Below are 43,467 nucleotides of genomic sequence, written 5' to 3'. Positions count from 1 at the left end.
ATGACCTGCCTCCCTCAATAGTGGCTCTGTGTTGTTGCCCTACCTCAACATAACCCACGACGTTGAGGTGGGGCAGGTCAATCCATGATGTCTACGACATGCTCGGCGAGGCGGCGCGCACCCGCAGCGACGCGGCCAAGTACTTCAACGACTATGCCCGCGCCATCGAGCGGGTGGGCAAGACCAGCAAGGCGCTCTCCGCGAAGACCCCGGCGCCCTCGGTCTCCATCAAGCTCTCGGCCCTGCACCCCCGCTACGAGTTCGGGCGCCGCGACCAGGTCCTCGAGGAGCTGGTGGCCAGCTTGCGCGAGTTGGTGACCCTGGCCCGGGAGCGCGAGGTGGCGGTGACCATCGACGCCGAGGAGGTCGACCGACTGGAGATCTCCCTGGAGGTGTTCCGTGCGGTCTACGAGAGCGATATCGGCAGGGGCTGGGGGCACTTCGGGCTGGTGGTGCAGGCCTACTCCAAGCGCGCCCTGCCGGTGCTGCACTATCTCAACCGGCTGGCCGACCAGCAGGGTGACGAGATCCCCCTGCGCCTGGTCAAGGGCGCCTACTGGGACAGCGAGATCAAGGAGTCCCAGCAGCTCGGGGTCGACGGCTACCCGGTCTACACCCGCAAGGCCAGCACCGACGTGGCCTACCTGGTGTGCGCGCGCTTCCTGCTCTCGGACGCCACCCGCGGGCGCATCTTCCCGCAGTTCGCCACCCATAACGCCCACACCATCAGCGCCATTCTCGAACAGGCAAACGAGGCCTCGCGCCCCTTCGAGTTCCAGCGCCTGCACGGCATGGGCGAGGCGCTCTACGACGCGGCCCTGACCCGCGCGCCCAAGGGCACCTACTGCCGCATCTATGCGCCCGTGGGTGCCCACAAGGACCTGCTCCCCTACCTGGTACGGCGGCTGCTCGAGAACGGCGCCAACTCGTCGTTCGTGCACCAGCTGGTGGACCCCGACGTGCCGGTGGCGTCGCTCTGCGTGCACCCGGCCGAGACCCTGCGCCAGTACCAGACCTACGCCAACCCGCGCATTCCCCTGCCGCGTGACATCTTCGGCCCCGGCCGCCCCAACTCCCGCGGCGTGAACCTCAACGTGCGCAGCCAGTACCAGCCGCTGATGGACGAGATGGCCGCCAGCATGGAGAAGGAGCACCGGGTCGGGCCGCTGCTGGCCTTCGAGGTGGCCGATGACCCGGCCAGCCAGCACGCGGTCGCAAGCCCCTACGACCGCCGCAAGCGGGTCGGGATTGTGCAGTGGACCAGCGCCGAGCAGGCCGCCCGCGCCGTGGATGCCGCCTGGGCTGCCTTCCCGCGCTGGGAGAGCACCCCGGTGGCCGAGCGCGCCGCCATCGTCCGCCGCCTCGGCGACCTGATGGAGGCCCATATGGCCGAGCTGATGACGCTCTGCTCCCGGGAGGGGGGCAAGCTGCTCACCGATGGCGTCGACGAGATCAAGGAGGCAGTGGACTTCTGCCGCTACTACGCCATGAAAGCGGAGGAGCTGTTCGGCCAGCCCATCGCCCTGCCCGGCCCCACCGGCGAATCCAACCAGCTGATGCTCGCCGGCAAGGGCGTCTTTGCGGCGATCAGCCCCTGGAACTTCCCGGTGGCGATCTTCTGCGGCCAGGTGGTGGCCGCCGCCGTGGCCGGCAACACCGTGCTGGCCAAGCCCGCCGAGCAGACCTCCATCGTCGCCCACCGGGTGATCGAGCTGCTTTACGAGGCCGGCATGCCCCGCGACGTGGTCCAGCTGCTGCCCGGCGATGGGCCCACCGTGGGCAGCGTGCTGACCAGCGATCCGCGCATCACCGGCGTGGTCTTCACCGGCGGCACCGATACGGCACAGATCATCAACCGCGCCCTGGCCGCCCGCGAGGGAGCCGCCCTGCCCACCCTGATCGCCGAGACCGGCGGCATGAACGCCATGATCGTCGACTCCACCGCCCTGCCGGAGCAGGTGGTCGCCGATGTCATCCAGTCCGCCTTCCAGAGCGCCGGCCAGCGCTGCTCGGCGCTGCGCGTGCTCTACCTCCAGGAGGACGTGGCCGACCGGGTCATCACGATCCTCGAGGGCGCCATGGCCGAGCTGCGCGTGGCCGACCCCCGCGACCTGGGCACCGACGTCGGCCCAGTGATCGACGAGGACGCTCGCCGCGGCCTCGGGGCCCATATCGAGAGGCTCAAGGCCGAGGGACGCCTGGTCGCCGAGACCCGCCTCGACCCGCGGCTCACCGGCGACGGCACCTTCGTCGCCCCGGTGGCCTTCGAGATCGACGGCATCGAGGCGCTGGAGCGGGAACAGTTCGGCCCGATACTGCACATTGTGCGCTACCGGGCCAGCGAGATCGACCGGGTGATCGAGTCGATCAACGGGCGGGGTTATGGACTGACCTTCGGCGTTCATAGCCGCAATGAGTCCTTCGCTGATGAAATAGCGCAGAAGATTCGCGTTGGCAATGTGTACGTCAACCGCAATATCATCGGCGCCGTCGTGGGCGTTCAGCCCTTCGGCGGCCAGGGCCTCTCCGGGACCGGACCCAAGGCCGGCGGGCCGCACTACCTGCTGCGCTTCGCCACGGAAAAGACGGTGACCGTCAACACCGCCGCGCTGGGCGGCAACGCGTCACTGCTTGCGCTGGGAGACGAATGATCGGCAGCAGCCTGCCGTCATCAACAACAAGACGGCGCCCGAGTGACGACTCACGCGAGGGCGCTCACCGGACGGAGTCCGCTCCGTCCCAACGAACTGGAGAACTTCTATGGCCATTGGTGTCTGGATCAGCCTGATTGGTTACTTCGTGCTCATGATCGCCATCGGCGTCTATGCCATGCAGAGAGCCACCTCTTCCTCGGAAGACTACATGCTGGGGGGGCGCGCCCTCAGTCCCAAGGTGGCGGCACTGTCGGCCGGCGCCTCGGACATGAGCGGCTGGCTGCTGCTGGGCTTGCCCGGCGCGCTCTTCATCTCTGGCCTGGGCTCTGCCTGGATCGGTATCGGCCTGCTGGTGGGCGCCTTCCTCAACTGGACGCTGGTCGCACCTCGCCTGCGGGAACAGACGGTCCACTATGGTAATGCCATTACCATTCCGGCCTTTCTGGCCAACCGCTTCCCGACCCGGGCACTCGCCCTGCGCACGGTCTCTGCCGTCGTCATCGTCGTCTTCTTCGCGGTCTATACGGCATCTGGCCTGGTGGCGGGCGGCAAGCTGTTCGAGAGCGCCTTCTCCGGCATTTACAACTTCGGCGGAATGAGCGATTACGCCATGGGCGTCGTGATCACCCTGGGCGTGGTGCTGGCCTATACGGTCGTCGGCGGCTTCCTGGCCGTGAGCCTGACCGACTTCGTTCAGGGCTGCATCATGATGCTGGCCCTGGTGCTCATGCCGGCGGTGGTGCTCTTCGGGGAAGGCGGCGGCGGCTTCGCCCAGGCCTCCGAGACCCTCAACGCCGTTGACCCGACGCTGCTCTCCTGGACGGCAGGGCTGACCTTCGTCGGCTGGCTCTCCGCGGTGGCCTGGGGCCTCGGCTACTTCGGCCAGCCCCATATCATCGTGCGCTTCATGGCGATCCGCTCCCTGAAGGATGTGCCCATTGCCCGCAACATCGGCATGAGCTGGATGGCAATCTCCCTGATCGGCGCCGTCTCCCTGGGCATCTTCGGCCGGGCCTACGCGATCCGCAACGGGATGGACGTTCAGGACCCTGAAACCATCTTCATCATCCTGGCCAACCTGCTGTTCCACCCGCTGATCACCGGCTTCCTCTATGCGGCCCTTCTCGCGGCCATCATGAGCACCATCTCCAGCCAGCTGCTGGTCTCCTCCTCGTCGCTGACCGAAGACTTCTACCGTCTCTTCCTGCGCAAGGAAGCCAGCGAGAAGGAGAGTGTCGCCATAGGTCGCCTCTGCGTGGTGATCGTCGGCGTGGTGGCCGCCATCATTGCCTCCGACGAGGACTCTCAGGTTCTGGGGCTGGTCAGCAACGCCTGGGCTGGCTTCGGGGCGGCGTTCGGACCGCTGATCATCATGTCGCTGATGTGGCCGCGCACCAACGGCGCTGGCGCCATCGCTGGCATGGTCGTGGGCGCCGTCACCGTGATGCTCTGGATCACGCTTGGCTGGAACGCCGAATTCATGGGTGGCCCCGGCGTGTACGAGATCATTCCCGGCTTCATTGCCTCCCTCGTCGCCATCATCGCGGTGAGCAGCATGACGGCCGACGCCGGTGAGTATCGGCATATCGATCGTGACAGCCGGGCATCGTGACCCGAGCAGGGTAGAGAAAGAGCTCCTTCGGGAGCTCTTTTTATTGGTGAGGGCACCCGGTAGCAGGCTCTCTTCGCATCAGCCTCCCAGCAGTGCGCGACCCAGCAGCAGGCCGGCAAACAGCCCCAGTGCCACCAGGCTCCAGGGCGGCGTCGCCAGCCGGCGCTGCCAGCGGCGCTCAGGGGAGAGGCCCAGCGGGCGCACAAAGGCCGCGCCCAGGGCCCAGATGCCCAGCAGCACCGCCGGCAGGCGCATCCCCAGGGGCAACCCCTGGATCAGCGCCGGCTCCAGCAGCAGCCACACCGCCAGAAATGCCGCGACCAGCAGCGAAATTTCGGGCTCCCACCTCGCGCGACTCAGGCGCTGGGCAATCCGCATGGGTCTTCCCCCTGGCTTCTCCTTGTCCTCCCTCAAGTCAAGACGATTTCCGCCCGGAGCGCGAACCGTCGATTCCGCAGCGCGAAAAATCTTGTACAGCAAGGCCCGCGCCTGTGCCCCGCCGCCACCGCCGAAATCTCCCGTGATGCCGACCATCAGGGTCTATCACGGCCATCCAAAATCTTTACAAGACTTCTACCAAATGTTTTTCTATAGTCAGAATGTACAAGAAAAACCCCTCGGGCCTGTGACGCCCATGATCGATGCGAGGATACCCTGATGAACAAGCACTTCCTTCTCACTGCCGCCCTGCTCTCCGCCGGGGGCCTCGTCGCCAGCCAGGCGGCCCTGGCCTACCAGGCGGGCGATATCTTTGTGCGCGGCGGCTACGCAAAGACAGACACGCGTTCAGACAACGGCCAGGCCGCCGAGTTAGACTTGGGGGTTAGCAGTGCCAGCGGCTTTACCTATGGTCTCGGCTATCTCTTCACCGACAAACTGGGGATAGAACTGAACAGCTCCGAAAAGTTCGAGCACGACCTGACTCTCGGCGGCGGTGAGTTCGGCAGCGTCGATCGGATGCCGATCAATCTTCTGGTCAACTACTACCCGCTGGGCGGCATGGACTCCCGCGTGCAGCCCTACGTGGGCGCCGGCCTCAACTACACCCGCTTCTCCGGCGAGCCGGAGGGCGTGGATGCCCGTCGCAGCTATGGCGCCGTAGGGCAGGTAGGGGTGGATCTCGCCATCACCGAGAACCTGATGCTCAACGGCTTCGCCAACTACGCCGACGTGGACTCGCGTATCTCCGTAGACGGCGAGCGCCTCGGCACCGCCAAGGTGGATCCCATGACCATCGGCGGCGGCGTGACCCTGCGCTTCTGATGCCGCACATGGCATGATGATTGCGGTAACCAAGGACGCCGCCGGGCCCAGCCCGGCGGCGTCTTTTTGTGTCTCTCACCCTTGTGCATCGCAGCACCACTTGACCGGCGTCAAGAAAGCTCCGAGGCGGCTTGATTAAAATTGCCTTAACCCCGACAGGCCAGCAAGGGCCTGTGCGGCATTGCTGAAACCGGAACGTCAAGGAGTCGCCCCATGCGCAAGCACTTCCCCACCCTGCTCGCCGCCGGCCTGGCCGCCGCCGCCTTTACCACCAGCACCCAGGCCCTGGCCTACGGCGCGGGCGACTTCTTTACCCGCCTGGGCGTCGCCAAGGTAGCGCCCAAGAGTGATAACGGTAACCTCGATACGGCTCTTGGCAACCTGGCGGTAGATGTCCAGGATGACACCAACTTCGCCTTTACCCTGGGCTATCGCTTCCACGATAACGTCGGCGTCGAGCTGCTGGCCGCCCTGCCCTTCGAGCATGACATCAACCTGGACGGCCAGAACCTGGCTTCTACCAAGCACCTGCCCCCGACCCTGACCGTGCAGTACTACCCCCTGGGCGGCACCGCGGCCCTGGTGCAGCCCTATGTCGGCGTAGGCATCAACTACACCCGCTTCTCCAGCGAGAAGCTTGATATTGATGGCATCGACCTCGACCTCTCCAGCTCCTGGGGCGCCGCCGGCCAGGTGGGCGTGGACGTCCTGATTGACGACAACTGGGCGCTCAACGCCGCCGCCTGGTATATCGATATCGAAACCGACGCCAGCCTCAACGGCACTGAGGTAGGCACCGTAAAGATCGATCCCTGGGTCATCATGGGCGGTATCAGCTACCGCTTCTGATCCTCGCGCCACCCGCGCGAAACGCAGGAGGCCCGCCAATGGCGGGCCTCCTGCGCTGGTGGGGAAGCATGTCGGGCCCTGTTCAGCCCTCGGTGACCAGCCGGTCGATGCGCGCCACGGCCTCGGCGATCATCTGCCGCTCGCTGGCGCGCGCCCCGGACTCGGCCAGCCAGGCCTCCACCGCCGGGGCCACCTCGCACTTCGCCGGCATCGGCGCACGGGCCTCCACCAGCGCCTCCAGGCGCACGATAAAGACGAAGCGCAGCCACTGGGACAGTGACATGGTGTCGGCACAGAAGGGCTCGATGCTGGCAAAGGCCGCGGGCTCCGGGGGCTCCATGCGCCACTGCCCGGTGGCCCGCATGGTGGCCTCCAGCTCGCGCAGGGCGGCCGCCAGCTCCTGATGAACGCTCATGGGAAATACCTCGGTCATGTGTGCTCGCCATTATCCTTATGATCCCCCTCCCCTGGCTACCCCACAGGGTTGTCCACACCCGGCACCTCTTCCGGGACGGCCTGAGCACAGTTCACAGTTTTCCTGAACGGGGCTGTGGATAATCTCTGGAAAGGCGACGCGGAGCCACGGCTCATGGGGGCTGGCAGAGATCGATCAAGAATTGACCAGGGCCCTGTCTCCCGCTGCGCTCGGCTGCTGACAGCGGCAGGCCGCCAAGGTAGAGTGCACGGTTCGACGACGGGAGAGAGCATGCAGCCCATCAACACCTTACATGACTTCTTCGTGCGCAGCGGCGCCGCGGTACGGCTCTACCATCTGGGCAGACGCGTCGAGCCCTGCGAGATGGCGACCCTGGCGGCCTTCGAGGCGGGCGAGCAGGCCTGGCCGGCCCCCTGGCAGGGCCAGGCGCGTCTCGGCCTGGTGTTCCGCCTGGGTGACATGCCCGAGCCGGTCATCTGGTTCCTCGCCCTGCCCCTGGACGAACAGGGCCAGCTGGTGCCGGCGCCCCGCGACGCCTTCCTGCAGCGCCTGCTGGAGACCCTGGGGCGCAGCGTGCAAAGCGTCGGGCGCGAGGACGGCGAGGCGGTGGACAACCTGATGAAGGACAACCCGCTGGCCTTCACTCCCTCGCTGCCCTTCCAGGCCCTGCTGCATGCCCGCGCCAGCCTCGACCTGGACCTGCCGGCCAGCCAGCACCTGGAGCCGGTGGAGGCCTACCTGAGCGGCCAGCAGGCCATCGACTGGCAGGCCCTGGGCCTGCAGGGGCTGGCGGACTTCGTCGTGCGCATGGACGCCGATGAGCAGGCCCGGCTGGCCACCCGGCTGCCCGAGCTGCCCCACGAAGTGCTCACCTCGCTGTGCTACTGTCTGGAACATGTGGCCATCGGGGTTGGCCTTGTCCGGGCACTGCGCAACCGCGGTGAGGCGGCGGCCCGGGCCGGCGACATCGAAGTATTCTCCGCCTGCGTGCGCGCCGTGGCCGGCGCCGAGGGCGAGCTGGCCGGGGCCTGGTACGACGAGCTGCTGGCCGATGACGACGCCTGCGGCCCCGACCTGCTGGCGGCCATGGCCGGGCGCGGCTGGCGCCACCTGGAGGATGCTGAGCGGCTGCCCAACTTTCTCGGACGGCTGGCCGCCTGCGAGGCCGCCGACTTCATGAGCGTGGCCCGCGACCTCGCGCTGGTGCCGCGGCTGCGGCTGCCGGTGCTGATGACCCTGCGCGAGGCCGCCCCGGAGAGCCCGATCGGCCGCCGGCTGGCCGCCCTGACCCGCTGACAGGCCTGCAAGGATTCCCATGAGCATGAGAGAACTGCCCTACACCCCCAAGGCGGTGATCGGCCGTCGCGAGATGGTGGAACTGCCGGAGATGCACCTGACCCTGTGCGCCAAGGCCGACAGCGGCGCGCGCACCTCGGCGCTGCACGCCGAGGACATCGAATCCTTCGAGGAGGACGGCCACCTGTGGGTCAGCTTCACGACGCGCAGCGGCGGCCCGCACACGCCGCCCCACGTGTTCCGCATGCACCTGCATGACCGCCGCAAGGTGCGCAGCTCCAACGGCCAGGAGGAGTGGCGCTATGTGATCCGCACCACCATGCGCCTGGGCGACCTGGAGTTTCCGGTGGAGCTGACCCTGACCGACCGCCGCAACATGCGCCACCCCATGCTGCTGGGCCGCCGCGCCCTGCGCCGTCTGCTGGTGGCGCCCGGCGCCGCCTTCCTGCACGGCGAACCCTGAAGCGAACGCCACCCCGCCCCCCGGCCACTGGAGCCCCTCGATGCATATCGCGCTGCTGTCACGCAACCGCAATCTCTACTCCACCCGCCGCCTGGTGGAAGCCGCCGAACAGCGGGGCCACAGCATCCGGGTGGTGGATACCCTGCGCTGCTACATGAGCATCGCCGCCCACCACCCCTCGATCCACCTCAAGGGCGAGGAGCTCGAGCCCTTCGACGCGGTGATCCCGCGCATCGGCGCCTCGGTGACCTTCTACGGCTGCGCCGTGCTGCGCCAGTTCGAGATGATGGGCACCTACGTGATCAACGACTCGGTGGCCATCACCCGCTCCCGGGACAAGCTGCGCTCGCTGCAGCTGCTCTCCCGCAAGGGGCTGGGCCTGCCGATCACCGGCTTCGCCCACTCGCCCGACGACATCCCCGACCTGATCACCATGGTCAAGGGAGCCCCGCTGGTCATCAAGCTGCTGGAGGGCACCCAGGGCATCGGCGTGGTGCTGGCGGAGACCAACCAGGCCGCCGAGAGCGTGATCCAGGCCTTCATGGGCATGAAGGCCAACATCATGGTGCAGGAGTACATCAAGGAGGCCCGCGGCGCCGATATCCGCTGCTTCGTGATCGGCGACAAGGTGGTGGCGGCCATGAAGCGCCAGGCCGCCGAGGGCGAGTTCCGCTCCAACCTGCACCGCGGCGGCACCGCCAGCGTGATCCGCATCACGCCGGAGGAGCGCTCCACGGCGATCCGCGCCGCCAAGGCCATGGGCCTGCGAGTGGCAGGCGTAGACCTGCTGCGCTCCAACCACGGCCCGGTGATCATGGAGGTCAACTCCTCCCCCGGCCTGCAGGGCATCGAGACCGCCACCGGCAAGGACATCGCCGGCCTGATCATCGAGCATATCGAGAAGAATGCCGCCCCCAACCGCAAGGCACCGCCTAAACCCAAGGGGTAATTGCCAGAACGCCGCCGGCCAGGCCCAATAGGGGGATATTTATTCCTTCCCGGGGGTAGTAAAACAGTGTTTCCCCGGCCACAATCTGCGTCACCGGAGGAGGTGACCGCTCATGTTTCTCGACAATCGCCAGGTGGCGATGGACAGCGCCCTGGAGGCGCTGGCCGACAGCATCGACTATTTCCAGGACAATCTGGAGCGCCTGCGCCCAGCCCTGCGTGACACCCTGAAGCCTCACTACGAGGCCAGGAGCCGGTCGATGCGCGAGCTTCAGGAGCTGTCACGCAAGCATCTCAACATGCTGCCCCGCGATGCCGACGTGGAGCGCGACGACTACATGTGGCTGTGGAGCCGGCTGAAGAGCTTCGTCGGCAACGAGAGCCAGGTGGTGATCGGCGAGCTCCTCGAGCAGGAGCGGGTGCTGATGCAGGCCCTCTCGACCCTCTATACCCATCCCCTGCCCGATGCCATCGAGCCGGTGATCGAGGAGTGCTGGAAGGGCTGCCGGGCGCTGATCCGCGAACTCTACGCCCAGCAAAAGCCGCGCCGGCGCTGAGCCCGGCGCCTCAGCTTCACCGCACCTTCAGGGCCCCTCACCTTCGGGGCCCTTCACCTTTCGCGCCGTTCATTTTTCGCCCCTCCCCGTCAGCCGCCCTCGCCGGTGATGCCATCGTCTTCCGCGGGAGCCTCGCCGTCGGCAGTGAACAGCCAGGCTTCCCAGGAGCGCGGGGCAATCTCCAGCGGCTCCAGCGGCCCCAGGAAGTAGGGCTCGCGTCCCCACACATAGAGATCCCCCAGGGTGGCCACCCGCGCCACCCACTCCCGTGCCTGCAGCCGCCACTCTCCGCTGACCTTGCGCGAGGGCGATGGCACCGCGCAGCCGGTGACCTCCAGCCCCAGCGCATCGGCGATGAACAGCGCCCGGGGCAGGTGCCAGGCCTGGGTGATCAGCAGCGCCTGCTCGACGCCGAACACCTCCCGAGCCCGGGCCAGGGTGTCGAAGGTGCTGAAGCCGGCGTAGTCCAGGGTCAGGTCGGCATCGGCCACCTGGCGACCGCGCAGGTCGCGCCACATGGTCACGGGCTCGTTGTAGAAGCGGGTACGGTTGTCGCCGGAGAGCAGCAGGTGATCGACGCGGCCCAGGCGCAGCAGCCGGGCCGAGGCGCTCATGCGCGCATCGAAGTAGGGATTGCGAACGCCACTGCGGGTCCAGTGGGAGGTGCCGAAGACGATCCCCACCCGCTCGCCGCCGCACAGCGGCAGGGTGTGCTCGATGCGCGAGTGGGTCCGGCCCAGCACCCAGAGATTGGCTGCCACGAACAGCAGGGCCGCCAGCAGCGCGGCGGCCCCCAGGGTCATCAGCAGCCCCCGCAGGGCCTTCCAGGCGGTTCGCTTCATGGCCCTCCCCGGGCGTGTGGCCAGGCCGCCGTCAGAACATGCCGAGTTCGAGCCGGGCCTCTTCGCTCATCATCTCACGACTCCAGGGCGGATCGAAGACGATCTCGGTATGCACCTTGCTGATCTGCGGGGCACCGAGGATCTTGTTGCGCGCGTCGGCGGCGATCACATCCCCCATGCCGCAGCCGGGGGCGGTCAGGGTCATGCGGATGGTGACGATGCGCTCCCCCGAGATCAGCCGCTCGATGCGACAGCCGTAGACCAGCCCCAGATCGACGATGTTGACCGGGATCTCCGGGTCGAAGCAGGTGCGCAGCTGGTCCCAGACGAACTGCTCGATCTCCTCCTCGGAGGCGTCCTCGGCCAGGGTCGGCCGCGGCAGGGCCTCCAGGCCCAGGGCGTCGAGGTTGGCGCCCTCGATCAGGTAGAGGCGACCCTCGAAGCCGACACTGACCGTGCTGCCCTTGGCCTGCATCACGCTGACGATGCTGTCCTCGGCCAGGGTGACGGTCTTGCCGAAAGGAATGGAGATCGCCTCCACGTCACGCTGCAGCGGCAGGGTCTGCCCCTTCTCGAGGCTGGCTATCTGCTCGATTTCGCTCATGGGCGTCCTTAGCGCACCATGCCGATGACGCGGGTCAGCGCCTCGGCGAAGGTGTCGATCTCGTCCAGGGTGTTGTAGGCGGCAAACGACGCCCGGCAGGTGGCATCCACGCCGAACTGGGCCAGCAGCGGCTGGGCGCAGTGGTGGCCGGTGCGGATCGCCACGCCGAGCTGGTCGATCAGCAGGCCGATGTCCTGGGCGTGGGCGCCCTCGACCACAAACGACAGCACCCCTGCCTTGCCCGGGGCGGTGCCCAGGATGCGCAGGCCGTCGATACGCGACACCGCGGCGGTAGCGTGCTCGAGCAGGCGGTTTTCCCTGGCGCCGATGGCGCCCAGGCCGACGCCTGACACCCACTTGAGCGCCACGCCCAGGGCGATCACCTCGGCGATGGCCGGGGTGCCGGCCTCGAACTTGTGGGGGATCTCGGCGAAGGAGGTGCCGGCCTCGAAGGAGACCGTCCTGATCATCTCGCCGCCGCCCTGCCAGGGCGGCATCGCCTCGAGCAGCGACGCCTTGCCGTAGAGCACGCCCACCCCGGTCGGGCCATAGACCTTGTGGCCGGAGAAGGCATAGAAGTCGGCGTCGATGTCGCGCACGTCCACCGCCTGGTGGGGGGTGGCCTGGGCGCCATCCACCAGGATCAGCGCGCCCTGGGCGTGGGCGATGGCGGCCATCGCCTTGACCGGGTTGACGGTGCCGAAGGCATTGGAGACGTGGTTGACCGCCACCAGCCGGGTGCGCTCGGTGAAGAGCCCCCGGTAGGCGTCGAGATCCAGCACGCCGCGCTCGTCCACCGGGATCACCTTGATGGTGAAGCCGAGCTCGGCGGCCAGGAGCTGCCAGGGCACGATATTGGAGTGGTGCTCCAGGCGCGAGATCAGCACCTCGTCGCCGGCCTTCAGGTTGGCGCGGCCCCAGCTGTTGGCCACCAGGTTGATCGCCTCGGTGGTGCCGCGGGTGAAGATGATCTCGCGATGCTCGGCCGCGTTCAGGAAGCCGCGCACCGTCTCCCGGGTGCCCTCGAAGGCCGCGGTGGCCTCATCCGCCAGGGTGTGCAGGCCGCGGTGGATGTTGGCGTTGTAGCGACTGTAGTAGTCGTCGAACGCCGCGATCACCTGCCGCGGGGTCTGGCTGGTGGCCGCGTTGTCGAGATAGACCAGCGGCCGGCCGTGCACCTGGCGGGCGAGGATCGGAAAGTCCGCGCGGATCGCCGCCACGTCCAGGACGGGCGCGTCGGCATCGCGGGTAGCCAGTTCAGTCATGGCGAGTTCCTCGTCAGGGGCGGGCTCACTCGCCGCCCAGGGCCGCGGCGGCTTCCACCAGCCCGGCCAGGTTGAAGCGCTCCGGCAGCTTGCCGGCCACCGCGAGCTCCACGCGCTCGGAAATCGCATCCAGGCTCACCGCCTCGAGCACCTCGCCGGCGAAGGCCAGGGTCAGCAGGCCACGCGCGGTCTGGCGGTCGATGCCGCGAGCGCGCAGGGCGTAGATCGCCTCCTCGTCGAGCTGGCCGGTGGTGGTGCCGTGGGAGCACTTGACGTCGTCGGCGTAGATCTCGAGCTCCGGCTTGGCGTCGATCTCGGCCCGGTCGGAGAGCAGCAGGTTGGCGTTGCTCTGGAAGCCCTCGATCTTCTGGCTGTCGCGCTTGACCACCACCCGGCCGTTGAACACGCCATGGGCGCGGTCGTCGAGGATGCCCTTGTAGTTCTCGTTGGAGTAGGTGTGGGGCGCGTTGTGGTTGGCCACGGTGTGGCTGTCCACATGCTGGCGGCCCTGCCCGTAGAAGAGGCCGTAGAAGTTGGCGGTGGCGCCCTGACCGTTGAGCTCGCTGATCAGGTCGGTGCGCACCAGGCCGCCGCCCAGGTTCAGGTTGAACGAGGTGTAGGTGCTGTCGCGGCCCTGCTCCACGTGGATGCTGGCCACGTGCAGGTCGGCCAGGGGCGCCTCCTGCAGCTTGTAATGGGTCAGGATCGCGCCGCGGTCGAGCATGATCTCCGCCACCAGGTTGGTGAAGTTGGCCGCGGCCTCCTCCCCCACGTGGTGCTCGATCAGCGTCGCCTGGCTGCGCCCGCCGGCCTCCACCAGGATACGCGGATGGCTCATCACCGCCCGCTCGCCGGCCCGGGAGAGGAACTGCAGGATGATCGGCTTCTTCACCACGGTGCCCGGCGCCAGGCGCAGCACCGCGCCCTCCTCCATGAAGGCGGTATTGAGCGCCGAGAAGGGCGAGAAGTCGACGCCGGTCAGCCGGCCCAGGGGGCCGCCCACCGCCTCGTGGTTCTCCTCCAGGGCCCGGGAGAGCGGCAGCAGCGCCACGCCGGCCGGCAGGCCGTCGAGCTGGGAGAGCACCGCCGAGAAGTGACCGTCGACGAAGGTCAGCCGATGGGCGTCGAGGGGCAGCGTCAGCGCCGCGGCACTGGCCTGGGAGAACTCGGCGTCCTCGGCCAGGGCGAAGTCGCCCCGGGCGATGGCGCGCACGTCGGTGTACTTCCAGGCCTCGTCGCGGCGGGTCGGGAAGCCCAGCGCCTCGAAGCGCGCGGCCCCGGCCTGGCGCCGGGCGGCGATCCAGGTCGGCTCAGGCCCGCGCCGGGCGCCGAGCTCGGCCAGGCGGTCGAGAAAGGTCTGAACATCGCTCATGCAGCGGTCTCCTCCAGCACCCAGTCATAGCCTCGGGACTCGAGCTCGAGGGCCAGGTCGGCACCGCCGCTCTTGACGATGCGGCCATCCACCAGCACGTGCACCTTGTCCGGCACGATGTAGTCGAGCAGGCGCTGGTAGTGGGTCACCAGCAGGATGCCGCGATCCTCGGCGCGCAGGCTGTTGACGCCGTCGGCGACCACCTTCATGGCGTCGATATCGAGGCCGGAATCGATCTCGTCGAGCATGGCGAGCTTGGGCTGCAGCACCAGCATCTGCAGGATCTCGTTACGCTTCTTCTCGCCGCCGGAGAAGCCTTCGTTGACGGAGCGCTGCAGGAAGCTGGCGTCCATCTTCATCTCGGCGATCTTCTCCTTGACCAGCTTCAGGAACTCCGGCGCCGGGATATCCTCCTGACCATTGGCGGCCCGCTTGGCATTGAGCGCCGCCTTGAGCAGGTAGATGTTCTTCACCCCGGGGATCTCCACCGGATACTGGAAGCCCAGCAGCATGCCGGCCAGGGCCCGCTCCTCGACCTCCATCTCCAGCACGTCCTGGCCCTCGAAGGTGATCGAGCCTGAGGTAACCTCGTAACCCTCCTTGCCGGCGATCACCGCCGAGAGGGTGGACTTGCCGGCGCCGTTGGGGCCCATGATGGCGTGCACCTCGCCGGCATTGATGGTCAGGGTAAGGCCCTTGAGGATTTCCTTGCCCTCGACCGTGACGTGCAGATCCTTGACTTCGAGCATCTTCATTACCTTTGAATTCTGAAAATGGGGGATTAGCCGACCGCGCCTTCGAGGGTGACACTCAACAGCGCCTCGGCCTCCACGGCAAACTCCATCGGCAGCTCCTGGAAGACGTCCTTGCAGAAGCCGTTGACGATCATGCTCACCGCGTCCTCCTCGGAGATGCCGCGGCTCTGGCAATAGAAGAGCTGATCCTCGCCGATCTTGGAGGTGGTCGCCTCGTGCTCCACGGTGGCGGTGCTGTTGCCGATCTCCTGATAGGGGAAGGTATGGGCACCGCACTGGTCGCCGATCAGCAGGGAGTCGCACTGGGTGAAGTTGCGCGCCCCCTTGGCACGGGGCCCGATCTTCACCAGGCCGCGGTAGGACTGATTGCTGCGGCCGGCGGAGATCCCCTTGGAGATGATGCTGGAGCGGCTGCCCTCGCCGATATGAATCATCTTGGTGCCGGTGTCGGCCTGCTGGCGGCCATTGGTCACCGCCACGGAATAGAACTCGCCGATGCTGTCCTTCCCGCGCAGCACGCAGGAGGGGTACTTCCAGGTGATGGCGGAGCCGGTCTCGACCTGGGTCCAGCTGATGCGCGAGCGGTCGCCGCGGCAGTCGCCGCGCTTGGTGACGAAGTTGTAGATGCCGCCCTTGCCATCCTCGTCGCCCGGGTACCAGTTCTGCACCGTGGAGTACTTGATGTAGGCGTCGTCCAGGGCCACCAGCTCCACCACCGCCGCGTGCAGCTGGTTCTCGTCACGCATCGGCGCGGTGCAGCCCTCGAGGTAGGAGACCTGGGCGCCCTCCTCGCAGATGATCAGGGTGCGCTCGAACTGGCCGGTGTTGGCGGCGTTGATGCGGAAGTAGGTGGAGAGCTCCATGGGGCAGGTCACGCCCTTGGGCACGAACACGAAGGAGCCGTCGGTGAACACCGCGGAGTTGAGCGCCGCGAAGTAGTTGTCGGTCACCGGCACCACGGTGCCCAGGTACTTCTTGATCAGCTCGGGATAGTCCTTCACCGCCTCGGAGATGGAGCAGAAGATCACTCCCGCCTCGTAGAGCTTCTCCTTGAAGGTGGTGGTCACCGAGACGGAGTCGAACACCGCATCCACCGCCACGCCGGCGAGGGCCGCACGCTCGTGCAGGGGAATGCCCAGCTTCTCGTAGGTCTCGAGCAGCTTGGGGTCCACCTCATCCAGGCTCTGGGGGCGATCCTCCGGGCGCTTGGGCGCGCTGAAGTAGGAGATCGCCTGGTAGTCGATGGGCGGATAGTCGAGATGGGCCCAGGAGGGCGGCGTCATCGTCAGCCACTTGCGGTAGGCCTCCAGGCGCCACTCCAGCATCCACTCGGGCTCGCCCTTCTTCTTCGAGATGAAGGCGATGGTGCCCTCGTCGAGGCCTGGCGGCAGCGTGTCGCTCTCGATGTCGGTCACGAAGCCTTCCTTGTATTCGCGACGGACAAGCTGTTCCATTTCCTGACTTGCCATGATGTCTCCCCTCCCCGGGCGGTTGGGCCGGCGAGTCGGGCTCGCCGCTTTGGATTCGGTAAGGCGACTCAGGCCGTGTCGGCGGCCAGGGTCACGCTCTGGATGGGCAGCTGCACCGGCAGCTTGATCGGCGCGGTGTCGGCCAGGTGGGCCAGGGTCACGCTGTCGAGCAGGGTGCGCACGGCCAGCGACACCCGCTGCCAGTTGTCGGCGACGCCGCAGGTGGCGGCCAGGTCGCAGTCGCCCTCGGCGTGGCTGCATTCGGTCATGGCCACCGGGCCCTCGATGGCAGTGATGATGTCGATGGCGGTGATCCTGGATGCCGGGCGCGCCAGGGAGTAGCCACCCTGGGCACCGCGCCGCGACTCGAGGAGACCCGCCTTGACCAGCATCTTGAGGGTCTTGGAGACCGTGGGGTGCGGCAGCTGCACCGCCTCGGCCAGCTCCCCTGCCGCATGGGAGTGCTCCGGATGACGCGCGATCTGGGCCATCACCACGGCGGCGTAGTCGGTCAGCCGCGAAAGCTTGAGCATGCTGCCCTCCTCGGTGGCGCGCGGCCCGAAAGGGGCCGCGTCTCGATTGGGGACCATTTTAGTCCTGTATCGAACCGATGTGAAGAGCAGCGGAGGGTTTCGCGGGTTCGGCGGGGAAGATGCCGGCACGTTCGCCGCCGATCCCATCAATAACGACAATCGTTCTCATTGGCAGGATCTATCGATGGGAGGCCGGCTTGACGCTCAGGCCTTCTTGACGCTCAGGCCTTCTTTACGCTTATGCTTTTTTGACAAAGGCGGACTTCAGCTTCATGGGGCCGATGCCATCGACCTTGCAGTCGATATCGTGGTCGCCCTCCACCAGGCGGATGTTCTTGACCCGGGTGCCCACCTTGACGACCAGCGACGAACCCTTGACCTTGAGGTCCTTGATCACGGTCACGGTGTCGCCATCGGCCAGGGGGTTGCCATTGGCGTCGCGCACCTGGGGGGCCTCGTCGGCCACGTCGGTGGCGGCTTCGCGGGACCACTCGTGACCGCACTCCGGGCAGACATACTGCAGGCCGTCGTCGTAGGTGAAGGCGGAATCACAGGCGGGACAGTGAGGAAGGTCGCTCATGGCGGGCTCCGGCAAGGATTGATGGAAGCGGCCAAGCCTACACCGCCGTGCGGGCGGGCTCCAGCCGTGATCCACCGGACATGACGCCCTACCCCGAGCCTGGCAGGATAGGGACTTTCCCGGCAGCACGAAGGACGCGACATGCAGGAGGCCCCCACCACGGTCGTCGGCGGCACCGGCTTTCTGGGCCGCGCTATCGTGCGCGAACTGGTGGAGGCCGGCCGCTCGGTGCGCATCGCGGCAAGGCGCCCACACCTGCCCGACTGGCTGGAAGCCGGGGACCGCGTGGAGGCCGTGGACTGTGACCTGCGCGACGAGCCGCAGGTCGCCGCTGCCCTTGCCGGCAGCGGCGCGGTGATCAACGCGGTGAGCCTCTATGTGGAACGGCCCCGCGCCGGCCTCACCTTCGAGGCGATCCATGTCGCGGGCGCCGAGCGCCTGGCGCGACTCGCTCGGGAGGCCGGCGTGAGCCGACTGGTCCATGTCTCCGGCATCGGTGTCGCCGAGCGCTCCCCCTCCGCCTATGTGCGTGCCCGAGCCGCCGGGGAGCGCGCCGTGATCGATGCCCTGCCCAAGGCGATCCTGCTGCGCCCCGCGGTGCTGTTCGGCCCCGACGATGCCTTCCTCTCGGCGCTGGTGCGCCTGGCACGGCTGCCGGCCTTCCCCCTGTTTGGCCGCGGCAGCACCCGGCTGCAGCCGGTGCACGTGGATGACGTGGCGCGCGCCGCGGTGCGCCTGAGCGGCGCACGCCCGCTGGAGCGCCGGCTGTTCGAGCTGGGCGGCCCGGAGCGGCTCACCTACCGCCAGATCGTCGAGCAGCTCCTGGCCCACCTGACATGCCGGCGCCACCTGCTGCCGGTGCCCTTTGCAGCCTGGCGCCTCGTGGCGGCCCTGCTCGCCCCCCTGCCCTCACCGCCGCTGACCCGGGACCAGGTGATCCTGATGCAGCAGGACACCCTGGTCGGCGAGGACGTGGGCAGCTTCGACGACCTGGGCATCGTGCCGCGCACCCTCCACGACAGCCTGCCGGCCTGCCTGGCCGCCGGCTGAGCCACCTGGCAGGATAGGCCCTCTCGCCCTCTGACCACCGGAGTCCCCATGACCCAGCCGCGCATCGCGCTCGACGTCTTCAGCGACTATGTGTGTCCCTTCTGCTACCTGGAGATGCCGGAGCTCGACGCCCTGGCCGAGCGTTTCGGGGGGAAGGTGACGATCCGCTGGCGCGCCTTCGAACTGCGCCCCGCCCCCGAGCCGACCCTCGACCCGGACGGCGACTACCTGCATGACATCTGGGGGCGGGCCGTCTACCCCATGGCGGCCGAACGCGGCATGACCCTGCGGCTTCCCCGGATCCAGCCGCGCTCACGACTGGCCCACGAGGCGGCCGCCTGGGCCGAGGCCCAGGCGGCCGATCACCCCGGGGCGGGCGGCGCCATGCGCAGGGCGCTGTTCTGCGGGTTCTTCGAGGAGAGCCTGGACCTGGCCGACCCGCAGGTCCTCGCCAGGCTGGCCGAGACGCTGGCGCTGGACGGCAGCGCGCTGCAGCGGGCGCTGGCGCAGGGCGACCATCGCCAGGCGGTGATGGCGGACCAGCGCACCGCCCGCGACCTCGGCATCCAGGGCGTGCCGGCGCTGCGCTTCAGCCTGGACGGCGAGCATGCCGGCGTGCTCGAGGGTGCCCAGCCGCGCCGCCAGCTGTTCCTGGCCACGCAGCGGCTGCTCGACGCCCTGGGATAGTCCTGAATTAGGACCGGAGGATCACTTCACCTCGATGTTGCGCCGGCTGGCCCGTTTCAGCTTCGGCAGGGTCAGCTCGAGGATGCCGTTCTTGAAGCTCGCCTCGCCTCCCTCGGTGTCGATATCACCGGGTAGCGACACGGTGCGCGAGAAGGAGCCCGTGGAGATCTCCGAGCGAAAGTACTCGCCCTCCTCCTCCTTGTGCTCCTGGCGGTGCTCGCCCTTGATGGTCACGCTATGGTCGCTGACCGAGACCTCGAGATCCTCGCGCTCGAAGCCGGGGACCTCCGCGCGCACCACCACCTCGGCGTCGCGATCGATGACATCGACCTTGGGCATCCCCTTCTCGAAGGCGGCGAAGCGCTCCCACAGCGGATGATCCCAGCGCAGCGACGGCATGCCGCCCCGCCCGAGGAAGCCGTCGAAGAAACGTTCGAACTCGTGAAAGGGACTCACCTCCCGGGACTCGGACTGGGTGGCGGGGGAGGTATCCTTGGACTTCTTGGCCATGCTGGCACTCTCCTGTAGCGGAACGACAACCTCTGACGAACGGCAGTCACTGCGAACGCAGGCACCGAGCCGCAACAGGTAGACTAGTCCAGGTTGAGTCCTTTGCCTTGATGCATATCAACCGCCAGTGGGGCTCACCCGCACGCCTTCACGCCCCTGCCGAGCGCGGGCTAGGGCCCCTTCCCTGCTACTCCCAGCGCCAGCCCTGTCGCTGCCACCAGGCCCGGGCCAGCGCGAGGTTCTCGGCGTTGTGGCGCGGGTCCAGCACGCTGCCAAGCTCGAGGGTGTCGCCGCCGGTGGCGGCCATCAGCGACGGGTCCTGGGAGGCCAGCATCAGCGCATAGAGCGCCAGCATCAGCTCGTACTCGTCCGAGGAATCGAGCCGCGCGGCCAGCAGGGGAATGGCCGGCTCGCCGATCTGCCCCAGCCGCTCCGCCGCGATATACCAAGGCCTGGGATGCTCCTCCCCGCCGTAGGTGGTGACGAAACGCCGGTCCGGCAGGCGGCTGATATAGTAGTGGGCCTCATCTTCCACCCCGCTGAAGAGTGGCGGGAGCCAGTCGCGCTCCTCGACACCCACACCGGGCACCGCCGCCACCGGGGGCGGCGCTGCCTCCCCCTGGGGGCGCTCGGCGGGTGCCGGAGGAGCGCCGGCACAGCCTGCCAGCAGCAGAGTGGCCAGCCCGAGGGGTAACAGCGGCGACATCCTTGACGACATCCCTGACTCTCCTTCTCATGCACAAGCGGTTGAGGACAATGCGCTCAGCATAGCCTGACCAGTGGCAAGGGTGGCAGCCCTGGAAGCGCAGACAGACCGCCGCCGCATCGGGATGGTAAGCTCCGGGAGGATGATCTCACCCCCCAAGAGAGAGAACACGATGAGCGATACCCCCTGGACCGCCCCCATGCCCGAGCCGCAGTTCGAGCTGATGCGACGCCTGCTCGCGGCGCCAAGCCCCGTGGGCCTGGAGGCCGCCATGACCTACGGCGTGCTCAAGCCCCACTTCGAGAGCTTCGCCCCAACGAGCTGGCAGCTGCACCAGTTCAAGGGCCATGCCGGCGTGGTGCTGGACACCCACCCGGGCCGCGACGGCCTGTTCAAGGTGATGGTGATCGGCCACGCCGACAAGATCCGCATGCAGGTGCGCTCCATCGGCGAGGACGGCAAGATCTGGATCAACACCGACGCCTTCCTGCCCAACGTGCTGATCGGCCACGAGGTCACGCTGTTCAGCGAGGATCCCCAGGCACCCGGCCGCTACCGGCGCATCGAGGGTGGTACCGTGGAGGCGCTGGGCGCCATCCACTTCTCCGACCCGGCCCAGCGCGACGGCAGCAAGGGCATCAAGAAGGAGCAGATCTACCTGGACCTGCAGATCCACGGAGAGAACAAGAAGCAGCAGGTGGAGAACCTGGGCGTGCGCCCCGGCGACTCAATCCTCTTCAACCGCCCCATTCGCCACGGCTTCAGCCCGGACACCTTCTACGGCGCCTACCTGGACAACGGCCTGGGTTGCTTCGTCACCGCCGAGGTGGCGCGACTGATCGCCGAGGCGGGAGGCACCGAGCAGGTGCGGGTGATGTTCGCCATCGCCAGCTACGAGGAGATCGGCCGCTTCGGCAGCCGGGTACTGGCCGGCGAGCTCCGGCCCGACGCCATCATCGCCGTGGACGTGAACCATGACTACGTGGCGGCCCCGGGCATCGGCGACCGTCGCATGCAACCGCTGGAGATGGGCAAGGGGTTCACGCTCTCGGTGGGCTCCATCGCCAGCGAGCAGCTCAACCGGATCATCGAGAGCACCGCCCGGGAGCACGGCATCCCCATGCAGCGGGACATCGTCGGCGCCGATACCGGCACCGACGGCATGGCCGGCGTGCTGGCCGCGGTGGACTGCGTGGCCACCTCCATCGGCTTCCCGATCCGCAACATGCACACCATCTCCGAGACGGGCAACACCCGTGATGTGATGGCAGCGATCCACGCCATCACCTTGAGCCTCCAGGCTCTGGACGCCCTGCCCGATCCCCATCGGGAGTTCCTGGACAACCACCCGCGCCTGGACCAGGCCGCTGCACTGGGCCACCAAGGGGCCGACAAGCCCGAGCCCGACGCAGAGAAGGCGGGCGCCGGCACCCGCTAGCCAGCAGGCGCAGGACGCGCCAGGGCCCCGGTGCATGGACTGGACGCCCCCTCCGGGTGACCGGACGAGCACACCCCGCGGGGCACGAGAGACTCTCGTGCCCCGCGGGCGCTGTAGCGCCCTCGTTAGTGCTGTCGCCCGGCTATGGCCGCGAGCCCAGCACCCCGGCCAACGCCTCGGCCAGCACCGGCGCCATGGCGATGGAGTTGCTGTCATGGGCGATGCAGTCGGTGCTCCATACCTCCCCGACTCCTGCGGCATGAATGACTGCCAGGGCATCGCCGGCGAACAGGGCATGGGTCAGCGCCACGTCCACCGAGGCCGCTCCGGCGGCCTTGAGCGCCTCGGCGGCTCGGGCCACGGTATGGCCGGAGCTCGCCACATCATCCATCAGCACCACCACCCGCCCCGCCACCGGGGTATCGGGCAGGTGGATCTCCACCTCGCGGTCGCCGCGGCGCACCTTGCGGCAGGTGGCATAGTCGAGGCCGGTCAGCGCCGCAGCCTGGGCCACCCACTGCAGCGCCTCCTCGTCGGGCCCCAGCAGCAGCGCCCCGGGGCGCTTCTCGGCGATCAGCTCGGCCAGCCGCGGGGCCCCGGAGAGCGCGATGGCGTGGGCGATGGGAATCGCCTGGTCGAGCCGCTCAATGCGGTGCAGGTGCGGATCCACGGTGATCACCGCGTCGAAGAGCTCGGCAAGAAAGCCGCCGACGATGGTCTGGCTGACGATCTCGCCGGGGTGGAAGGCGATATCCTGACGCATGTAGGCGAGATACGGCGCCACCAGGACCAGGCGGGTCACCCCCTGGCGGCGGGCGTGGCGCGCCAGCAGCAGCAGCTCGACCAGCTTGTCGTTGGGGCGGTCCAGGCTGCGATAGAGCACCAGGGTCTCGGGAAACGCCTGCGCCTCGGCGAAGGGCAGCGTGAGCCGCAGCTCCGCGTCAGGGAAACGGTGGCGCTCCACCTCGTGAGCCGCCAGGCCGCAGGCCCTGGCCAGGCGTCGCGCCGGGGCGGCCTCATCGGCGAAATACAGCAGGGCAGCGTCCATGTCACATCTCCACGTTGAGGCGGGTCAGCTGGTCGCGATGGCCCAGCGTGAAGCCGCTGTCGCGCTCGCTGGAGCGATGGGCCAGGGCCAGCTCGTTGCGGAAGGCGGCATAGACGGTATAGAGCCGTTGCCCCGCCCTGACCTCGTCGCCGATGCGCACCGCCAGGTCGACCCCTGCGCCGGTCGCCTTGGGTGCGCCGGCCAGCCGCGCGATGCGCGCCAGCTTGAGGTTGTCGATGGCGATCACCACGCCGTCCTCGGGGGCCACCACCTCGAAGGCGTGAGGCGCCAGGGGCGGGCTGTCCGGATCGAAGGGCCTGGCGCCCTGGGCCGCGATGATCGCCTGCATCCGCTCCAGCGCACGGCCGGAGTCGAGGATGTCCCGGGCGATGCCGAAACCGTCACCGCCGCGCACGTCGGGGTCGAATTCGAGCATGCGCCCGGCCAGGCGCAGCGCCTTCTGGCGCAGGTCCATGGGGGCCTCCGGGTGGTTGCTAAGCACCCGCATCACGTCGCGGGCCTCCAGCACCGGGCCGATGCCGGCGCCGATGGGCTGGCTGCCATCGGTGATCACCACGTCCAAGGTCAGCCCCATGCGCGCCGCGACGAATTCGAAGAGCTTGCGCAGGCGCCGCGCCTCGGGCATCGAGCGCACCTTGGCATGGGGCCCCACCGGGATATCGAGCAGCAGATGGGTGGAGCCGGCGGCCACCTTCTTGGAGAGGATCGAGGCCACCATCTGGCCGGGGGAGTCGATGGAGAGAGGCCGCTCCACCGAAATGAGCACGTCGTCGGCCGGGGAGAGCTGGCTGGTACCGCCCCAGGCCAGGCAGCCGCGGTGGGTGCGCACGATCTTCTCGAGCTCATCGAAGGGCAGGTCGACGTTGGCCAGCACCTCCATGGTGTCGGCGGTTCCCGCCGGCGAGGTAATGGCCCGTGACGAGGTCTTGGGACAGAGCAGGCCGTGTGCGGCGACGATGGGCACCACCAGCATGGAGGTACGGTTGCCGGGAATGCCGCCGATGCAGTGCTTGTCCACCACCGGGTGCTCGTGCCAGTCGAGGCGGCGCCCCACCCGGCACATGGCGTCGCTCAGGTAGTAAATCTCCTCGCGGTCCATCTCCCCCAGGTCGCAGGCCACCACGAAGGCGGTCAGCTCGATCTTGGAGTAGCGCCGCTCGGCGATGTCCTGGACGATCGCTTGGAAGTCCTCGCGGGTCAGCCGCTCGCCGTTGATCTTACGGTGCAGCGCCGGGATCGAGGCCGGTGGCTCGGCCTGGGAGACGCTCACCGGCTGCCCCTCCTTCACGTTCAGGGCGGCGAAGGCGTCCTCGGAGAGGCCGAGCTGCTGACAGTCGACGATGGCCGGGTCATCCACCACGTTGAGGCTGGCCAGGATGCGCTGGCCGTTGGCGCGCACCTCCACCTTGGAGAGCGCCTGGAAGCCTTCGGCGCGATAGAGATCGCAGTCGCGATGCAGGTAGGCGACGTTCTCGCGGTAGGTGTCGATGCCCACGCGCTTGAGCGTGAGGGGGGAGAGGACATCATCGAGGACGGCCTGGGTCTTGGATCGTGTCATGGGCTCTTCCATGCGGCGTGGCCGACCGGCGCAGGGCCTCCTACCACGCAGACTCGAGATGGCCCCATCCTAGCAGCCGCCCCGGGGAGCGTCACCGACGCAAGGCCAAGGTCGCGATGTGAGACCCGCGATTCGGGTGTAGGCTGTCAGTCGGTCCAGGCAATCACGGGGGAGAGACAATGCGAGTGGCGATCATGGGCAGCGGCGGCGTGGGCGGCTACTTCGGGGCACGCCTGGCCGAGGCCGGGCACGACGTGACCTTCATCGCTCGGGGCGAGCACCTTGCCGAGATGCAACGCCATGGCCTGCGGGTCGAAAGCATCGAGGGCGACCTGCACCTGGCCCAGGTGAAGGTCAGCGACGACCCGAGCCGAGTGGGCGCCGTCGATGCGGTCCTGGTGGCCGTGAAGTCATGGCAAGTGGCCGAGGCGGCGCGGGCGATCCGGCCGATGATCGGCCCAGACACCTTCGTGGTGCCGCTGGAGAATGGCGTGGAGGCCGCCGACACCCTCGCCGGGATTCTTGGCCAGGCCCATGTGCTGGACGGCCTCTGCGGCATCCTCGCCTGGCGCGAGGGCCCCGGGCATATCCGCCACGCCGGCGTATCGCCCTTCGTGCGCTTCGGCGAGCGTGACAACCGCCGCAGCAAGCGCGCCCTGCGTCTCAAGGCCGCCTTCGACCAGACCCGGGGCGTCGCCGCCGAGATCCCCGACGACATTCAGGTCGCGGTGTGGAGCAAGTTCCTGTTCATCTGCGCCATGAGCGGGATCGGCAGCGTGACCCGAGCGCCCATCGGGGTGACCCGCACCCTGCCCGAGACCCGCAGGATGATCGAGCAGCTGCTGGCCGAGATCGAGGCGGTGGCGCGCGCCAGGGGCGTGGCGCTGCCGGCGGATGCCGCGGCCCGCGCCCTGCGCTTCATCGACGCCCTGCCCGAGGCGAGCACCGCCTCCATGCAGCGCGACATCATGGCCGGCCTGCCCTCCGAGCTTGACGCCCAGAACGGGGCCGTGGTGCGCCTCGGGCGCGAGGCCGGCGTGGCCACACCGGTCAACGCCATGGTCCACGCCGCTCTGCTCCCCCAGGAGAGGGCCGCCCGACACATCACCGGGTAATCGGTCACGTCGCACCAGCGCACGCTCTTTCCCAGCTCGCCTGCCCAGCGCTCGTAGCGGGCGCGATCGCGCCGGCAGCCGGGGCAGAGCCCGTCGTAGTAGACCCGCAGCGGGGCCGGCGGGGACGCCCTCGCTTCAACCGCGTTGATAGGTTCCCACTAGGCGGTTCATGCCCATCAGGTGGGGTTCGACCTTGACCAGGAGGTCATGGAGCCTGAGCCCCTCGGGCAGATCATCGGTGGGCTTGTCCAGCGCCAGCAGCCAGAAGTAATAGCGGTGCACGCCGTGTCCCTCCGGCGGCATGGGACCACCGTAGCCCAGCTTGCCGAAGTCGTTCTTGCCCCGAGTACCAACGCGGGTCGCCTCCTCCAGGCTGGTGACGGAGGCCGGGATGTTGTAGAGCACCCAGTGCACGAAGCCGTAGGCACCGCTCTGCACCAGCGGCGCGTCCGGATCATGGCAGATCAGCGCAAACCCCCTGGTGCCTTCGGGCGCCCCCTGCCAGACCAGCGCCGGCGAGATGTCGTCTCCCTCGCCGGTGTGCCTGGCGGGAATGGCGCCGCCGTCGTCGAAGACGGGGCTGGTGAGTCTCAGGGTCGACAGGGCAAAGGCCATCGGTGATCCTCCTTGGATAATCCGGGAAAGTGCCGGTTCAGCGTGGGAAACAACCAAGGAGCTGTCAACATGCCAAGGCGTCTGCTGATCGTCGCCCATGCCCCCTCTCCCAACACCCGGGCCCTGGCGGAGGCCGCCGAGCGCGGCGCCCGCTACCCCGAGATCGAGGGCGTCGAGGTGGTGGTCAAGGCACCGCTCGACACAGGCCCCGACGACGTCCTCACCTGCGACGCCATCCTGCTCGGCACCACCGAGAACCTCGGCTACATGGCGGGGCTGACCAAGGACTTCTTCGACCGCTGCTACTACCCGGTGCTGGAGGAGACCCAGGGACTGCCCTGCGCGCTCTATGTGCGCGCCGGCCATGACGGCACCGGCACCCGCCGCGCCGTGGAGGGCATCGTCACCGGGCTGCGCTGGCGCTGGACTCAGGAACCGCTGATCCTGCGCGGCGAGTGGCAGGCGGGCTTCGCCGACCAGGTGGAGGAGCTCGCCATGGCCATGGCGGCGGGGCTCGAGGCAGGCATCCTCTAGCCTGTCGCCCCACGCGGCCTACAACGACAGCGGCGGCGCCCGAGGGCGCCGCCGCTGACTGTCGGGTGGCCGTGAGCGCTTACTTCAGGCGCTCGAACACCGTGGCCACACCCTGCCCCATGCCGATGCACATGGTGGCCAGGCCCAGCGCGGTATCACGCTGCTGCATCACGTTGAGCAGGGTGGTGCAGATTCGCGTGCCCGAGCAACCCAGCGGGTGGCCCAGCGCGATGGCGCCGCCGTTGAGGTTGACCTTGTCGTCCATGACATCGAGGAAGCCGAGGTCCTTGAGCACCGGCAGGCCCTGGGCGGCGAAGGCCTCGTTGAGCTCGACGGTCTGGATGTCGTCGGCGGTGAGGCCCGCGGCCTTCAGCGCCTTCTTCGAGGCCGGCACCGGGCCGTAGCCCATGATGGAGGCGTCGCAGCCCGCCACCCCGGTGGAGAGCACCCGAGCGATGGGTTCGAGACCCAGCGCCTGGGCGCGCTCATGGCTCATCACCAGCATACCGGAGGCACCCACCGAGAGCGCCGAGGAGGTGCCGGCGGTCACAGTGCCGCCGCGAGGGTCGAAGACCGGCTTGAGCTGGGCCATCTTCTCGAGGCTGGCGTCACTGCGGATCACCTCGTCGCGCTGGACCCGGACCCTGAAGCCGCGCTCGTCGTGGCCCTCGACGCCGATGATCTCGTTGTCGAAGTAGCCCTTCTCCATGGCGGCCTGGGCGCGCTGGTGGGAACGTACACCGAAGGCGTCCTGGTCCTCCCGGGAGATGCCGTGCATCTTGCCCAGGAGCTCCGCGGTCAGGCCCATCATCATCGCCGCCTTGGCGGCGTGCTTGCTGGCCGCCGGGTTGACGTCGACGCCGTGGGTCATGGCGACGTGCTCCATGTGCTCCACGCCGCCCACCATGTAGACGTCGCCCATGCCGGCCCTGATGTTGGCCGCGGCGATATGCAGCGCGCTCATAGAGGAGCCACACAGCCGGTTGACGGTCTGGGCCGGCACGCTGCGCGGGATGCGGGTCATGATGGCGGCGTTGCGGGCGACGTTCATGCCCTGCTCCAGGGTCTGGTTGACGCAGCCCCAGATGATGTCGTCGATCTCACCGGGGTCGACGCCGGCATTGCGGTCCAGCAGTGCCTCCATCACCGCGGCGGAGAGGTTCTCGGCGCGCACGTGGCGGAAGGCGCCGTTCTTGGCCTTGGCCATGGCGGTACGTACGCCGTCGACCACCACGATATCTCTCGGGTTCAAGCTCATCGTTCTGTTACTCCTGTTCGTGGTGGTGGGCTCAGGCCTGGGCCGGGGCGGCGTAGAAGGTGTCGCCGGCAGCGGCCATCTCACGCAGCTTCTCGGTGGGGGCGTAGAGCGGCCCCAGCTCCTCGGCGAGGTCGTCGGCCAGCTTGACGAAGGCCTCCACGCCCATAGCGTCGACATAGCGCAGCGCACCGCCGCGGAACGGAGGGAAGCCGATACCGTAGATCAGCGCCATGTCCGCCTCGGCGGGCGTGCCCACGATGCCGTCCTCCAGGCAGCGCACGGTCTCCAGGCAGAGCGGCACCATCATGCGACTGATGATCTCCTCGTCGGCGAACTCGCGGCTCTCCTTCGCCACGCTCTTGACCAGGGCGATGGCGGCCTCGTCGCTGACCTTCTTCGGCTTGCCCTTGCGGTCCTCCTCGTAAGCGTAAAAGCCCCTGTCGTTCTTCTGGCCCAGGCGGCCGTTCTCGAACATCACCTGGATGGCACTCTTCTCGCCAGTGCCGCCCAGGCTGCCCATCCGCTCCGGGAAGCCCTCGGCCATCACCTCGCCGGCGTGCACGGCGGTGTCCATGCCCACCACGTCGAGCAGGTAGGCGGGACCCATGGGCCAGCCGAACTTCTCCATGACCTTGTCGACCCGCTGGAAATCGGCGCCCTGCGCCAGCAGCTGGCTGAAGCCACCGAAGTAGGGGAAGAGCACGCGGTTGACCAGAAAGCCCGGGCAGTCATTGACCACGATGGGGGTCTTGCCCATGGCGCGGGCGTAGGCCACGGTGGCGGCCACGGCGGCATCACTGGTCTTCTCGCCGCGGATCACCTCCACCAGCGGCATGCGGTGCACCGGGTTGAAGAAGTGCATGCCGCAGAAGTTCTCGGGACGCTTGAGGCTCGAAGCCAGGCGTGTGATGGAGATGGTGGAGGTGTTAGAGGCCAGGATGGTCGCCTCGCCCACCACCCCCTCGACTTCGGAGAGCACCGCCCCCTTGACCTTGGGGTTCTCGACCACCGCCTCGACCACCAGGTCGACGTTGCCGAAGTCACCGTAGGAGAGGGTCGGGCGAATGTTGCTCAGCTTCTCCGCCATCTGCTCGGGGGTGAGCTTCTTGCGCTCCACCTGCTTGGTGAAGAGCTTGCGCGCCTCCTTGAGCCCCAGCTGGATTGCCTCCTCCTTGATGTCCTTCATCAGGATTGGGGTGCCCTTGGCGGCGCTCTGGTAGGCGATGCCGCCTCCCATGATGCCGGCGCCGAGCACGGCGGCCTGCTTGACCGGGCGCGCCTGCTTCTCGAACTGGCTGCCCTTCTTCTTGACCACCTGATCGCTCATGAAGAGGCCGACCAGGTTGAAGGCCACCTCGGTCATGGCCAGCTTGACGAAGGCCTTGGCCTCGATGGCCTGGGCCCGGGCGCGCTCCTCGCCGGCCCCCTTCTGAATCACCTTGATCGCCTCGACGGGCGCTGGATAGTGGGGCCCCGCCTTGCCGGCCACGTAGCCCTTGGCGGTCTCGAAAGCCATCATCTGCTCGATGGGCCCGAGCCTTAGCGGCTGCATCTTCTCCTCGCGGCGCGTGCAGTAGTCCAGCTCGCCGGCGTTGGCACGGGCGAGAATATCCAGCGCGGCGGCCTCGAGCTGCTCACCCGGCACCACGGCATCCACGGCCCCCACCTTGAGAGCGACATCGGCCCGGTTCTGGGTGCCTCCGGCGATCCACTCGATGGCGTTGTCGGCGCCGATCAGGCGCGGCAGGCGCACGCAGCCGCCCCACCCGGGCAGGATGCCGAGCTTGGTCTCGGGCAGGCCGATCTGGGCCTTGTCGTCCATCACCCGGAAGTCGGTGGTCAGGAGCACTTCGCAGCCACCGCCCAGGGCCAGACCGTTAATGGCGGTAACGGTGGGAAAGGGGAGGTCCTCGATGGCATTGAAGATGCCGTGAACCCGGTGCAGCATCGACTCGAGGAACTCACCGCCCTTGCCGAACATGGCCTGGAACTCGGTGATGTCGGCACCGACGATGAAGGCTTCCTTGGCGCTGGCCAGCACCAGTCCAGCCAGGCCGCTCTCGGCCTGAATGGCCTTGACCGCCTCCTCCAGCTCGGCGATCACCGCGCTGGAGAGCTTGTTGACCGACTCACCCTGCAGGTCGAAGGTGAGCGTGGCGATATCGTCGCCGTCGCGCGTCACCGTGATGGCATTGCCCTGATAGATCATCCGCGAATCTCCCGATTTCATACGGCCGTTTGAATGCACACAGCTTGGGTCACGAACGCCCGCGCGTCAACCCCCCATCCTCCTCCCTGGTCTGACCAGCGACCGGAGGCACCCCGACTGAGCCAGCTACAGGCGGAAGTGGTAGTGTTGGCTGGTGACCGCCATACCGGCTCCCTGGTGGGTCGGGACAAGCGGTCAAGCTTAGGGCAACCTTAGGGCAACCGGTCACAGTAGTTGTCGTCGGCCGGCCAGAGTAATTGTCGCCCTATAGAACGCCCACGGAATGCCCTGACTTATGCATGAAAATATCGGTTTCCAGCTCGGCCGCCTGCCACGCCTGTGGCGCGCCATCATCGACGAGCGGCTGGCGCCCCTCGGCCTGACCCAGACGCGCTGGGTGACGCTCTACCACCTGTGGCGACTCGGCGACGGCCAGCCCCAATGCGACCTGGCTCGCGCCATCGGCGTGGAGGCCCCCTCCCTGGTGCGCACCCTCGACCAGCTCTCCCGCCAGGGACTGGTGGAGCGGCGCCCCTGCGACCAGGACCGCCGCACCAAGCGGGTCTTCCTCACCCCCGCGGCCACCCCGCTGCTCGAACGGATCGACACCGTGGTGCGCGAGGCCCGCAGCGAGATGTTCGCGGGCTTGAGCGACCAGGACCTGGCGACACTGGCCGAACTGCTATCCCGCATCGAGGACAACGGCCTGACCATCCAGGCCCGCGACGCCGAGCAGAAGGCCCGGGGCTAGACTCGGGGCTAAGCCCGGGGCTGCCCGAGGGGCACCGAGACGGCGCCGTCGTCCGGTCGTCCGGCCAGCCCATCACGCAGCGCCACGAAGTCCTCCAGGTAGGTGGAGAAGCGCGGGAAGTCCTGGGACTCCCACCACCACAGCGTCAGCGCATGCCGGTCGGACTCCACCACGATGGCATCCTGAGGCAGCCGCTCCAGCAGCGCCTTAAGGCGGGCCTCCAGCGCCTCGGGTAGCGGGCGCAGTGGCTCCCGCCGCCAGCGCCAGCCGTGCGCGAAGGGCTTCAGCGCCGCGCTGGCGTGGTCGTCTCGTACCAGCACGAAATCGGGACCGGGGAGCTCCTGGGGATAGTGCCAGCGATAGGCGGGCATGGTCGTCTCGATGCCGTGCAGCGGCGGTTTCTCCAGCTTGACGGTGAGCCCGGCCTTGATCGCCGCCGTGCGCAGCGCCGAGATGCGCCGCTGCCGCGGGCTGGGCTTGAGCCACATCACCGGCGAGACCACCAGCAGCAGGGCAAAGAGGATGAAGAACCAGGTCATCGCCACCTCCAGATCGGGTTGATGCGTGAGTCTTGATACAAGTCGTTGTCTTGCCGTGTCAGGCGGCCTAGAGTGAAGACATCCAGCTTCATCTCGATATCCACTAGGAGCCCTGCCATGAGCAACGAATACCGCCACATCCTAGTCGCCGTGGACCTGACCAAGGACTCTCACAAGGTCCTGGAGCGCGCGGTCCAGATCGCCGAGCGCAACCAGAATGCCAAGCTCTCCATCATGCACACCCTGGAGCCGCTGGGCTTCGCCTACGGTGGCGACATCCCCATGGATCTCACCAGCATCCAGGACCAGCTCGACGAGCATGCCAAGCAGCGCCTGGCCGAGATCGCCGACCCACACGTGGCCAAGGAGAACCAGCACGTGGTGGTGGGCATGCCGGACACCGAGATCCATCGCTTCGCCGAGGAGAATGGCGTGGACCTGATCGTGGTCGGCTCCCACGGCCGTCACGGCTTCGCCCTGCTGCTGGGCTCCACCTCCACCGGGGTGCTGCACGGCGCCCAGTGTGATGTCCTGGCAGTTCGTGTCGGCAAGAAGGGCGAGAGCGCCGAGTAATCTACTGCTGCCCCCCAAAAGCCTTCCTCATTTTGAGGAAGTGCAGGATTCGCGTGACGAGCGAAGATAGGACGAGCGAAGATAGGTTGGTCGCCGCCGGAGCGCAGAACCGGAGTGTAGCTTGCTACATGAGGATTCCGATGGTCCGGCACTCCGGCACCGCCGGCGATCAATATATCTAGCGCAGTAGCGAATCATCACTTACTCCCCGGCGGCGAGGGCCTCCAGTTCCATCCACCGCTCCATGGCGGCGTCAAGCTCCGCCTGCCGGGCCCCCAGCGCCTCCAGGGTGGCCGTGACCGTCGCCGCGTCCTGCTGGTAGAAGGCCGGATCGCCCACCTTCGCCTCGAACGCGGCGACCTCCCCTTCCAGCCGCTCGATCTCGGCCGGCAGGGCGTCGAGCTCGCGCTGCAGCTTGTAGGAGAGCTTGGCGGGCTTTTTCCCTCCCCCCGCTGCGGGCTCCTTCGCCGCTGTCGCCTTCGAGGTCGGCGGCGACTGCTCGGCCATCTCCTCGGTGGTCCGGGACGGCTCGGCCCGCTGGCGGGCGGCTCCCTCCCAGGGCGCCGGGGGCAGCTTGCCGCCCTGGCGCACCCAGTCCGTGTAGCCGCCCACGTACTCGCGCACCCGTCCCTCCCCCTCGAAGGCCAGCACGCTGGTCACCACGTTGTCCATGAAGGCGCGGTCGTGAGAGACCAGCAGCAGGGTGCCGTCGAAATCGAGCAGCAGCTCCTCGAGCAGCTCCAGGGTCTCCACGTCGAGGTCGTTGGTGGGCTCGTCGAGCACCAGCACGTTGGCCGGCTGGGTGAACAGCTTGGCCAGCAGCAGGCGATTGGACTCTCCCCCCGAGAGCGCCTTGACCGGCTGGCGGACCCGCTCCGGGGTGAACAGGAAGTCCTGCAGGTAGCTCATCACATGGCGGTCGCGACCGCCCACCGTGACCCGGTCGCTGCCCTGGGCCACGTTGTCGTAGACGCTCTTCTCGGGTTCGAGCCCCCCGCGCAGCTGGTCGAAGTAGGCTACCTGCAGCTTGGTGCCGAGCTGCACCTTGCCCTCGCTGGGCGCAAGCTCGCCGAGTAGGATCTTGAGCAGGGTGGTCTTGCCGGCGCCGTTGCGCCCGATGAAGCCGATGCGGTCGCCGCGCTGGATCTCAAGTGAAAGGTCGCGGATCACCGCCTCGTCGCCGAAGCGCTGGGTGACGTGCTCCAGCGCCACCACCCGCTTGCCGCTGCGCTCGCCGCTGTCCACGCTGAGGCTGGCCTTGCCCTGGCGCTCGCGGCGCTCACCGCGCTCGCGGCGTAGCTGCTCCAGGGCCCGCACCCGCCCCTCGTTGCGGGTGCGCCGCGCCTTGATGCCCTGGCGGATCCACGCCTCCTCCTGGGCGAGCTTCTTGTCGAACTCGGCATTCTCGCGAGCCTCCACTTCCAGCTCGTGGGCCTTCTGGGCCTGGTACTTCGCGTAGTTCCCCGGGTAGCGCCCGAGGCGCCCGCGGTCGAGCTCGAGGATGGCCGTGGCCAGCTTCGACAGGAAGGCACGGTCGTGGGTGATGAAGAGCACCGCACCGTTGAAGGCGGCCAGCTGCTCCTCGAGCCAGGCGATGGTATCGAGATCCAGGTGGTTGGTGGGCTCGTCGAGCAGCAGCAGGTCCGGCTCGGCGACCAGCGCCCGAGCCAGCGCCACGCGCCGGCGCCAGCCGCCGGAGAGCGCGGCCATCTCGGCGTCCTCGGGCAGCCCCAGGCGGGTCAGCACCACGTCGATGCGCTGGTGGAAGGACCAGCCGTCGATCGCCTCGAGGCGTGTCTGCAGCTCGGCCATGCGGCGCATGTCGGGCTCGTCCTCGTGGATCAGGTGGTGGTACTCGGAGAGCAGCGCGCCGGCCTCGGGCAGGCCGCCGGCCACCACGTCGAAGATGGTCTGGCCAGAGGCCTCAGGCAGGTCCTGGGCGAGCACGCCGATCTTGAGCCCCGGGGCGCGCCAGAGAGTGCCGCCATCGGGCAGGATCTCGCCGGACACCAGCTTGAGCAGCGTCGACTTGCCGGTGCCGTTGCGCCCCACCAGGGCCAGCCGTTCCCCTCTCTCCAACACCAGGTCGGCGCCGTCGAGCAGGACATGGGTACCGTAGGCCAGTTGCAGCTGTTCCAGACGTAGCAGGGTCACGCGCACACCTCATCGAATCGCGAAGGCGGCTAGTGTAGCGCAACTCCGGCCCGACGTGGCCGTGCCGCCATGGTGAGCGCTCGCGATCCCGAGTACACTGCGCCGCGCCCCGACATCCCGGACATCACGACCACAGGAGCTACCCCTTGGCTGACCCGACCGCCCCCTTCGATGACTTCCTGCCGGAGGCCCTGCGCCTGCGCGCGGCGGCGCCGCTGGTGGACATCGGCGCCAACCTGACCCACGAGAGCTTCGCCCGCGACCTCCCGGCGGTGCTCGGCCGCGCTAGGGCGGCCAACGTCACCACCCTGATCCTCACCGGCACCGACCGCGAGCATGCCGAGCAGGCGGTGGCGATGGCCCGCCGGTGCAGCGAACCGGGCCTGGCCCTATATGCCACCGCCGGGGTGCACCCCCACGATGCCAGCCGCTGGGATGCCGGCCTCGCCGCTGCTATGGCCGACCTCCACCGCCAGCCCGAGGTGGTGGCGGTGGGCGAGTGCGGGCTCGACTTCAACCGCAACTTCTCCACCCCCGCCGAGCAGGAGCGCGCCTTCGAGGCCCAGCTGGGCCTGGCGGTGGCGTGCGGCAAGCCGCTGTTCCTGCACGAGCGCGACGCGGGCCGGCGCATGCGCGAGATGCTCCACGCCTTCCGCAACGATATCGGCGACGCCGTGGTCCACTGCTTCACCGCGGACCGCGACACCCTCTTCGGCTACCTGGATCTCGACCTGCACATCGGCCTGACCGGCTGGCTGTGTGACGAGCGCCGTGGCCACCACCTGCGCGAGCTGGTCGGCGAGATTCCCCTGAACCGCCTGATGGTGGAAACCGACTGCCCCTACCTGCTGCCGCGCAATTTACCTGCCAAACTCAAGGGCAGACGCCATGAGCCGGCGCTGCTGCCATGGATCGTGCGCGAGATCGCCCACTGGCGCGGCATCGACGAGGCCGAGCTGGCGGCGGCAACCACCCGCACGGCCCGGGCCTTTTTCCGCCTGCCGATGGCGGACCCTCACACCACAGCCACCCGACACTAGGACTCCTGACATGGCCGACCTACCCGGCTTCATTGCGGTCGAGACCGGCGAGGACGGCGGCCTGCCGCTGGCGATCGCCTGGACGCTGCCCGACGGCCGCGTCAAGCACACCCTGATCCAGCCCGAGGACGACTGGCTCGACGCCGAGATGGTCTCGCTGGGAGAGTACAGCCTCGAGGAACTCAACAGCATGGGGGTGAGCCCACTGGATGTGATCCGCGAGCTGGAGAACGACCACTTCAGCAACACCCTCTACACCGCCGGGGTCAGCGACGACGAGGCCGCCCTGTCACGCCTCTTCGACACCTATGGTCTCGATCCCTTCGTGGAGCTGGCCCCGGCGGAGAGTCTCTACGCCGCCCTGGCGCCGGGCGACTGGGCCCGGGCGCGCGGCGAGCTGTTCGGCGAGCTGGGCCTCGAGCCACTGCGCCCGGAGCACGAGGTGGAAGTGATGCTGCATCTCCACCAGCGCATGAGCGGCGCCGACCTCGATGGCACCATCGACAACGACTTCGACGACAGCTACGCCGGCAACGACGAGGCCTGAGCCGGCGTCAGGCCCCGGCCAGCAGCGCCTTGCTCACCGAGCCCGTGCGGCGGCACTCGTCGACGACCAGCACCCGCCGGGTCGAGCTCCGCGGTCGCCTGGCGGGCCAGGTGCCCCCACGGTCGGCTGCTGTCACACCGCCACTCCCCCCTCGGGCACCAGGAGGCGACCTCCCGCGGCGATGGCGGTCGCAAGGCCTACGCCCTCCCGGTAGTAGCCCTGCAGGGCGCAGCGGAAGGCCGCGGCGCGGCGCGGCAGTCCCTCCCGCTCGTAGCGTTCGGCCCTGGCCTCGACCCGCGCGCGGAAGGCCTCGCGATCCACCTCGACGTCGCCGCCCAGGTTGTCGACGCTGATATGAAAACGCAGGCCACAGGCCCGCGAGAAGAGCAGCTCCAGCGCCTGGGGCGCTACCTCCACCGCCTCGAAATCGCGCTGCTCCCGGGCATCGCGGCCGTCCGGCAGGTACCAGTAGCCGTAGTCTTCCCGCTGCCGGCGCGCCTCGCCGGCGATGCACCAGTGGCTGATCTCGTGCAGGGCGCTGGCATAGAAGCCCCGAGCAAAGATCACCCGGTGGAAGGGCGTGTAGGCATCGGCGGGCAGATAGAGCGGCTCATCGCCACCGCGAACCAGGCGGGTACGGAAGGTCTCCTGGAACAGGCCATCGAACAGGGCGATGACATCCTCGAGTCGGTGAGTCACGCAGGCTCCACGGGCATGGGGGGGACCGCCATTATAGGCGGCTGGCGCCGCGGGCCAAAATCCCTGGGCATTGCTATAGTGAGCGGTTTCCCCGCCTGGCCTGACCCTGATCGCATGGAGCGCCCGACCTTGTTCACTCCCCTCACCCGCCTGCTCACTACCGGCCGCCGGGAAACGCGCCCGCTGCTGGCCCTGGCGCTGCCGATCTGCGGCGCCCAGCTGGCCCAGGCCGGCATGAGCGTGGCCGATGTGATGATGACCGGCCGGCTGAGCGCCACCGACCTAGCCGCCGTCTCGGTGGGCTCGAGCCTGTGGCTGCCGCTGATGCTGTTCATGACCGGCACCCTGATGGGGCTGACGCCCATCGTGGCGCAGCTGCTGGGGGGCCGGCGCCTCACCGAGATTCGTCCCCATGTGCATCAGGCGCTGTGGGTGGCGCTGGTGCTGGGCATCGCGGCGGCAGCGCTGCTGTGGTTCGCCGTCCAGCCGATCTTCGTGCTGATGGCGGTGCCCGAGGAGGTGGCCAGCCGCTCGGCGGCCTATCTGGCGGCCGTGGCCTTCGGCATGCCCGGGGCGGCGCTGTTCCAGGCGCTGCGCGCCTTCTCCGACGGCATGAACCATACCCGCCCCTCGCTGTGGATCAGCCTGATCGGCCTGGCCGTCAACATCCCCAGCAACTATGTGCTGATCCACGGTGGCGACGGCCTCACCGCCCTGTTCGGCGACGGGCTGCCGGGCTGGGTCCAGGTGCTGCCGGCGCTGGGCGCCCTGGGCTGCGGCATCGCCACAGCGCTGTCGCTGTGGGCCATGTGCCTCGCCATGGTCCTCTATACCCGTCGCGCCCCGGCCTATCGGGAGGTCTCGCTGTGGCACTCCCCCACCCCGCCGCGCCTGAGAATGATCAGTGAGCTGCTCCATGTGGGTGTACCCATCGGCGTGGCGATCTTCGTCGAGGTGACCCTGTTCACCGTGATCGCGCTGCTCATCGCCAGTCTCGGCGAAATCACCGTGGCGGCCCACCAGGTAGCGCTCAACTACACCTCGATCCTCTTCATGCTGCCGCTCTCGCTGAGCATGGCGCTGACGGTACGGGTCGGCAACACCCTGGGGCAGGGGCGGCCGGCCCTTGCCCGCCAGGTGGCCACCTTCGGTATCGCCTCAAGCGTGATGGTCGCACTGCTCAACAGCGCCCTGCTGTGGTTCACCGCACAACCGGTCATCGCCCTCTATACCCATGACGCGGCCGTGCAACGACTGGCCCTTTCGCTGGTCCTACTGGCCATGATCTTCCAGCTGTCGGACTCCCTGCAGGTGAACCTGGCCGGCGCCCTGCGCGGCTACCGGGACACCCGCATCATCATGCTGATCACCCTGGCCTCCTACTGGCTGGTCGGGCTGGCCGGGGGCCACTGGCTGGGCACCCGTGGCCTGCTCGGGATGGTCGAGCCGATGGGCGTGCACGGCTACTGGGTCGGCCTGATCGGCGGCCTCACCGTGGCGGCTCTGCTGCTCGGCGAGCGCCTCAGGCGGATCAGCGCGGCAGCGGCGGAGGGCAGCTACGATGCGCTGGGCATTCGTTAACAGCAGCCCAGCCCTGCTGCCGGTCGCGGGGCTGGGAGGCCTGCTGGCCGCCTGCGGCAGCGGCGGCGACAGCAACGACCTGCTCGTGGACAGGCACTGCGCAGCGCCCTGGCAGAGCGCTGCCGGTGAGGCAGCGGATGTGCGACAGGGCTTAACCTCCCCTACCGTCTGTGCTATTGGTGGAAGCCAGAGTGACGCAGTGCGCTTCCGAGCGGCCGTGGAGCCTGGCTCCCCGCGCCGATGCCGTGATCACGCAGCATCTGGAGAGACGTCATGGGAATCCCGCTGTCACACCGCCCCGCCCGGGTCATCGACCTGGAAACGATGCGCCAGCGCCTGCAAGCCAGGCGGCGGCTGATTCGCCTGGCGCCTGAGCTTGACGGCCTCGAGATGGTCTATCGCCTGGCCTCGAGCCCCGACACCCTCTACGGCATGCCGCTGCTGGCCTGGGGCCTGCGCGAGGATGGAGAGGTGGTCGGCATGGTGCCCTGGATGGAGGCTCTGACCCCTTGCCATCGCCTGGATGATCCGGAGCACGGCAGCTTCGTCGGCTATCGTGACCCCGAGACCGAGGAGCTGTTCGAGCAGGCGCCCGAGCACAAGGTGTTCGAGCTCGAGCACGCGGCCGCCTACTTCGACTACGAGGAGACCGAGCAGGTCACCCTCATCCAGCAGATCCCCGAGACCCAGGGCACCCACGCCCTGTGCATGGACGAAGGCGATGCTCCCTGGCAGCTCAAGCAGGTGTTCGGCTGGCGGCTCTACAGCGACGGTGGCGTCGAGGCGCTGCTGGCCGATGAGCGCCTGGTGGAGTCAACCCCGATCCTGCCCGGCGATCCCTGCCTCTACCCCGGCCATAGCCGCCACCGCGTGGTCTACTTCTTCCAGCGCCAGATTGCCAACCGCATTCGTCGCGAGGATCCTGCCACGCTCGAGGCACTGGCGCTGATGGTGATGCCGGAGCCCGGCGACACGCCGCCGGGCTGAGCCGCGGGACAGAATTAGCCCAAGCGGATAAAGTAGCGGTAGCTGCCCTCGAGCTCCTCCTGGCGAATCAGCTCATGGCCCAGAAACTGGCAGAACTTCGGCACATCCCGCGTAGTGGCGGGATCGCTGGCAATGACCTTGAGCACCTCGCCGGAGCGCATGTCACGCACCTTGTTGTGCATCAGCATGATCGGTTCGGGGCAGTAGAGCCCGGTGGTGTCGAGCTCGACCTGAAAGTCGGGCGCCGCCTCGGGCTGGACGTCACGGGAATCAACCATCGATGGCCTCGTCGTTGGGAATAACTCTGTTGGGAGCAAGCTAGATGATCAAGATCATTATCGAACGCCGGATCATGCCGGGGCTCGAGGAGGAGTACGAGGAAGCCGCCCGGGAAGCGATGCGGGAATCCCTCGGCGCGCGCGGCTTCGTGGGCGGCGAGAGCCTCGTCGAACTCGGCCACAGCGAGCGGCGCCTGATGATCACCAAGTGGCGCGACCTGCGCGCCTGGAAGGAATGGTACACCAGCGAGGAGCGCTCCCGGGTGATGCAGCGCCTGCTGCCGCTGCTGACCGAAGAGGAGCGCATCCGCATCTACGAGCCGACCACCCACTGACGCTGGCGGCCAGGGTCGCCCCGGCTGTCGCTCAACGGGCAGCCGGGGGGCTAGTCACGCAGCCGCACGTGCACCGTCACCTCTTCCCGGTCATGGTAGAGGTGACGACAGCTCACCTCCGCGGCAACCCCTGCACTGGCCAGCGCCTGCTCCAGCCGCCCCAGGCAGGCCACCACCTCGGGCCAGCGACGCTTCATCGGCAGCTTGAGATTGAACACCGCCTCGCGGCACCAGCGCCGCACCAGCCAGCGCTCCATCATGGCCTCGACCCGGGCCGGCTTGTCGACGATATCGCACACCAGCCAGTCGAGCCGGTAGGGCGGCTCCCACACGAAACCGTCCTCGCGCAGGTGCTCCACCTGCCCGGTCGCCATCAGAGCCCTGTCCATGGGGCCGTTGTCGATGGCATAGACATGCATGCCGCGATGCACCAGCTGCCAGGTCCAACCGCCGGGCGCCGCCCCCAGGTCGGCGGCCTGCATCCCCTCGGCCAGGCGCTCGTCCCACTCTGCGCGCGGCACGAATTCATGCCAGGCTTCCTCGAGCTTGAGCGTGGAGCGACTCGGGGCCGACCTGGGAAAGCGCAGGCGACGGATGCCGCCTGGCTCCTCGCTGCGATTGCCGGGAAAGCTCATGCCCAGCTGGACGCGATCACCAGCGCTCCACAGCAGGTGCAGCCGTCGCCCCCCGGCCTTGCGACGCAGCGCCCCGCGCTTTTTAAGCAGCGACTCCAGCGGCCGCGACAGCGCCTTGGCCAGTCCGGCCAGCGCCTTGCCCTCGTTGGTATCCGGCGTCTCGTGCCAGATGCTCTCGAAGCTCCAGCCGGACTCGACCACCTGCTCGGTGATCGGCGAGAGGCGATCCTCCCTGTCCAGCGCCAGCGGCGGCAGCGCCACCAGGCTCTGGCGAGCAAACACCAGCGTGGTGAGCGGCAGGGCACGATGCAACCCATTGGCCGGCTGCCCATTCGCCACGCAGAAACGAACGAAGCCCCCGCCCGCCCCCTGCACGACCTCACCTGCCCAGCCCGCCGCGGCGACCTTGTCGACCAACTCCTCGGCCAGGTCGCGCTCGAACCCGGGACGGCAGTAGAGCAGCAGCTCGGATGGCACCCTGCTCATTCGTCACCTCCCCGGCGCCCGGTGCGGGGATTTCCCGCGCTCAGCAGATCTTCGATGTCCTGAAGCTGCACGTTCAGGGCATTGGTGGAGATCTGGATTTCCCAGAGCGAGTAGATCAGCGATACCGACAGCGTCACCAGGCTGACCCCGAACAGCACCATGCCGGTGAGCTGGAACGACAGGAAGAGGGCGAACATCGACAGGGTGCAGAGCAGGAAACTGAGCACCCCGGCCAGCTGCATGCGTTTGGTTAGGGAGATCCGCCGGCGCAGCAGCAGGATCTGCCGCGTGTTGGTCTCCTGGTGCTGGTTGCGCTCCTCATCGGCCAGCTTGCGGATCAGCTGGGCAAGCACCAGGAAGCGGTTGGTGTAGGCCAGCAGCAGCAGCGAGATGGCCGGAAACAGCAGCGCCGGCGTGGTCAGGGTCAAGGGGGAGGCACTCCACAGCGAATGATGGCCCCATGATACCAGCGGGGTGGCCAGCGGCACGAGATACCGCTAGCGTTTAATCACCATTTTTGAAAAGATTCTAATGTATTTATTTGGTGCGAAAGAAAGCGGCAGTTTCAAGCCAATTCGGCTCATATCAATGTCTAACCAACGCATAGCCTATACAGTTGCTGCATAATGGTGCATTGCTTTATATTGTGAATCCCGTGGAAACCACTTCCAGGCTGTCTGCCCGATGGGCGGACACGAAGTCACCTTGCAACACAGGAACACGCCGATGCCCTACGTTCACGACACCCTCGAACGCCTTCGCAAGAGCAGCCCCGCGCAGACGGAGTTCTATCAGGCCGCCGAAGAGGTTCTGGAGTGCCTTCGCCCGCTGTTTCAGCGCAGTCCGCACTACCTGGACCACAGCATCATCGAGCGCATCGTCGAACCCGAGCGCCAGATCATGTTCCGCGTCTGCTGGACCGATGATGATGGCAAGGTACAGGTCAACAAGGGCTACCGCGTGCAGTTCAACTCCGCACTGGGCCCCTACAAGGGCGGGCTGCGCTTCCATCCCAGCGTGACCTCGGGAACCATCAAGTTCCTGGGCTTCGAGCAGATCTTCAAGAATGCCCTGACCGGCCTCGCCATCGGCGGCGGCAAGGGCGGCTCCGACTTCAACCCCAAGGGCAAGTCGGATGGCGAGATCATGCGCTTCTGCCAGTCCTTCATGAACGAGCTCTACCGCCACATCGGCCCGACCACCGACGTGCCGGCCGGTGACATCGGCGTGGGCGCCCGCGAGATCGGCTACCTGTACGGCCAGTACAAGCGCCTCACCGGCCGCTACGAAGGCGTGCTCACCGGCAAGGGGCTGAACTGGGGCGGCTCCATCGGCCGCAAGGAAGCCACCGGCTACGGTGCGGTCTACTTTGCCCAAAACATGCTCGAGGCCCGCGGCGAGAGCATCGAAGGCAAGACCTGCCTGGTCTCCGGCGCCGGCAACGTCGCCATCTACACCATCGAGAAGCTCTACGAGCTGGGCGCCAAGCCGGTCACCTGCTCCGACTCCCGCGGCACCGTCCATGACGCCCGCGGCATCGACCTGGAGCTGCTCAAGGAGCTCAAGGAAGTCAGGCGCGCCTCCCTGGAGGAGTACCTGGCCACGCACCCCGAGGCGGAGTACATCCCGGCCAACCGCTATCCCGAGGATGGCCATGCCGTCTGGCGCTTCAAGGCCGACGCCGCCTTCCCCAGCGCCACCCAGAACGAGCTGACCATCGCCGATGCCCGCGCCCTGCTGGATAACGGCGTCACCTGCATCAGCGAGGGCGCCAACATGCCCTCCACCGCCGAGGCTGTCGACCTCTTCCTCGAGGCCAAGATCGCCTACGGCCCGGGCAAGGCGGCCAATGCCGGCGGCGTGGCCACCAGCCAGCTCGAGATGGCCCAGAACAGCAGCATGGAGCAGTGGCCGCTGGAAAAGGTGGACGCCAAGCTCAAGGAGATCATGGCCAACATCCACAAGCAGTGTGCCGACACCGCCCAGGAGTTCGGCGAGCCGACCAACCTGGTGCTGGGCGCCAATATCGCCGGCTTCCGCAAGGTCGCCGACGCCATGATCGATCAGGGCGTGGTGTAAGCCTTATCCCGCCAGTCGACAGAAAGAAAAAAGCCCGGCCTGTGAAGCCCGGGCTTTTTTCATGGTTCTCCTTCCCCCCTGTGAGAGATGCACAGGAGGGAGAGGCACCGATCAGACGTACGGAAGGTACTCACGGCCGGCCTGGGCCCGGCACTGAGCCTCGGCCATCTTCATCATTGCACGCCACACGCCGCGCAGCAGGGGCATGATGACGGGACGCTGGTCGCTGGCCAGATCCCAGATGGTCGGATAGATCGCCTTGGCATTGCTCATGGGAAAGGACCTCAGGACATGTTCACATTGTCGAGCATTATACCTTAGTCTTTATACCAAAGTCTAATCCTCTACCCTCTTCCCTCAATGGCGAGCCCCCGGCTCGATACGCTGCCGCCATGCGAAAAACCCCGATCATCTCACGATGATCGGGGCTTTTCTCTATAAGTGCCTGACGATGACCTACTCTCACATGGGGAGACCCCACACTACCATCGGCGCTGAGCGGTTTCACTGCTGAGTTCGGCATGGGATCAGGTGGT

Annotated in this window: 45 protein-coding genes, 1 rRNA gene and 1 pseudogene; 21 read left to right on the top strand and 26 right to left on the bottom strand. The window is 67.8% G+C overall.

The annotated features are described in order from the left end of the window. Positions 1-92: 92 nt before the first annotated feature. A pseudogene (putA, locus tag DER72_RS13355) lies at positions 93-2,651 on the top strand (bifunctional proline dehydrogenase/L-glutamate gamma-semialdehyde dehydrogenase PutA); the annotation flags it as partial. Between the two features lie 109 nt (positions 2,652-2,760). Beyond that, complete coding sequence (gene putP / locus DER72_RS13350) at positions 2,761-4,266, top strand: sodium/proline symporter PutP (RefSeq protein WP_110070481.1); 1,506 nt, start codon at positions 2,761-2,763, stop codon at positions 4,264-4,266. A 78-nt stretch (positions 4,267-4,344) separates the two neighbouring features. Here the strand turns inward: putP and DER72_RS13345 are convergent, their stop codons facing one another. After that, positions 4,345-4,644: a cyd operon YbgE family protein gene (locus DER72_RS13345; protein WP_181395674.1), complete on the bottom strand. Its 300-nt coding sequence runs from the start codon at positions 4,642-4,644 to the stop codon at positions 4,345-4,347. A 279-nt stretch (positions 4,645-4,923) separates the two neighbouring features. On the opposite strand from DER72_RS13345, the gene DER72_RS13340 reads away from it, so the two are divergent. Next, the gene (locus DER72_RS13340; protein ID WP_110070479.1) at positions 4,924-5,529 is read left to right on the top strand and encodes an OmpW family protein; all 606 of its coding nucleotides are present in this window, start codon (positions 4,924-4,926) and stop codon (positions 5,527-5,529) included. Between the two features lie 213 nt (positions 5,530-5,742). Then, positions 5,743-6,378 (top strand): OmpW family protein, encoded by a 636-nt coding sequence (locus DER72_RS13335; protein ID WP_110070478.1) that lies wholly within the window; start codon positions 5,743-5,745, stop codon positions 6,376-6,378. Between the two features lie 82 nt (positions 6,379-6,460). Here the strand turns inward: DER72_RS13335 and DER72_RS13330 are convergent, their stop codons facing one another. Next, positions 6,461-6,811: a YqcC family protein gene (locus DER72_RS13330; protein ID WP_309064167.1), complete on the bottom strand. Its 351-nt coding sequence runs from the start codon at positions 6,809-6,811 to the stop codon at positions 6,461-6,463. 273 nt (positions 6,812-7,084) lie between these two features. Here DER72_RS13330 and DER72_RS13325 point away from each other — a divergent pair, with 273 nt between their 5' ends. The 4 genes from DER72_RS13325 (at position 7,085) to DER72_RS13310 (ending at position 10,078) form a co-directional block, all read left to right on the top strand. Further along, complete coding sequence (locus DER72_RS13325; RefSeq protein ID WP_110070477.1) at positions 7,085-8,110, top strand: DUF3549 family protein; 1,026 nt, start codon at positions 7,085-7,087, stop codon at positions 8,108-8,110. Positions 8,111-8,135: 25 nt separating this feature from the next. Continuing rightward, positions 8,136-8,573 (top strand): RimK/LysX family protein, encoded by a 438-nt coding sequence (locus tag DER72_RS13320; protein WP_110070484.1) that lies wholly within the window; start codon positions 8,136-8,138, stop codon positions 8,571-8,573. A gap of 40 nt (positions 8,574-8,613) precedes the next feature. Further along, positions 8,614-9,522 (top strand): 30S ribosomal protein S6--L-glutamate ligase, encoded by a 909-nt coding sequence (rimK, locus tag DER72_RS13315; RefSeq protein WP_110070476.1) that lies wholly within the window; start codon positions 8,614-8,616, stop codon positions 9,520-9,522. 112 nt (positions 9,523-9,634) lie between these two features. Continuing rightward, positions 9,635-10,078 carry a hypothetical protein gene (locus tag DER72_RS13310; RefSeq protein WP_110070475.1) on the top strand — a complete coding sequence of 148 codons (444 nt, stop codon included), beginning with the start codon at positions 9,635-9,637 and terminating at the stop codon, positions 10,076-10,078. An 89-nt stretch (positions 10,079-10,167) separates the two neighbouring features. Here the strand turns inward: DER72_RS13310 and DER72_RS13305 are convergent, their stop codons facing one another. The 8 genes from DER72_RS13305 to DER72_RS13270 all read right to left on the bottom strand — a co-directional run bounded on the left by DER72_RS13305 (position 10,168) and on the right by DER72_RS13270 (position 17,498). Next, entirely contained in the window at positions 10,168-10,920 is a 753-nt protein-coding gene (locus DER72_RS13305) for a vancomycin high temperature exclusion protein (RefSeq protein WP_240407752.1), read from the bottom strand. A gap of 31 nt (positions 10,921-10,951) precedes the next feature. Continuing rightward, complete coding sequence (gene sufT, locus DER72_RS13300) at positions 10,952-11,524, bottom strand: putative Fe-S cluster assembly protein SufT (protein WP_110070474.1); 573 nt, start codon at positions 11,522-11,524, stop codon at positions 10,952-10,954. A gap of 8 nt (positions 11,525-11,532) precedes the next feature. After that, entirely contained in the window at positions 11,533-12,789 is a 1,257-nt protein-coding gene (locus DER72_RS13295) for a cysteine desulfurase (RefSeq protein ID WP_110070473.1), read from the bottom strand. 25 nt (positions 12,790-12,814) lie between these two features. Continuing rightward, positions 12,815-14,161, bottom strand: a complete 1,347-nt coding sequence (gene sufD / locus DER72_RS13290; protein WP_110070472.1) for a Fe-S cluster assembly protein SufD — start codon at positions 14,159-14,161, stop codon at positions 12,815-12,817. Continuing rightward, entirely contained in the window at positions 14,158-14,910 is a 753-nt protein-coding gene (sufC, locus tag DER72_RS13285; RefSeq protein ID WP_110070471.1) for a Fe-S cluster assembly ATPase SufC, read from the bottom strand. Before sufC ends, sufD begins: the two co-directional genes overlap by 4 nt. 32 nt (positions 14,911-14,942) lie before the next feature. Next, positions 14,943-16,385, bottom strand: coding sequence for a Fe-S cluster assembly protein SufB (sufB, locus tag DER72_RS13280; RefSeq protein ID WP_110070470.1), 1,443 nt, complete (start codon positions 16,383-16,385; stop codon positions 14,943-14,945). A 68-nt stretch (positions 16,386-16,453) separates the two neighbouring features. Continuing rightward, complete coding sequence (locus DER72_RS13275) at positions 16,454-16,918, bottom strand: SUF system Fe-S cluster assembly regulator (RefSeq protein ID WP_110070469.1); 465 nt, start codon at positions 16,916-16,918, stop codon at positions 16,454-16,456. Between the two features lie 238 nt (positions 16,919-17,156). Continuing rightward, complete coding sequence (locus tag DER72_RS13270) at positions 17,157-17,498, bottom strand: zinc ribbon domain-containing protein YjdM (protein WP_110070468.1); 342 nt, start codon at positions 17,496-17,498, stop codon at positions 17,157-17,159. A gap of 141 nt (positions 17,499-17,639) precedes the next feature. On the opposite strand from DER72_RS13270, the gene DER72_RS13265 reads away from it, so the two are divergent. Together DER72_RS13265 and DER72_RS13260 are read left to right on the top strand one after the other, a co-directional pair. Then, a complete protein-coding gene (locus DER72_RS13265; protein WP_110070467.1) occupies positions 17,640-18,548 on the top strand; it encodes a complex I NDUFA9 subunit family protein in 909 nt (302 codons plus the stop codon). A gap of 48 nt (positions 18,549-18,596) precedes the next feature. Continuing rightward, entirely contained in the window at positions 18,597-19,235 is a 639-nt protein-coding gene (locus tag DER72_RS13260; protein ID WP_110070466.1) for a DsbA family protein, read from the top strand. 21 nt (positions 19,236-19,256) lie between these two features. Here DER72_RS13260 and DER72_RS13255 read toward each other — a convergent pair whose 3' ends face one another. Together DER72_RS13255 and DER72_RS13250 are read right to left on the bottom strand one after the other, a co-directional pair. Continuing rightward, positions 19,257-19,745: an Hsp20/alpha crystallin family protein gene (locus DER72_RS13255; RefSeq protein WP_110070465.1), complete on the bottom strand. Its 489-nt coding sequence runs from the start codon at positions 19,743-19,745 to the stop codon at positions 19,257-19,259. Between the two features lie 187 nt (positions 19,746-19,932). Further along, on the bottom strand, positions 19,933-20,463 hold the full coding sequence (locus DER72_RS13250) for a hypothetical protein (RefSeq protein ID WP_219983293.1): 531 nt from the start codon (positions 20,461-20,463) through the stop codon (positions 19,933-19,935). Between the two features lie 160 nt (positions 20,464-20,623). On the opposite strand from DER72_RS13250, the gene DER72_RS13245 reads away from it, so the two are divergent. Further along, entirely contained in the window at positions 20,624-21,889 is a 1,266-nt protein-coding gene (locus DER72_RS13245; protein ID WP_110070464.1) for a M20/M25/M40 family metallo-hydrolase, read from the top strand. A 142-nt stretch (positions 21,890-22,031) separates the two neighbouring features. Here the strand turns inward: DER72_RS13245 and DER72_RS13240 are convergent, their stop codons facing one another. Further along, positions 22,032-22,937 (bottom strand): ribose-phosphate diphosphokinase, encoded by a 906-nt coding sequence (locus tag DER72_RS13240; RefSeq protein WP_110070463.1) that lies wholly within the window; start codon positions 22,935-22,937, stop codon positions 22,032-22,034. A 1-nt stretch (position 22,938) separates the two neighbouring features. Next, positions 22,939-24,516, bottom strand: a complete 1,578-nt coding sequence (locus DER72_RS13235) for a thymidine phosphorylase family protein (protein ID WP_110070462.1) — start codon at positions 24,514-24,516, stop codon at positions 22,939-22,941. A gap of 179 nt (positions 24,517-24,695) precedes the next feature. Here DER72_RS13235 and DER72_RS13230 point away from each other — a divergent pair, with 179 nt between their 5' ends. Continuing rightward, positions 24,696-25,631, top strand: coding sequence for a 2-dehydropantoate 2-reductase (locus tag DER72_RS13230; protein WP_110070461.1), 936 nt, complete (start codon positions 24,696-24,698; stop codon positions 25,629-25,631). 135 nt (positions 25,632-25,766) lie between these two features. On the opposite strand, the gene DER72_RS13225 is transcribed toward DER72_RS13230, so the two are convergent. Beyond that, positions 25,767-26,246 (bottom strand): YbhB/YbcL family Raf kinase inhibitor-like protein, encoded by a 480-nt coding sequence (locus tag DER72_RS13225; protein WP_110070460.1) that lies wholly within the window; start codon positions 26,244-26,246, stop codon positions 25,767-25,769. 69 nt (positions 26,247-26,315) lie between these two features. Here DER72_RS13225 and DER72_RS13220 point away from each other — a divergent pair, with 69 nt between their 5' ends. Beyond that, positions 26,316-26,780, top strand: a complete 465-nt coding sequence (locus DER72_RS13220; protein ID WP_110070459.1) for a flavodoxin family protein — start codon at positions 26,316-26,318, stop codon at positions 26,778-26,780. A 79-nt stretch (positions 26,781-26,859) separates the two neighbouring features. Here DER72_RS13220 and fadA read toward each other — a convergent pair whose 3' ends face one another. Both fadA and fadB read right to left on the bottom strand, forming a co-directional pair. Next, entirely contained in the window at positions 26,860-28,038 is a 1,179-nt protein-coding gene (gene fadA / locus DER72_RS13215; protein ID WP_110070458.1) for an acetyl-CoA C-acyltransferase FadA, read from the bottom strand. Between the two features lie 31 nt (positions 28,039-28,069). Continuing rightward, the gene (fadB, locus tag DER72_RS13210; protein WP_110070457.1) at positions 28,070-30,247 is read right to left on the bottom strand and encodes a fatty acid oxidation complex subunit alpha FadB; all 2,178 of its coding nucleotides are present in this window, start codon (positions 30,245-30,247) and stop codon (positions 28,070-28,072) included. A 295-nt stretch (positions 30,248-30,542) separates the two neighbouring features. On the opposite strand from fadB, the gene slyA reads away from it, so the two are divergent. Further along, positions 30,543-30,998, top strand: a complete 456-nt coding sequence (gene slyA / locus DER72_RS13205) for a transcriptional regulator SlyA (protein ID WP_110070456.1) — start codon at positions 30,543-30,545, stop codon at positions 30,996-30,998. Positions 30,999-31,006: 8 nt separating this feature from the next. On the opposite strand, the gene DER72_RS13200 is transcribed toward slyA, so the two are convergent. Next, the gene (locus tag DER72_RS13200) at positions 31,007-31,537 is read right to left on the bottom strand and encodes a preprotein translocase subunit YajC (RefSeq protein ID WP_110070455.1); all 531 of its coding nucleotides are present in this window, start codon (positions 31,535-31,537) and stop codon (positions 31,007-31,009) included. A gap of 117 nt (positions 31,538-31,654) precedes the next feature. Between DER72_RS13200 and DER72_RS13195 the strand changes: the two genes are divergently transcribed. Beyond that, positions 31,655-32,110, top strand: coding sequence for a universal stress protein (locus DER72_RS13195; RefSeq protein ID WP_110070454.1), 456 nt, complete (start codon positions 31,655-31,657; stop codon positions 32,108-32,110). Positions 32,111-32,311: 201 nt separating this feature from the next. On the opposite strand, the gene DER72_RS13190 is transcribed toward DER72_RS13195, so the two are convergent. After that, complete coding sequence (locus DER72_RS13190) at positions 32,312-34,264, bottom strand: ATP-binding cassette domain-containing protein (RefSeq protein ID WP_110070453.1); 1,953 nt, start codon at positions 34,262-34,264, stop codon at positions 32,312-32,314. A gap of 146 nt (positions 34,265-34,410) precedes the next feature. Between DER72_RS13190 and DER72_RS13185 the strand changes: the two genes are divergently transcribed. Together DER72_RS13185 and DER72_RS13180 are read left to right on the top strand one after the other, a co-directional pair. Next, on the top strand, positions 34,411-35,304 hold the full coding sequence (locus DER72_RS13185) for a TatD family hydrolase (protein WP_110070452.1): 894 nt from the start codon (positions 34,411-34,413) through the stop codon (positions 35,302-35,304). Between the two features lie 10 nt (positions 35,305-35,314). Then, positions 35,315-35,851 (top strand): hypothetical protein, encoded by a 537-nt coding sequence (locus DER72_RS13180; protein WP_110070451.1) that lies wholly within the window; start codon positions 35,315-35,317, stop codon positions 35,849-35,851. Between the two features lie 7 nt (positions 35,852-35,858). Here the strand turns inward: DER72_RS13180 and DER72_RS16490 are convergent, their stop codons facing one another. Beyond that, positions 35,859-35,987: a hypothetical protein gene (locus DER72_RS16490; protein ID WP_258306305.1), complete on the bottom strand. Its 129-nt coding sequence runs from the start codon at positions 35,985-35,987 to the stop codon at positions 35,859-35,861. Beyond that, positions 35,984-36,550: an elongation factor P hydroxylase gene (locus DER72_RS13175; protein WP_110070450.1), complete on the bottom strand. Its 567-nt coding sequence runs from the start codon at positions 36,548-36,550 to the stop codon at positions 35,984-35,986. Before DER72_RS13175 ends, DER72_RS16490 begins: the two co-directional genes overlap by 4 nt. A 129-nt stretch (positions 36,551-36,679) precedes the next feature. Between DER72_RS13175 and DER72_RS13170 the strand changes: the two genes are divergently transcribed. Further along, positions 36,680-38,131 carry an MATE family efflux transporter gene (locus DER72_RS13170; RefSeq protein WP_258306304.1) on the top strand — a complete coding sequence of 484 codons (1,452 nt, stop codon included), beginning with the start codon at positions 36,680-36,682 and terminating at the stop codon, positions 38,129-38,131. Between the two features lie 273 nt (positions 38,132-38,404). Further along, positions 38,405-39,118, top strand: coding sequence for a hypothetical protein (locus DER72_RS13165; protein ID WP_110070448.1), 714 nt, complete (start codon positions 38,405-38,407; stop codon positions 39,116-39,118). A gap of 14 nt (positions 39,119-39,132) precedes the next feature. Here the strand turns inward: DER72_RS13165 and tusA are convergent, their stop codons facing one another. Then, positions 39,133-39,396: a sulfurtransferase TusA gene (tusA, locus tag DER72_RS13160; RefSeq protein ID WP_110070447.1), complete on the bottom strand. Its 264-nt coding sequence runs from the start codon at positions 39,394-39,396 to the stop codon at positions 39,133-39,135. Positions 39,397-39,440: 44 nt separating this feature from the next. Between tusA and DER72_RS13155 the strand changes: the two genes are divergently transcribed. Further along, positions 39,441-39,731, top strand: coding sequence for an antibiotic biosynthesis monooxygenase (locus DER72_RS13155; RefSeq protein WP_110070446.1), 291 nt, complete (start codon positions 39,441-39,443; stop codon positions 39,729-39,731). A gap of 50 nt (positions 39,732-39,781) precedes the next feature. On the opposite strand, the gene rlmM is transcribed toward DER72_RS13155, so the two are convergent. Continuing rightward, positions 39,782-40,852 (bottom strand): 23S rRNA (cytidine(2498)-2'-O)-methyltransferase RlmM, encoded by a 1,071-nt coding sequence (rlmM, locus tag DER72_RS13150; RefSeq protein ID WP_110070445.1) that lies wholly within the window; start codon positions 40,850-40,852, stop codon positions 39,782-39,784. Then, the gene (locus DER72_RS13145; RefSeq protein WP_110070444.1) at positions 40,849-41,280 is read right to left on the bottom strand and encodes a DUF2721 domain-containing protein; all 432 of its coding nucleotides are present in this window, start codon (positions 41,278-41,280) and stop codon (positions 40,849-40,851) included. Before DER72_RS13145 ends, rlmM begins: the two co-directional genes overlap by 4 nt. Before the next feature lie 298 nt (positions 41,281-41,578). Here DER72_RS13145 and gdhA point away from each other — a divergent pair, with 298 nt between their 5' ends. Then, positions 41,579-42,931, top strand: a complete 1,353-nt coding sequence (gdhA, locus tag DER72_RS13140; RefSeq protein WP_110070443.1) for an NADP-specific glutamate dehydrogenase — start codon at positions 41,579-41,581, stop codon at positions 42,929-42,931. A gap of 111 nt (positions 42,932-43,042) precedes the next feature. Here gdhA and DER72_RS16215 read toward each other — a convergent pair whose 3' ends face one another. Then, positions 43,043-43,204: a hypothetical protein gene (locus DER72_RS16215; RefSeq protein ID WP_162900024.1), complete on the bottom strand. Its 162-nt coding sequence runs from the start codon at positions 43,202-43,204 to the stop codon at positions 43,043-43,045. A 170-nt stretch (positions 43,205-43,374) separates the two neighbouring features. Beyond that, positions 43,375-43,467: ribosomal RNA gene (gene rrf / locus DER72_RS13135) — 5S ribosomal RNA — on the bottom strand; the annotation flags it as partial.

It is taken from the genome of Halomonas sp. A11-A (assembly GCF_003182195.1).
Taxonomy (GTDB): Bacteria; Pseudomonadota; Gammaproteobacteria; order Pseudomonadales; family Halomonadaceae; genus Halomonas; species Halomonas alkalicola.
This window is presented reverse-complemented; position numbering and strand designations above follow the sequence as displayed.

What these genes read in the sequence shown, in the direction of transcription:
- putP (WP_110070481.1), top strand. Translation starts at nt 2,761, where the DNA reads ATGGCCATTGGTGTCTGGATCAGCCTGATTGGTTACTTCGTGCTCATG.
- DER72_RS13345 (WP_181395674.1), bottom strand. Translation starts at nt 4,644, where the DNA reads ATGCGGATTGCCCAGCGCCTGAGTCGCGCGAGGTGGGAGCCCGAAATT.
- DER72_RS13340 (WP_110070479.1), top strand. Translation starts at nt 4,924, where the DNA reads ATGAACAAGCACTTCCTTCTCACTGCCGCCCTGCTCTCCGCCGGGGGC.
- DER72_RS13335 (WP_110070478.1), top strand. Translation starts at nt 5,743, where the DNA reads ATGCGCAAGCACTTCCCCACCCTGCTCGCCGCCGGCCTGGCCGCCGCC.
- DER72_RS13330 (WP_309064167.1), bottom strand. Translation starts at nt 6,811, where the DNA reads ATGACCGAGGTATTTCCCATGAGCGTTCATCAGGAGCTGGCGGCCGCC.
- DER72_RS13325 (WP_110070477.1), top strand. Translation starts at nt 7,085, where the DNA reads ATGCAGCCCATCAACACCTTACATGACTTCTTCGTGCGCAGCGGCGCC.
- DER72_RS13320 (WP_110070484.1), top strand. Translation starts at nt 8,136, where the DNA reads ATGAGAGAACTGCCCTACACCCCCAAGGCGGTGATCGGCCGTCGCGAG.
- rimK (WP_110070476.1), top strand. Translation starts at nt 8,614, where the DNA reads ATGCATATCGCGCTGCTGTCACGCAACCGCAATCTCTACTCCACCCGC.
- DER72_RS13310 (WP_110070475.1), top strand. Translation starts at nt 9,635, where the DNA reads ATGTTTCTCGACAATCGCCAGGTGGCGATGGACAGCGCCCTGGAGGCG.
- DER72_RS13305 (WP_240407752.1), bottom strand. Translation starts at nt 10,920, where the DNA reads ATGAAGCGAACCGCCTGGAAGGCCCTGCGGGGGCTGCTGATGACCCTG.
- sufT (WP_110070474.1), bottom strand. Translation starts at nt 11,524, where the DNA reads ATGAGCGAAATCGAGCAGATAGCCAGCCTCGAGAAGGGGCAGACCCTG.
- DER72_RS13295 (WP_110070473.1), bottom strand. Translation starts at nt 12,789, where the DNA reads ATGACTGAACTGGCTACCCGCGATGCCGACGCGCCCGTCCTGGACGTG.
- sufD (WP_110070472.1), bottom strand. Translation starts at nt 14,161, where the DNA reads ATGAGCGATGTTCAGACCTTTCTCGACCGCCTGGCCGAGCTCGGCGCC.
- sufC (WP_110070471.1), bottom strand. Translation starts at nt 14,910, where the DNA reads ATGCTCGAAGTCAAGGATCTGCACGTCACGGTCGAGGGCAAGGAAATC.
- sufB (WP_110070470.1), bottom strand. Translation starts at nt 16,385, where the DNA reads ATGGCAAGTCAGGAAATGGAACAGCTTGTCCGTCGCGAATACAAGGAA.
- DER72_RS13275 (WP_110070469.1), bottom strand. Translation starts at nt 16,918, where the DNA reads ATGCTCAAGCTTTCGCGGCTGACCGACTACGCCGCCGTGGTGATGGCC.
- DER72_RS13270 (WP_110070468.1), bottom strand. Translation starts at nt 17,498, where the DNA reads ATGAGCGACCTTCCTCACTGTCCCGCCTGTGATTCCGCCTTCACCTAC.
- DER72_RS13265 (WP_110070467.1), top strand. Translation starts at nt 17,640, where the DNA reads ATGCAGGAGGCCCCCACCACGGTCGTCGGCGGCACCGGCTTTCTGGGC.
- DER72_RS13260 (WP_110070466.1), top strand. Translation starts at nt 18,597, where the DNA reads ATGACCCAGCCGCGCATCGCGCTCGACGTCTTCAGCGACTATGTGTGT.
- DER72_RS13255 (WP_110070465.1), bottom strand. Translation starts at nt 19,745, where the DNA reads ATGGCCAAGAAGTCCAAGGATACCTCCCCCGCCACCCAGTCCGAGTCC.
- DER72_RS13250 (WP_219983293.1), bottom strand. Translation starts at nt 20,463, where the DNA reads ATGTCGTCAAGGATGTCGCCGCTGTTACCCCTCGGGCTGGCCACTCTG.
- DER72_RS13245 (WP_110070464.1), top strand. Translation starts at nt 20,624, where the DNA reads ATGAGCGATACCCCCTGGACCGCCCCCATGCCCGAGCCGCAGTTCGAG.
- DER72_RS13240 (WP_110070463.1), bottom strand. Translation starts at nt 22,937, where the DNA reads ATGGACGCTGCCCTGCTGTATTTCGCCGATGAGGCCGCCCCGGCGCGA.
- DER72_RS13235 (WP_110070462.1), bottom strand. Translation starts at nt 24,516, where the DNA reads ATGACACGATCCAAGACCCAGGCCGTCCTCGATGATGTCCTCTCCCCC.
- DER72_RS13230 (WP_110070461.1), top strand. Translation starts at nt 24,696, where the DNA reads ATGCGAGTGGCGATCATGGGCAGCGGCGGCGTGGGCGGCTACTTCGGG.
- DER72_RS13225 (WP_110070460.1), bottom strand. Translation starts at nt 26,246, where the DNA reads ATGGCCTTTGCCCTGTCGACCCTGAGACTCACCAGCCCCGTCTTCGAC.
- DER72_RS13220 (WP_110070459.1), top strand. Translation starts at nt 26,316, where the DNA reads ATGCCAAGGCGTCTGCTGATCGTCGCCCATGCCCCCTCTCCCAACACC.
- fadA (WP_110070458.1), bottom strand. Translation starts at nt 28,038, where the DNA reads ATGAGCTTGAACCCGAGAGATATCGTGGTGGTCGACGGCGTACGTACC.
- fadB (WP_110070457.1), bottom strand. Translation starts at nt 30,247, where the DNA reads ATGATCTATCAGGGCAATGCCATCACGGTGACGCGCGACGGCGACGAT.
- slyA (WP_110070456.1), top strand. Translation starts at nt 30,543, where the DNA reads ATGCATGAAAATATCGGTTTCCAGCTCGGCCGCCTGCCACGCCTGTGG.
- DER72_RS13200 (WP_110070455.1), bottom strand. Translation starts at nt 31,537, where the DNA reads ATGACCTGGTTCTTCATCCTCTTTGCCCTGCTGCTGGTGGTCTCGCCG.
- DER72_RS13195 (WP_110070454.1), top strand. Translation starts at nt 31,655, where the DNA reads ATGAGCAACGAATACCGCCACATCCTAGTCGCCGTGGACCTGACCAAG.
- DER72_RS13180 (WP_110070451.1), top strand. Translation starts at nt 35,315, where the DNA reads ATGGCCGACCTACCCGGCTTCATTGCGGTCGAGACCGGCGAGGACGGC.
- DER72_RS13165 (WP_110070448.1), top strand. Translation starts at nt 38,405, where the DNA reads ATGGGAATCCCGCTGTCACACCGCCCCGCCCGGGTCATCGACCTGGAA.
- tusA (WP_110070447.1), bottom strand. Translation starts at nt 39,396, where the DNA reads ATGGTTGATTCCCGTGACGTCCAGCCCGAGGCGGCGCCCGACTTTCAG.
- DER72_RS13155 (WP_110070446.1), top strand. Translation starts at nt 39,441, where the DNA reads ATGATCAAGATCATTATCGAACGCCGGATCATGCCGGGGCTCGAGGAG.
- rlmM (WP_110070445.1), bottom strand. Translation starts at nt 40,852, where the DNA reads ATGAGCAGGGTGCCATCCGAGCTGCTGCTCTACTGCCGTCCCGGGTTC.
- gdhA (WP_110070443.1), top strand. Translation starts at nt 41,579, where the DNA reads ATGCCCTACGTTCACGACACCCTCGAACGCCTTCGCAAGAGCAGCCCC.
- DER72_RS16215 (WP_162900024.1), bottom strand. Translation starts at nt 43,204, where the DNA reads ATGAGCAATGCCAAGGCGATCTATCCGACCATCTGGGATCTGGCCAGC.